The organism is Stenotrophomonas sp. SORGH_AS_0282 (assembly GCF_030818125.1).
Taxonomy (GTDB): Bacteria; Pseudomonadota; Gammaproteobacteria; order Xanthomonadales; family Xanthomonadaceae; genus Stenotrophomonas; species Stenotrophomonas rhizophila_A.
On sequence record NZ_JAUTAB010000001.1, the window covers coordinates 117844 to 173922 of the forward strand.

A 56079-nucleotide genomic window follows, 5' to 3' on the forward strand; every position below is an offset into this window, starting at 1 on the left:
CCTGCAGCCGGAAGCCTTCAAGGCGGTCCGCACCGTGCAGGACATCGTCGATGTGGTGCATGGGCTGCTGCCCGGGCAAGCGGCCGCCTGACGGCCGCCGCTGAAGATCGACCATGGTCCGGGTACGCGTCGCGGCGTTTGCAGTGCTGTCGCTGGCGTACCCGCTGGTGGTGTATCTCTCGCTGGGGCGGTTCGAGCCGCGCTGGATGGCCCTGCTGCTGTTCGCCCTGGCCGCGCTGCGCGCGCTGACCACCCGCCAGCCGGTGTGGTGGGCCGCCGCGATCGGCGCCGGCGTGCTGGCCCTGCTGGCCACCGCGTTCAACCAGGCCCTGCCGTTGAAGCTGTACCCGGCGCTGGTCAATGTGGTGATGCTGGTGATCTTTGCCACCAGCCTGCGTTTCCCGCCCAGCGCGGTGGAGCGGCTGGCGCGCTTGACCGAGCCGGAACTGCCGCCGTTCGCCGTGGTCTATACCCGCCGTGTCACCCAGGTGTGGTGCGGCTTTTTTGTTCTCAACGGGGGCCTGGCCCTGCTCACGGCGTTCTGGGCCTCCAACCAGGTCTGGGCGCTCTACAACGGATTGTTGGCGTACGTGATGATGGGTGTCCTGTTTGGTGGTGAATGGCTGGTGCGGCGGCGGGTGAAGGCGGCACACGCGCATGGCTGAGTGGATCGCGCTGGACCGGTTGGCGCAGCTGCCCCGGGCCGAACGCATCGTCGGAATCGATGCGGCAGGCAGTGCCGTGGCGCACCCGCAGTTCCGCACCCGGGTCATCGGCTGGCAGCAGGCCTTCGCCGCCGCGCCTGGCCGCGACTGGGCGCTCTATTTCGACGACACCCTGGACTTCGCCGCCGCGCTGTTCGGCGCCTGGCACGCCGGCAAGCGGGTGTTCCTGGGCGGCGACAACCTGCCGGGCACCCTGGACGGGCTGGCCCCGCGCGTGGCCGGCTTCGCCGGTGACGTGCCGGCGCATCTCGCGCCGCTGCAGCCGCGCGACGCCGGCGACCCTCAGGCCGAGCTGGCCGTGCTGGACGAAGACGCGCTGGAACTGGTGGTGTTCACCTCCGGCAGCACCGGCGCGCCCAGCGCTATCAGCAAGCGCATGCGCCAGCTGACCCGCGAGGTGGATGCGCTGCAGGCCGCGTTCGGTGCGCAGCTCGATGGCGCGCAGGTACACGGCACGGTCTCGCACCAGCACATCTACGGCCTGCTGTTCCGCGTGCTGTGGCCATTGGCGGCCGGCCGCGCGATCCAGCCGCGCCGCTTCTTCCATGAAGACCTGGTCAGCGCGCTGGCGCACCAGCCCTCGGTGCTGGTCGCTACCCCGGCCCATCTCAAGCGCCTGCCCGAACAGCTGGACTGGTCATCGCTGAGCGGCCAGCTACGCGCGGTGTTTTCCTCTGGCGGCCCGCTGCCCAGCGAGGCCGCGCTGCAGGCCCGCGCACTGCTTGGCGTGGCACCCACCGAAGTGTTCGGCAGCAGCGAAACCGGCGGCATCGCCTGGCGCCAATGGAGCGCCGAGCAGCCGCAGTGGCACCCGCTGCCGGGCGTGTCCTGGCGGATCGAGGAAGGCTGCCTGGCCGTGTCCTCGCCGCACCTGGTCGACGATGCCTGGTGGCAGACCCAGGACCGCGTGGAGGCCGATGCCGGGCGCAGCTTCCGCCTGCTCGGGCGCGCCGACCGCATCGTCAAGATCGAAGAACGCCGGGTCTCGCTCGACGCGCTGGAACAGCAGCTGCGCGCGCACCCGCAGGTACAGGACGTGCGCGTGCTGGTGCTGCAGGGCGCACGCGAACAGCTTGCCGCCGTGGTGGTGCCGCACAACGGTGGCGTGGCGCAGTGGACCGATGCACAGCGCCGCCAGCTGTCGCAGGCGCTGGGTGCGCACCTGGCCCACAGCCATGATGCGGTGACCCGCCCGCGGCGCTGGCGCTTCATCGACGAACTGCCGTACAACGCGCAGGGCAAGATCACCGCCGCCGCGCTGGAAGCGTTGTTCCGACCGCTGCTGCCGGTGGCACAGTGGCAGCAGCGCGCCGCCGACGCGGCCGTGCTGGTGCTCCCGCTCGAACCGGACCTGGTCGCCTTCGATGGCCACTTCCCGCAGGCGAAGATCCTGCCCGGGGTGGTCCAGCTGGACTGGGCGATCCATTACGCGCGCGAAGCCTTCGCCATGCCGCCGCGTTTCGAGCGGATGGACGCCCTGAAATTCCAGCACGTGGCGCGGCCGGGCGATCGCCTGCAGCTGACGTTGGGCTGGGATGCGCTGAAATCGGTGCTGAGCTTCCGCTATGTCTCCGACCACGGCGTGCATGCCAGCGGGCGGGTGGTGTTCGGCGATGCTTGAGCCGCTGGTGGTGATTCCCGTCTACGACCACGAACACGCCATCGGCGCGGTGGTGCAGGGCGTGCGTGCCAGTGGCCTGCCGTGCCTGCTGGTGGATGATGGCTCGCACCCGGCCTGCGCGCAGGTGCTGCAGGCGTTGGCGCAGGCACACCCGGAGCAGGTCACCCTGCTGCGCCTGGCGGTGAACCAGGGCAAGGGCGGCGCGATGCTGGCCGGCTTCGCTGAAGCGGCGCGGCGTGGTCATACCCACGTGCTGCAGATCGATGCCGACGGCCAGCACGACCCGGCCGATATTCCGCGCTTCGTGAGCTTGGCCACGCAGCACCCGCAGGCGGTGATCTGCGGCATTCCGGTCTACGACGACAGCGTGCCCAAGGCACGCCTGTACGGGCGCTATGCCACCCATATCTGGGTCTGGATCAATACGCTGTCGCTGCAGATCCGCGATTCAATGTGCGGCTTCCGGCTGTATCCGCTGGCCCCGGTCACCCGCCTGGTGGGCGAGGAAACCATCGGCCGGCGCATGGATTTCGACAGCGAGATCCTGGTGCGGCTGTTCTGGCGTGGCGTGCAGGTGATCAGCCTGCCCACCCGGGTGACCTATCCCAGCGATGGCGTGTCGCACTTCGATGTGTGGCGCGACAACGTGCGCATCAGCCGCATGCACACCCGCCTTTTCTTCGGCATGCTGCGGCGCGCCCCGCGCCTGCTGTGGCGCCGCGTCGCAGGAACCGGGGCGGCATGAACGCACCGGCACCGGCCAACGCCCCGCACTGGGCCGACCTGGGCGAGACCACCTCGGCCGCCGGGGTGCTGTTCCTGTGCTGGGTGCACCGCTGGTTCGGACGCTGGCCGTTCCGCCTGTGCGTATACCCGGTGGTGCTGTGCCATTGGTTGAGCAACGGCGTGGCGCGCCGCGCCTCGCTGCAGTACCTGCAGCGGCTGCAGGCGCACACCGGGGTGCTCGGCGGTACGCCGGGGCGCTGGACCAGCCTGAAACACTTCGCGCTGTTCGCCGACACGCTGCTGGACAAGCTGCTCGGCCTGGGCGGGCGCTACCCGCCCGAGCGCATCCAGCTGCAGCGCGACCTGATGCTGGAAAAGATCGCACGCCGCGAAGGCGGGCTGATCCTCACCGCGCACATCGGCTGCCTGGAACTGTGCCAGGTGCTGGCCGAGCAGGTGCCCGGCTTCCACATCACCGTGCTGGTGCACACCGCGCATGCGCAGCGCTTCAACCGGCTCATGCAGCGGCTGGATCCGCTGGCCTCGGTCGAACTGATGCAGGTCACCGACATGGGCCCGGCCACCGCCGTGGAGCTGCAGCGCCGCGTGCAGGCCGGCGGATTCGTGGCCATCGTCGGCGACCGCGTGCCGCTGCGCGGCGGGCGCACCGTGCCGGCACCGTTCCTGGGCCATACCGCGCAGTTTCCGATCGGCGCCTATGTACTCGCCTCGGCGCTGGCCTGCCCCGTGTACACCATGGCCTGCCTGCACGAAGGCAAGGGCTACCGCGTGCGCTTCGAGCACTTCAGCGACCGCATCACCCTGCCGCGCGGCTCGCGCGATGCCGCGCTGACCGCGCAGGCCGAACATTTCGCCCGGTGGCTGGAACTCCAGGTCACCGAAGCCCCCTTGGACTGGTTCAACTTCTTCCCCTTCTGGGATCAGGCATCTCATGGCACGTAATGCAGGCTCCACCCCGGCCCGGACGCTCCGCTTCGGCGATGCGCCGCTGACCATTGAAGACGTGGTCGCGCTGTCGCAGCGCCAGGCCGACGCCGTGGTCAGCGACGACCCGGCATTCACCGCGCGCATCCAGCGCGGCGCCGATTTCCTCGATCGCCTGCTGCGCGAGGACGGGGTGATCTACGGCGTGACCACTGGCTACGGCGATTCGTGCACGGTCAACATTCCACCGGCACTGGTGGCCGAACTGCCGCACCATCTGTTCACCTACCACGGCTGTGGCCTGGGCCGCTTCCTGGACGAACAGGAGACCCGTGCGGTCATCGCCGCGCGCCTGGCCTCGCTGGTGCGTGGCATGTCGGGCGTGAGCCATCCGCTGCTGCAGGGCCTGGCCACGCTGCTGCGCCACGACGTGCTGCCGCTGATTCCGGCCGAAGGATCGGTCGGCGCCAGTGGCGACCTCACTCCGCTGTCCTACGTGGCCGCCGTGCTCTGCGGCGAACGCGAAGTGATGTACCAGGGCGCACGCCGCCCGGCCGCCGAGGTGCTGGCCGAGATCGGCATGGCCCCGCTGCGGCTGCGGCCGAAGGAAGGCCTGGCGATCATGAACGGGACCGCGGTGATGACCGCGCTGGCCTGCCTGGCCTACGACCGCGCCGATTACCTGACCAGGCTGGCGACCCGCTTGACCGCCTTCAACGTGCTGGCCAGCGACGGCAACGCACACCATTTCGATGAAATGCTGTTCGCCGCCAAGCCACATCCGGGCCAGATGCAGATCGCCGCGCGCCTGCGCGACGACCTGCACAGCGACCGCCCGCCCCGCAACGAGCAGCGCCTGCAGGATCGCTACTCGCTGCGCTGCGCCCCGCACGTGATCGGCGTGGTCCAGGATGCGCTGCCGTTCCTGCGCCAGTTCATCGAAACCGAACTCAACAGCGCCAACGACAACCCGCTGATCGACGCCGATGGCGAGCGCATCCTGCACGGCGGCCATTTCTACGGTGGCCACATCGCCTTCGCCATGGATGCGCTGAAGAACACCATCGCCAACCTGGCCGACCTGCTCGACCGCCAGCTCGCTCTGGTGGTGGACGCGCGCTTCAACCATGGCCTGCCGGCCAACCTGTCGGCTTCCACCGGTGAGCGTGCGGCGATCAACCACGGCCTGAAGGCGCTGCAGATCAGTGTCTCGGCGTGGACCGCCGAAGCGCTCAAGCAGACCATGCCGGCCTCGGTGTTCTCGCGTTCCACCGAATGCCACAACCAGGACAAGGTCAGCATGGGCACCATCGCCGCGCGCGACTGCCTGCGCGTGATCGAGCTGACCGAACAGGTGGTGGCCGGCATGCTGATCGCCGCGCGCCAGGGCGTGGCCCTGCGCGAGCGGGTCGGCATGAACGCCACCCTGCACGGCGACCTGGCCGGCATGTACCAGGACCTGTGCGGACGCATCGCGCTGGTGGAAGAAGACCGCGCCCTGGACGGCGAGCTGCGCAGCCTGCTCGACGATATCCGTGGCCAGCGCTGGAGCCTGTATGACCGTCCCTGACCTGAGCTTCGAGGTCGCGCTGTCGCCGACCTTCCACGACTGCGATCCGATGCACGTGGTGTGGCACGGCAACTACTTCAAGTACTTCGAAGTGGCGCGCTGCGCGCTGCTGCAACGCTATGACTACGACTACCCGCAGATGCGCGATTCCGGCTACATCTGGCCGGTGGTCGACGCGCGGGTGAAGTACATCCGCCCGCTGCTGTACGGCCAGGCGCTGCGCGTGCGCGCCACCATCACCGAGTGGGAAAACCGCCTGAAGATCGCCTACGAGATCTTCGACGCCGACAGCGGCCAGGTGCTCACCCGCGCCCACACCATCCAGGTCGCGGTCGACGCGGCCACCAACGAAATGCTGTACCTGTGCCCGTCGGTGCTCTGGGAACGGCTGGGAGTACAGGTGCCATGATCCGTTTCCTGCGCACGCTGGGCGTGCTGGTGCTGCTGGCCGTGGCCAGCCCCGTGCTCGCCGCGCCGGCCGCCAGCGTGGACCTGGTCAAGCAGCGCGTGGCCAAGGTCAACGTGCTGCGCGGCGAATTCAGCCAGGACAAGCAGGTTTCCGGCTTCAAGAATCCGCTGCGCTCCCAGGGCCGCTTCGTGCTGGCCCAGGACCGTGGCGTGATCTGGACCACGCTCAAGCCGTTCCCCTCCGAAGTGGTGGTCACCCGCGACCGCATCCTCAGCCGCCAGCGCGATGGCAGCAGCCGGGTTGAACTGGATGGCCGCCAGCAGCCGGCGATGCGCTCGGTCAACGCGATCATGTTCGCGCTGATGAGCGGCGATGCGCAGGCGCTGTCCGCGCAGTTCACGGTGAAGGTCGACGCGCTGCCCGACAACGGCTGGCGCATGCACCTTACCCCGCGCTCGCCGATGCTGGCCAAGGTGTTCAGCGCGCTCGAACTGAGCGGCGACCGTTACGTGCGCGAGGTGCAGATCACCGAAGCGAACCAGGATGTCACCCGCATCCACTTCACCGCCCTGGGCGAAACCCCGGCGCAGCTCAGCGCCGACGAGGACCGCCGGTTTGAATGAGTCGTTGAATTCGGCCTGGCGCGAGAACGGCCGGCTGCAGCGCGCATGGCGCTGGCTGGCGGTGGCGTGGCTGCTGGTGCTGGTCGGGCTGGGCGTGCAGCAGTGGCAGCTGTGGTCGAAGGAATCGCGGATCGACACCGACATCCTGGCGCTGCTGCCGCAGGATGCGCACGACCGCCTGCTGTCCGATGTAACCCGGCGCATCGCCGATGCGAATGCGCGGCAGATCGTGGTGCTGCTCGGCAGCGCCGACGGCGCGGCCACCAAGGCCGCCGAACAGGCTTTCCGCCAGCGCCTGCGCGACGATCCGCAGGGCAAGGCGTTGTTGCAGGAAAGCGGCTCCATCGAAGGCTGGTTCGACCAGGCGCGCGCGTTCTACGCGCCGTACCGCGACCGCCTGCTGACCGGGCAGCAGCGCCAGCGCCTGCAGGATGAGTCCGCCGAAAGCCTGTCCGAATCCGCGCTGGCCGCGTTGTACGGCCCGATGGGCGCGCCGCGCCTGACCGAATGGCGGCAGGACCCGCTGTCGCTGTGGCCGCAGTGGTGGCAGGAGCGGGCGGCCGCCTCCGGCCTGCGCATGGGCGACGACGGCCTGCTCGACGCCGATGGCAAGCACTGGTCGGTCATCCAGTACGAAACGCTGGGTTCCGCGTTCCAGCTCGATGGTGAGCGCCATATCGACCTGCTGCTCGATGCCGCCACCGCCGCTGCGGCCAAGCATGCGCCCGGCCTGGAAGTACTGCGCGCCGGGGTGCCGCTGCACGCCGAAGCCGCTGCGGTGCAGGCCAACTGGGAAATCAACACCATCGGCTGGGGTTCGCTGGCGGCGGTGCTGCTGCTGGTGTGGCTTGCGTTCCGTTCGCTGCGCCCGATCCTGCTGGTGGCCGCCTCGCTGCTGATCGGCTGCGGCGTGGCGCTGGCGGTGACCGTGCTGGTGTTCGGCAAGGTGCACGTGCTGACCCTGGTGTTCGGCGCCTCGCTGGTCGGCGTCGCCGAGGATTACGGCATCCACTGGTTCGCCTCACGCCAGGCCGAGCCGGCTGACCGCCGCTGGAAACTGCTGCGGCACCTGCTGCCCGGCCTGTGGCTGGCCCTGGTGACCAGCGCGCTGGCCTACCTCGCGCTGGGCCTGGCGCCGTTCCCCGGCCTGCGCCAGATGGCGCTGTTCTCCGTAGTGGGCCTGGCCGGTGCGTTCCTGACCGTGATCTTCTGGTTCCCGTGGCTGGATGGCGGCGAAATCCGCAGTACCCGCTTCGCGCGCTGGCTGGGCGCCACGCTGGAGCGCTGGCCGCGCCTGCACGGGCGCCGCCCGGTCGGGTTGTTCCTGGGTGCGGTGGTGGTGCTGTCGGGCCTTGGCATGCTGCGCTTGACCGCGGACGACAACCTGCGCAGTCTGCAGTCCTCGCCGATGTCGCTGATCAACCAGCAGATCCGCATCAGCCAGATGCTGGGCATGCCCAGCCCTGCGCAGTTCTACCTGGTGCAGGGCGACACCGCCGAACAGGTGCTGGAACGCGAAGAAGCGCTGATCGAGCGCCTGCGCGTGCTCTCGGCCAACAAGCAGATCGGCGGCTACCGCGCGATCAGCGAGTGGCTGCCGTCGGTACAGCGCCAGCATGCCGATGCCGCGCTGACCGCGCGGGTCGAGCCGCAGGTACTGGCTGCCGTCAGCGACACCGTCGGCGAAACCCTGCAGCGCCCGGACTACGCGGCACACGACCTGCAGGCAGAAGCGTTCCTGGCGTCGCCCGCCGCCATGCCGTTCCGCCACTTGTGGCTGGGCGAAGTGGGCAAGGGCATGGCATCGGTGGTGATGGTCGATGACCTCTCCCGCGCCGATGCGCTGACGCTGCTGGAAGCGCAGGCCAAGGGTATCGACGGCGTGCGCTGGGTCGACCGCACCGCCGATTTTTCCGCGCTGCTCAAGCACTACCGCAAGCTGATGAGCGCGCTGCTGCTGGTGGGCATCGTGCTGGTGTTCGCGGTGCTGTACTGGCGCTACCGCGCGCAGGCATGGCGCGTGTTCGCTCCCACGCTGGCGGCCGGCGCGCTCACCCTGGGCCTGCTGGGCCTGTTCGGGCAGCCGCTGCAGCTGTTCAATGTATTGGCGTTGATGCTGCTGCTCGGCATGGGCATCGATTACGGCATCTTCCTGATCGAACACCGCGGCGATGCCAGCGCCTGGCTGGCGGTCTGCGTCGGCGCGGCCAGCACCTGGCTGTCGTTCGGCCTGTTGGGCCTGTCGGCCACGCCGGCGCTGCGCGCGTTCGGTCTCACACTGCTGTTCGGCATCGGCCTGGTCTGGTTGATCTCGCCGCTGTTCCGCCCGCCACCGCACGACGCACCGCACTGAGCGCCCGCGCCGGACTCCCCCTACTTCTTGATCAAGGATGCATCGATGACCGCAGCACTGGAAACAACTGAAATCCTGGTGATCGGCGCCGGCCCTGCCGGCTCCGTGGCCGCCGCCATGCTGCGCCAGCAGGGCCGCCAGGTGCTGATGCTGGAGCGCCAGCAGTTCCCGCGCTTCTCCATCGGCGAGAGCCTGCTGCCGCAGAGCATGGAGTACATCGAAGCGGCCGGCCTGCTGCAGGACGTGGTCGAAGCCGGCTTCCAGTACAAGAACGGCGCGGCCTTCGTGCGCGGCGAGCGCACCACCGAGTTCGACTTCCGCGACAAGTTCTCGCCGGGCTGGGGCACCACCTACCAGGTGCAGCGCGCCAATTTCGACGACGTGCTGGCGCGCGGTGCCGAGCGCATGGGAACCACCCTGCGCTTCGGCGACGAAGTGCTGTCGGTCGAGCCCGGCAGCCCGGCGCGCGTGCAGGTGCGCCGCCCGGATGGCAGCGAGTACACCATCGAAGCTGGCTTCATTCTCGATGCCAGCGGCTTCGCGCGCCTGCTGCCGCGCCTGCTCAACCTGGAATCACCGTCGAACTTCCCGGTGCGCGGCGCGATCTTCTGCCACGTGCGCGACCACATTCCGGCCGATGCCGGTTTCGACCGCAACAAGATCCTGATCACCACCCATCCCGAACACGTGGACGTGTGGTACTGGACCATCCCGTTCTCCAACGGCTGCTGTTCGCTGGGCGTGGTGGCCGAGCCGAGCTTCTTCGAGAAGTACGACGGCACCGACCTGGAGAAGCTGCAGGCCATCGTCGGCGAAGACCCGAACCTGACCCGCCTGCTGAAGAACGCCGAATGGGCGGTGCTGCCGGTGCGCACCATCACCGGCTATTCGGCCAACGTCAGCTCGCTGTGGGGCGAGGGCTACGCGCTGCTGGGCAACGCCGGCGAGTTCCTCGACCCGGTGTTCTCCTCCGGCGTGACCATCGCCTTCAAGTCCGCGCAGCTGGCCAGCGACTGCCTGGCGCGCCGGCATGCCGGTGAGCAGGTGGACTGGGAGCGCGAATTCGCCATTCCGCTGCGCGCCGGGGTGAAGACCTTCCGCCGTTTCGTCGAGGCCTGGTACGCCGGTGGCTTCCAGAAGATCATCTACCACCCCGACCCGCAGCCGGATGTGCGCCGCATGATCTCCTCGATCCTGGCCGGCTACGCGTGGGACACCAACAATCCGTACGTGGCCGATGACACCGGCCGCCGCCTGCGGGTGCTGGAGGAACTGTGCACCGGCTGATCCTGACGTTGCTGTTGAGCGTGTTGCTGGCGGCCTGCGCCAGCACCCGCATGCCCGCTCCCCTGGTGCAGCTGCCGACCCTGCAGCTGGCGCCCTCGGCGCTGGCCGAACCGCTGCAGCTGCAGCAGCGCCTGCAGTTCCGCTTCGGCAGCCACGAGCGCGAGCTGGATGCGCTGCTCGAGGCCGATGGCGAGCAGGTGCGGTTGGCGGTGCAGGCGATGGGCCAGACCGGCGTGCGCATGGTCTGGGACGGGCACACCCTGGAACAGACCCGCGCCCCGTGGCTGCCGCCGCAGGTGCGTGGCGAACGCGTGCTGGATGACCTTCAGTTCGCGCTGTGGCCGGCCGATGCCATCCGGGCGAAGCTTCCCGCGGGATGGAGCCTGGTCGAGGCCGACGGAGGCCGCCGCCTGGAGCAGGGTGGCAAGGCGTGGCTGGTACTGGAACCGCTCGACGGCGGCCGCCTGCGCCTGCGCAACCTGGCCGAAGGCTATGAACTGGTGATTGAATCGTTGGACATGGGACAGGCACGACAGTGAGCAGTACCGCGGTTTATCTGAACGAACTGGGCGTGGTCTGCGCACTGGGCAGCGGGCGCGCGCAGGTGCGCGACGCGCTGTTTGCCGACCAGCCCGGGGGCCTGCGCGGCAACGACACCCTGATCGCCGGCCGCACCCTGGCGCTGGGCGAAGTGAGCGGGCCGCTGCCGGACCTGTCGTCGTTGCCGGTGGCGCTGCGCGGACGCAACAACGCGCTGCTGGAAACCGCGCTGCTGCAGATCCGCCCGGCGGTGGAAGCGGCGATCGCGCGCTTCGGCGCCGAGCGCGTCGCAGTGATCATCGGCACCAGCACCTCGGGCATCGGCGAATCCGAAGGCGCGCTGCGCCTGCAGGCCGACGAAGGCCGTTGGCCGGACGGTTTCGACTACGCGCAGCAGGAAATGGGCACCTCGGCGCGCTTCGTGCGCGAGCGGATCGGCAGCGATGGCCCGGCCTGGACCATTTCCACCGCCTGCTCGTCCAGCGCCAAGGCGCTGATGTCCGCCGCGCGCCTGCTGCGTTCGGGAGTGGTCGACGCGGTGGTGGCCGGTGGCGCCGATTCGCTGTGCCGCTTCACCGTGGCCGGCTTCTGCGCGCTCGAATCGGTGTCGGCCGCGCGCTGCAACCCGTTCTCGCGCCACCGCAACGGCATCAACATCGGCGAGGGCGCCGCGCTGTTCCTGATGACCCGCGAGCCGGGACCAGTGCGCCTGTCCGGCTGGGGCGAATCCTCCGACGCGCACCACATGTCCGCGCCGGACCCGCAGGCGCGCGGCGCCATCGAGGCCATCCAGCAGGCGCTGGACCGCGCCGGCCTGGCCCCCGACCAGATTGATTACGTCAACCTGCACGGCACCGCCACCGGCCACAACGACGCCATGGAAAGCCTGGCCGTGGCCAGCGTGCTGGGCACGCAGGTGCCTGCCAGCTCGACCAAGCCGCTGACCGGGCACACCCTGGGCGCCTCGGGTGCGATCGAAGCGGCGCTGTGCTGGATGACCCTGGCCGACAACCCGGACCAGCGCCTGCCCACGCACTGGTGGGACGGGCAGGGCGACGAGGCGCTGCCGGCGCTGGCCCTGGTGGCGCCTGGCACGCGCGCGGCGCAGCCGCTGCAGCATGTGCTCAGCCATTCGTTCGCCTTCGGCGGCAGCAATGCCGTGCTGGCGCTGGCGCGGGGATGAGCATGCAGTTGCCGACCGATATCGAAAGCGTGCTGCCGCATCGCGACAGCCTGCGGCTGATCGACCGGGTCATCGAATGGCAGCCGGAATCCATCGTGGTGGAAGTGGACGTGCCCACGCACGGCCTGTTCTCCACCCCTGCCGGGGTGCCCGCCTGGGTGGGCGTCGAGTACATGGCACAGGCGATTGCGGCCTGGGCCGGCTGCCGCGCGCGCGCCGAAGGGCGCGAGCCGTCGATCGGGTTCCTGCTCGGCACCCGCCGCTATACCGCCCACCAACCGGCCTTCACGCCGGGCAGCTGCCTGCGGGTGGAGGCACACTGCGAGCTGATGGGCGAAAATGGACTGGGCATGTTCGCCTGCCGGATCCTGGCAGGGGATGTTGAATTGGCGGTCGCCAACGTATCGGTGTTCGAACCACGCGATGCGATGGCTTATCTGGAGAGTGGAGAGGCATGACAGGGAATCTCACCGTGCTGGTGACCGGCGCCAGCCGGGGCATCGGCCGCGCCGTGGCGCTGCGGATCGCGCGCGATGGCTTCGACGTAGTGGTGCATTGCCGCAGCAGGATCGACGAAGCGCAGCAGGTGGTCGCGGAGATCCAGGCACTGGGCCGCCAGGCCCGCGTGCTGGTGTTCGACGTGTCCGACCGCGAGGCCGCCCGCACCGCGCTGGAGGCCGATGTCGAGGCGCACGGCGCCTACTACGGCGTGGTCTGCAACGCCGGCATCGCCCGTGACGGCGCCTTCCCGGCCATGCCCGCCGAGGACTGGGACGCGGTGGTGCACACCAACCTGGACAGCTTCTACAACGTGCTGCACCCGCTGGTGATGCCGATGGTGCGGCGGCGCAAGCCCGGCCGCATCGTCACCCTGTCTTCGGTGTCGGGGCTGGTCGGCAACCGCGGGCAGACCAACTACAGCGCGGCCAAGGCCGGCATCATCGGCGCCACCAAGGCGCTGGCGCTGGAACTGGCCAGCCGCGCGATCACCGTCAACTGCGTGGCACCGGGCCTGATCGAGACCGAGATGGTCAACGAAGAAGTGCTTGAGCACGCCCTGAAACTCATTCCCGCCGGGCGCATGGGCCAGCCGGACGAAGTCGCGCACGCGGTCTCGTTCCTGCTCTCTGAATCGGCCGGCTACATCACCCGCCAGGTGATCTCGGTCAACGGAGGGATGGTCTGATGAGCCGACCCGATCGTCGCGTCGTGGTGACCGGTGCCGCCGCCATCAGCCCGCTGGGCCACGACTGGCCGAGCATCCGCGCGCGCCTGCATGCCCAGGAAAACGCGGTGCGCTACATCCCCGGCTGGGAAGTGTTCGACGGCCTCAACACGCGCCTGGCTGCACCGGCCGAAGACTACGAGCTGCCCTCGAACTACAACCGCAAGACCACCCGCAGCATGGGCAAGGTGGCGGTGATGTCGGTGCGCGCTACCGAACTGGCGCTGGAAGCGGCCGGCCTGCTCGGCCATCCGGTGCTGCGCAGCGGCCTGGCCGGGGTGGCCTACGGGTCGTCGTCGGGCAGCCATGAAGCCACTGCCGAATTCGGCCGCATGCTCCACGAGCACACCACCGAAGGCATCAGCGCCACCACCTACCTGAAGATGATGAGCCACACCTCGCCGGTGAACATCGGCGTGTTTTTCGGCTTGTCCGGTCGCGTGTACACCACCTCCAGCGCCTGCACCTCCGGCAGCCAGGGCGTGGGGTCCGGTTACGAGGCGATCCGCAGCGGCAAGCAGACGGTGATGGTCACCGGCGGCGCCGAACAGCTCGACGCCACCGCCGCGGCGGTGTTCGACACCCTGTTCGCCACCAGCGTGCGCAACGATGCGCCGAAGACCACCCCCAGCCCGTTTGATGCCCACCGCGACGGCCTGGTGCTGGGCGAGGGCGCCGGCACCCTGATCCTGGAAGAGCTGGAACACGCGCAGGCGCGCGGCGCCACCATCCTGGCCGAAGTGGTCGGCTACGGCACCAACAGCGACGGCCAGCACGTCACCCAGCCCACCGCCGACACCATGGCCCAGGCCATGCGCCTGGCGCTGGAGGACGCGGGGCTGGAACCGGGCCAGATCGGCTACGTCAACGCACATGGCACCGCCACCGAACACGGCGACATCGCCGAAACCCAGGCCACCGCCCAGGTGTTCGGCGCAGGCATGCCGATCAGCTCGCTGAAGAGCTATGTCGGCCACATGCTCGGCGCGTGCGGCGCGTTCGAGGCCTGGGTGACCATCGAAATGATGCGCGAAGGCTGGTTCGCCCCGACCCTGAACCTGCACGAGGTCGACCCGCGCTGCGGCGCGCTCGATTTCATCCGCGGCGAAGGCCGGCAGATGCAGCCCGAGTACGTGATGAGCAACAACTTCGCCTTCGGCGGCATCAACACCTCGTTGATCTTCCGCCGCTGGCAGGACTGACTTTCCCCCGAGCAACACCCCGCCTTACCAACAAGGAGATGTTTGAATGCGTCGTTTTGCCCTGATTGCCGCCACCGCCCTGCTTGCTGTTGCCAGCACCGCCAATGCCCGTGAAACCCGGGTCGAGCTGCCGCTGCATGACCTGATCAACTCCCCGGAGGCAAAAGCCGCCGGCATCGACGGCAGCGTCCGCTTCTTCCTGGCCGGCGAAAAGGTCAACGTCCAGCAGCGCCTCGGCGAAGACGTGACCAACAAGAAGACCAATGCCGCCAACAAGAGCGATGCCGAGGCCTGCAACTGGGTGGCCCTGTCGGCGCTGAAGGCGCTGCAGGACGGCGCCAAGTCGCGCGGCGCCAACGCCGTGGTCGACGTCGTCAGCTACTACAAGAAGAACGAGTTCAAGAGCACCACCAACTTCGAATGCTACGCAGGCGCCATCCTGGCCGGCGTCGCCCTGAAGGGCACCTACGCAAAGGTGAAGTGACGCTTCGCAGCACTTCACCGGTAGCAGCCGACTGTTAGTCGGCTGGCATCGCCGCCGCCGTTCCCCCGGAACGGCGGTGGCCGCCCGACCTGAACACCGCCGCGACATTGATGAACCTGAATCTGCCGCGCGCCAGCAAACCGACACCTTGGCGCCTGCCCGGCTTTCGTAGTTGCCTGCTTTACTCCACAATCGGCGTATCTATTCCCAGGGCCAAGCCCCGCGGGCAATGCAAGCCTACGTCTACAAAAGCCAACGCAAGCAGGACACTTACGTCTACCTCGCCGCCCGCGACGCCTTCGATGCCATCCCCGATGCGCTGAAGGCCACGCTGGCGCCGTTCGCATTCGTGCTGGAAGTTGCCCTGACCCCCGACCGTCGCCTCGCCCTGGCCGACGCTGATCAAGTGCGCGCCAATCTCCAGGCGCGCGGCTTCCACCTGCAGATGCCACCGCCGCTGGTCGCGCCCGTGAAGGTGCCGCGCCGCGATGACTGATATTCCGCGCACCCGCGCTGCCGCCATCGCCTTCGCCACGGGCGGCCTGCTGTCGCTGGCAGCAGTGCTGGGCGGGGTGCCGGCTGCGCTGGGTGCCGCACTGGCGCAGCCGGCGTTCGCGCTGGGCATGTCCTGGTGGCGGCGCAGCCGCGCCGTGCCGGCGCTGCCCCAGCTGGGCCGCCAGGACCTTCCGGCGCTGCTCGCGCTGTGGTCGGTGGGCCCGGCCCTGCTGGCGCTGCTGGTGGCCTGGCCGCTGGCCGCGCTGCACGACAGCGGCAGCCTGGCGGCCGTGCTTGGCCTGAGCGTGGCGGTCAGTGCCGCGCTGCTCGGCGTCTGGCGCACCTGGCCGCTGTGGAATGAAATCGAACGCAGTGACGGCAGCCTGGCGCGCCATTGGCGCACCCTGGCCGGCCGAGATCTCAGCGCCTGGCGCGGGCTGGTCGTGGCCGCGCTGGTGGTGGCGATCTGCGCGCTGGTGGTGGTTCCTGCATGGCCGGGGCTGGTGCCCGATGGCCTGCGCTGGCCGTTCGCGCTGGCGGTGCTGATCGGTTCGCCGCTGGCCCATCTGGCCCTGCAGCGCGTCGCGCCGGCCGATCCGCTGGGCAGCCGCAGCGTGCTCGACCTGGGCAGCGACCCGTTCGCCGCCGCCGCCCAGCACGACGTCCCGAGCCAACCACTGGAGCCGCTGGCCCAGCACGAACGCCTGCCGGCGCTGTACGAAGCCGCGCGCAGCGGCCGGGTCGACCGCGCCCTGCAGCTGCTGGCGGCCGGTGCCGACCCGCAGGGTCTGCCCGATCCCACCTGGCGCGACCAGCGCAGCCTGGTGGTGCTGGCCGCCGTGCTGCCCGACCTGCGCCTGCTGCGCGAGCTGATCGCCCGTGGCGTGGGCGTCAACACCCCGCACAAGGGCATGACCCCGCTGCTGGCCGCCACCCGCGACAGCTGGCACGGCCGCCCCGAAGCGGTGATGACCCTGCTGGCCAACGGCGCCGATTCGCGCGCGGTAGACAGCGACGGCAACACCCCGCTGCACCACGCCGCGCGCAGTTCCGACCCCGGCGTGGCCGCGTTGCTGCGCGATGCCGCGGCCGAAGTGGATGCACTCAACAACGACGGCTGGTCGCCACTGGCAGTGGCCTGCCAGGTCGGCAACTGGCGGCTGGCGCGGTTCCTGCTGGAGCGCGGTGCGCGCACCGAACCGGCCGAGGGCACCCCCGTGCTGCTGGCCGCGGCCGGCACCGAAGAAGACGATCCGGCCGGCGTGCAGCTGCTGCTCAAGCACAAGGCACGCGCCGACGCGCGCGACCGCCAGCGCCGCAGCGCGCTGCATGAAGCGGCATTGGCCGGCCACGTGGACATCATCGATGTGCTGCTGGCGGCGGGCGCCAACCTTGAATCGCGCGATGCGCTGTCTCGTACGCCGTGGCTGGAAGCCGCGCGCGGTGGCCGGGCCGGGGTGGTCGAACACCTGCTGCCGCACAAGCCCGACCTGCATGCGGTCGACGTGGAAGGCCGCAACGCGGTGCTGCTGGCCTGCATGGCCGACAACGTCTCGCCGTTGCTGGTCCGCCGCCTGTTGGACCTGGGCATTGCCGCCGACGTGTCCGATCCGCAGGGACGCCGCGCCGTGGATATCGCCGCCGCCGCCGGGCGCTGGGCGATCGTCTCGCTGCTGGACCGCAGCTACCCGCTGCCCACCGCAGTGAGCGATGGCCTGGCCAGCGCGGGCGAGGACGACAGCGGGCAGGGCAGCCCGGCACTGCCGGACCGCCCGCCGCTGGACCTGCTGCGCGAAGCGCTGGGATTCGGCAACGTGGATGGCATGGCCTCGCTGGCCCGCCTGTGCAGCCCGGACGAACTGGGCGGCCTGCTCCACGACGGCGAACTGGCGCTGGACCCGCACGCGGTGGAGTGGCTGCTGGCGCATGGTGCCGCGCCGGAGGTCCTGGATGCCTGCGGCGATACCCCGATGTTCGCGCTGCTGGCGCGTGGCATCGATGCGGTGCCTGCGCTGCAGGTGCTGCTGCGCCGGGGCGTATCGCCGACCGGTGCCGGCGGCCTGGCGCGCCTGCTCAGCGCCTGTGCCCAGCACGACCAGGCCGCGCGCGGGCTGGAACAGCTTGCATTGGAACTGCTCGAACGCGGTGCCGATCCGTTTGCGGCCTCGCCGGCCGGCGATCCGCCGCTGTCCCTCGCCGTTCGCCTGGGCTGGCTGCGTCTGCAGCAGGCCCTGCTCACCCTCGGCGTGGACCGTGAAGCGCGCGACAGCCACGGCATGACCGCGCTGCACCTGGCCACCGCGCTGGCCCGCGAAGGCTCGTTGAAGCTGCTGGTGCAGCAGGGCGCCTCGCCCGAAGCCCGCGCTGCCGATGGCCAGACCCCGCTGGGCGTGGCGCTGTCGATCGGCCGCCGCGACCTGGCCGATTGGCTGGATTGGCGCGTGTGGCAGCTGCCGCGCCGCGCGCTGCGTGCCGCCGATCTACCCGCCGCCGCGATGGCCGGCGATGCCGACGCCGTGCGCCGGTTGAACGACCTGGGCTTCGCCGTGGACGTGGTGGATGCGCAGGGCTGCACCGCGCTGCTGCGTGCCGCCGGTGGCGGCCACCTGGCCGTGGTCGACCTGCTGCTGGCGCGTGGCGCCAACCCGCAGCACGCTGCAGCCAGTGGTGCCACGCCGTTGTCGGCGGCGGTGAGCATGCGCCAGATCGACATCGTGTCGGCGCTGCTGGATGCCGGTGCGGAACTGGAATACAAGCTGCCCGGTGGCGTGACCGTGCTGATGCTGGCGTCGGCGCTGGGCCTGCCGGACATCGCCGCGCGCCTGCTGACCGCCGGTGCCAACGTGCATGCGGGCGATGCGCAGCAACTGGGGCCGCTGCATTGTGCGGCCCTGTACGGCTTTGGTGCGCGGGATCGTTCGCGCCTGCTGGCGCTGCTGGACACCCTGTTGCTGGCCGGTGCCGAGCCGGACCAGGCTGCAGCCGGTTCGGTGACCCCGCTGCTGTTGCTGCTGGGCGCGCGCGCCGAGCCGGGTACCGCGTGCGATGAGCAGATCGTGCTGGCCGCCGTGGAGCGGTTGCTCGATGAAGACGTGTCATTGGATGCGCGCGATCCGCGTGGGTTCGGTCCGCTGCACCTGGCGGCATTGCACGGCCTGCCGCTGCTGGTGCAGCGCCTGCTGCGCGCAGGCGCGGATCCGGACGTACGCGACGCGTTGAACCGCAGCCCGCGCGAGATCGCGGTGATGCGCGGTTTCATCGACGTGGCCGGCGAGTTCGAACCGCGCGTGCCGGGCGTTTCGTCGATGGCCCGGTTCCTGCGCGATAACGGGTAACGGCGGTGGGGATGAACCCCTGACACGCGGCTTCGGACAGTTATCAACCGCGATCGGTGCGTCGCAGACGTTGGGTGCGTGTCTTCGGATCTTCGGGCCGCGCTGCGCGCGGTCGCCGACTGACAGTCGGCGCTACGAATTGCTGGCGAACGATGGGGGAGTTGGATACGTTCGATCGGTTCCGTTCAATTTTCGCGTTGGTTGTCTGCCTTTTCATCGCGTTGTGCATCGGCTTCGAACAGGCGCATCAGGTCCGCCCTCGCATCGCGTGAGGTCTGCATGACCGCGGCATCGTCGTCGTAGACCAGGTACTGGTCGCGCAGCAGTTTTTCATCGTGCTCGCGGAAACGCTGCACATGGTCGCGTGCCGTTTCTGTCGGAAGGCCCAACGCGGTCAGCACCCGCTCGCTCATGTCCAGGCTGCTGCCGAACACCTCGCGGAACGGTTCGGCCGACATGTCCATCAGCCGCCATGCGTGCTGGCGGTTGCGTGCGCGGGCCAGCACCACCGCGTCCGGGTACAGGCGCCGGATCAGCCGCGTGGCGCGCATGTTCGCTTCCGGGTCGTCCAGCGTGATCACGTAGACCCGCACATGCTCGCCGCCGGCCGCGCGCAGGATCTCCGGTCGGGTCGGGTCGCCGTAGTACAGCTTGTTGCCGAAGCGGCGCAGGTCCGACACCGTATCCGGGTTCGCTTCCAGCGCCACGAACGGGATTTTCTGCGCGGTCAGCAGGCGCGCCACCACCTGGCCGAAGCGGCCCATGCCAGCGATCATCACGCTGGGTTCGGTGCCGCCGTTGTCGATGGTGTCGGCCGCGGGCCTGTCGCGCGCCACCTCGTGTTCGCGCCCCAGCAGGCGCAGCAACGCGATCAACAGCAGCGGCGTGAGCGCCATCGACAGGCCTACGATCGCCACCAGCCGGTCGTGGTTGGCATTGCCCAGCAGGTTCGCGCGCTGCGCTTCGTTGAACACCACGAACGCGAATTCACCGCCCAGCCACAGCACGCTGCCGAGCAGCAGCGCGTGCCGCGTGCTCAGCCTGGCCAGCTTGCCGATGCCGAACAGCAGGCTGAACTTCACCACCAGCAGCACCGCCACCCCGATCGCGATCGCCCACGGCTCGGCCACCACCCGGTCCAGGTCGATGCCCATGCCCACGGCGATGAAGAACAGGCCCAGCAGCAGCCCCTTGAACGGCTCGATCTGCGATTCCAGCTCATGCCGGAATTCCGAATCCGAGAGCAGCACGCCGGCCAGGAACGCGCCCAGGCTGGGGCTCAGGCCCACCGTCTGCATGAACCATGCCGTGCCCAGCACCACCAGCAGCGCCATCGCGGTGAACACTTCCGGGCTGCGCGTACGCGCCACGGTGTTGAACAGCCAGCGCAGCACCGGGCGCCCGCACAGGATCACCACCGCCAGCGCGCCCAGCGCCACCGCCACGTCGTTCCACTGCAGGGTTTCATTGCGCGCCCCGCCCAGCAGCGGAATCGCCGCCAGCAGCGGAATCGCGATCAGGTCCTGGAACAGCAGGATGGCAAAGCCCAGCCGGCCGTAATCCGTGTTGAGCCCCTTGTGTTCGGATAGCAGCTGCAGGCCCACGGCAGTGGACGACAGCGCCAGCGCGATGCCCACGATCAGCGCTCCCTTCCAGTGGAAGTGGTCCAGCATCAGCAGGCTGCCCAGCACCAGCGCGCTCAGCGCCACCTGCGCGGTGCCGGCGCCGAACACCGAGCGCCGCATCACCTTCAGCCGCGTGGGCGACAGCTCCAGCCCGATCACGAACAGCAGCATCACCACGCCGATCTCGGCCGCGCCGAGGATCCGGTCGGCATCCTGCACGAAGCCCAGCCCGTCAGGTCCGAGCACCACGCCCGCCGCCAGGTAGCCCAGCACGGCACCCAGCCCGAGCTTCTTGAATACCGGCACCGCGATCACCGCGGCCAGCAGCAGCACCAGGGCCAGGACCAGCGCACCGCTATGCATGGGGAAACCTGCGCATCGCATCATCGGCCTGTCGCCGGCGGCCTATTATGCGGCCCCGCGCGTCAATGACCTTCAACCGGGCCCGAACGAGGGCCCGCAAGGGGTTGACCCGGTCTGCGTGCGGGTCCAGACTGCCGCCCGCTGACCGCGCCAGCACGGCGCGCCCAGCGAAACCCTTCCGGAGTCCACACCCATGTCCAGCGACAGTAGAAGTCGACCTTGCTCGACGCCAGCGATGGCCACCGCCTGACACGGGACGGTTCGCCAGCGTTGGCGTCGCGCGATCGCGATCCACAAGGCGAACCCCATGAACCAGAAAGACCTCCTGCGCCCGGTGGCGGATGCCGCCGCCCTGAGCGCACCCCTGCAGGACTTCAACACCGCCGACGCGGTGGAATACCTCAACACCCTGGCCCTGCCGCGCGCCGCCGACACCCTGGCTGCGTTGCCGTTGCCGCGCGCGGTGAAAATGCTAGAACAGCCCGAGCTCACCCGCAGCGGTGACCTCGTGGCCGCGCTGCCGGTGGCCAAGGCCGCCGCGCTGCTGGGCCTGATGGCCGATGACCGTGCCACCGACATCGTCCATGAGCTGGACGAGGACGAACGCGCGCGCCTGATCCCATTGCTCAGCGCCGATTCGCGCCAGGCCATCCAGCAGCTGCTCAGCTACCCGGCGCACACCGCCGGCGCGCTGATGACCACCGAATTCGTCAGCGTGCCCGCCGACTGGACCGTGGGCCGCACCCTGCAGCACATCCGCGAAGTCGAGCGCACCCGCGAGACCGTGTACGCCATCTACGTGCTGGACCCGGTCACCCAGGCCCTGCAGCAGGTGGTCACCATGCGCCGGCTGATCACCGGCCTGCCGGACGAGCCGATCCTGGAGGTGGCCCAGGTCAATCCGCCGGTGACCGTCGATGCCATGCTCGACCAGGAAGAAGTGGCCCAGCTGATCCGTCGCCACGACCTGCTCGCCATTCCAGTGGTCGATGCGCGCCAGCAGGTGCTGGGCATCGTCACCGTGGATGACATCCTGGATGCGCTGATCGAAGAATCCACCGAGGACGCGCACAAGTTCGGCGGCATGGAAGCGCTGGAAAAGCCGTACATGCAGATCGGCTTCTTCGAGATGCTGCGCAAGCGCGCCGGCTGGTTGAGCGTGCTGTTCCTCGGCGAAATGCTCACCGCCAGCGCCATGCAGCATTACGAGGACGAGCTGGCCCGCGCCGTGGTGCTCACGCTGTTCATTCCGCTGATCATGAGCTCCGGCGGCAATTCCGGTTCGCAGGCCACCTCGCTGCTGATCCGCAGCCTGGCCCTGCGCGAACTGCGCCTACGCGACTGGTGGAAGGTGGCGCTGCGCGAAGTGCCTACCGGCATCACCCTGGGCGCCATCCTCGGCGTGCTGGCGATCATCCGCATCGTGTCCTGGCAGCTGCTCGGCCTGCACGACTACGGCGAGCACTGGCAGCTGCTGGCGCTCACCATCGGTGCGGCGCTGGTCGGCATCGTAACGTTCGGTTCGCTGTCCGGTTCGATGCTGCCGTTCATCCTCAAGCGCCTGGGCTTCGACCCGGCCAGTGCCTCGGCACCGTTCGTGGCCACCCTGGTCGACGTCACCGGCCTGGTGATCTACTTCAGCATCGCCGCGATGATCCTGCGCGGCACGCTGCTGTAACCGCACCATGTCGCCACGCCGCGTGCGGCGTGGCGATGCGGCGGCAGCCGATCCTTGCGCCAGATCATCCCAACGCGACCGCCAGCCGTGTACCGTGTCACCACGTGTCCCGGTGACTGTTCGACCCCATGAGCACCTACCACCTGCAATCCGTATTCCGCCCGCAGTCGGTGGCCGTCGTCGGCGGCAGCCCGCGCGAGCGTTCCGCCGGCCGCGCGGTCATGCGCAACCTGCGCGCCACCGGCTTCCCCGGCAAGGTCGCCTGGATCAATCCACGCTACGGCGAGATCGACGGCATCAGCACGGTCAAACGGCTGAAGGACCTCGACTGGGTGCCCGAACTGGTCGTCATCACCGCCCCGGCCAGCATCGTGCCGCAGGTGGTGGCCACCGCCGCCGAACGCGGCGTGGCCGCGGCCATCATCCTCACCGCCAACCTCGGCCACGGCCCGGGTTCGCTCAGCGAGCAGGTTGAAGCGGCGGCACGGCCCAAGGGCCTGCGCATCCTCGGCCCGCATTGCCTGGGCGTGATCGCCCCGCATGCACGGCTCAATGCCAGCATCGCCGCGCACTTCCCGCAGGCGGGCGACCTCGCGCTGATCTCCGAATCCAGCGCCATTGCCGCAGCGCTGGTCGAATGGGGCGTGGCGCGCTCGGTCGGCTTTTCCGCCGTGGTCTCGCTGGGCGACGCGCTGGATGTCGACTTCGGCGACCTGCTCGACTATTTCGCCACCGATTACCGCACCCGCGCCATCCTGCTCTACGTCGAACACATCCGCGACGCGCGCAAGTTCATGTCCGCCGCGCGCGCCGCCGCGCGTGCCAAGCCGGTGGTGGTGGTCAAATCCGGCCGCCACATCCGCATCGATCCCGATGGCGACACCCACGTGCAGGCGCTGGCCAGCTCCGACGCGGTGTATGGTGCCGCGTTCAACCGCGCCGGCCTGCTGCGGGTGAGCGCGCTGGATGAGCTGTTCACCGCTGCCGAAACGCTCGGCCGCCTCGGCACCTTCCCGGGCCGCCGGCTGGCCATCCTCAGCAACGGCGGCGGGGTAGGGCGGCTGGCCGTGGACCAGCTGCTGGCCCTGCGCGGCAGCCTGGCCGAACTCTCGCCCGGCACCATCGCCGAGCTGGACGCCGTGTTGCCCGAAGGCTGGTCGCGCAGCAATCCGGTCGACATCGTGGTCGACGCAGACGGTGACCGCTACGCCGCCGCCATCGACGCGCTGATGTCCGACAGCGGCAACGATGCCGTGCTGGTGGTCAACGTGCCCACCGCGTTCACCTCATCGGCAGACGCCGCGCAGGCACTCACCCGCACCCTCGGCCTGCGCCCGCGCCACCATCGCGACAAGCCGGTGTTCGCGGTGTGGCTGGGCAACGACGACCGTGCCACCGCCACCCTCAACGCCGCACGCGTGCCGACCTACCCGACCGAGGCCGAAGCCGTGCGCGGCTTCCAGCACCTGGTGCGCTACCGCGATGCGCAGGCGGCGCTGATGGAGACCCCGCCCAGCCTGCCGCAGGATTTCGTGGTGGATACCGCCGCCGCGCGCGCCATCGTCGAGGCCGCGCTCGCCGCCGGCCAGCAGTGGCTGGACCCCATCGCCACCCACCAGCTGCTTTCGGCCTATGGCATTCCCTCCGCGCCGGTGATGCAGGCGCGCGACCCGCACGAAGCCATGGACCTGGCCCAGCCGCTGCTGGAGCAGGGCGCCACCGTGGCGGTAAAGGTGTTCTCGGCCGACATCCCGCACAAATCCGATGTCGATGGCGTGCGCCTCAACCTGGGCACCCTGCAGTCCGTGCAGGCCGCCGCCAGCTCCATCCTCGCCCGCGCTCATGAGATGCGTCCCAACGCGCGCATCGACGGCGTGCTGGTGCAGCCCACGATCGTGCGGCCCAAGGCGCGCGAATTGATTGCCGGCATCGCCGACGACCCGACCTTCGGCCCGGTGGTGGTGTTCGGCCGCGGCGGCACCGCCGTCGAAGTGATCGACGACAAGGCGCTGGCGCTGCCGCCGCTGGACCTGCGCCTGGCCCATGAGCTGATCGGCCGCACCCGTGTCTCGCGCATCCTCAAGGCCTATCGCGATGTCCCGGCGGCAGACGAACGCGCCGTCGCGTTGATCCTGGTCAAGCTGGCGCAGCTGGCCGCCGACATTCCCGAAGTGCGCACGCTGGACATCAACCCGCTGCTGGCCGACCGCGACGGCGTCATCGCACTGGACGCGCGCGTGGCCATCGCGCCCTCGCGCAAGCTGCACAAGGGCCGTGGCCATCCGCGGTTCGCGGTGTTCCCGTACCCGAAGGAGTGGGAGCGCACCATCACCTTGTCCGACGGCGCGCCCGCGTTCGTACGCCCGGTGCGGCCGGAAGACGACGCGCTGTTCCGCGCCTTCTTCGCCCGCGTCACGGACGACGACCTGCGCCTGCGCTTCTTCCAGTCGGTGAAGCATTTCAGCCACGAATTCATCGCGCGCCTGACCCAGCTCGACTACGCCCGTTCCATCGCGCTGGTGGCGATCGACCCGCGCAGTGGCGACATGCTCGGCGCGGTGCGCCTGCATGCGGACGCCGATTACGATCGCGGCGAGTACGGCATCCTGATCCGCTCCGACCTCAAGGGCCATGGCATCGGCTGGCGCCTGATGACCATCATGATCGAGTACGCCCAGTGGCTGGGCCTGAACATCGTAGAAGGCCAGGTGCTGCGCGAGAACAGCACCATGCTGGCGATGTGCCAGAGCCTGGGCTTCAAGACGAAGCTCGATCCCGACGACTCCACGGTCATGGTGGTGACCCTGCCGGTGCAGGACGCCAACGTCGCGTTACCGCCCGAAGGTGTCACGCACTGAGTGAACGCGCCGACGGAGATGTGCTGGTAACGCATGACCTCCAACGAAGGCGCCTCACCGGCGCCTGTCACTCTGCCGGCCGGTCCGTTGCCTGCATCAGGAACAATGCCGAGTGCTCGCGGGGTATGGGTCCCAAGCGGTTATCCGGGAAGGCAGCGTTGGTCAGCATCGTCTGATAGGCCAGTGAGCCAAAAATGAACTTCGCATCATTCGGCGTCGGTAACGCAGCCATCAACTCCTGGCCGCGCTTCAGCACGTCTGGGTACTGCTTGATGAAGGCTTCCAGCGTGATGCTCCCGATCGTGCAGCGGTTGGTGATGTAGCGCAACTGGTCCCCCAGGGCTGCCAGCCGCTTTTCGCCTGTATCCAGGTTCGCGTCCTGTACCGCCGGTTTCAGCGCAGGGGTGACCACCTCGTAATAGGCCAGCTCCCGCTGCATGATGGTTTCCAACGGCAGCGTGCCGGCATTTGCCGGTGCCGCGGGTGGACTCGGCGTACTGGTGGATGCCGGGGTTGGCGTGGCGGCGGTGATACCGGGAATGGAATCCATGCAGGGCTCACTGGAAGGGAAGTGCCTGAGCCTAGCCAGCCCCGGGTACCGGACTGGTACTGAGTCACGCTACTGCGCCAAGTGACTGTTTCATGGGGCGCTCTCACCTCCTACCGCGCAACACACCGGGCCACACACGACACTCCATGGCCACCCGGATCGCGGACAATAGCGGCATGACCGATCGTGTACCGCTGTTGCTGCTGCCCGGCCTGCTCAACGACGCCGAACTCTGGCGCGCGCAGATTGCCGCGCTGTCTGATATCGCCGACTGCACCGTAGGCGACCAGACCCGAGGCGACACCATGCAGGCGGTGGTGGAGGACGTACTGGCCCAGGCCCCGGAACGCTTCGCCCTGGCAGGCTTCTCGCTCGGTGGCTTTGTCGCCCAGCAGATCCTGCGCGTGGCCCCGGAGCGGGTACTGCGGCTGGCGCTGATCGACACCTCCATCCACGCCGACTCGCCCGAGCGCGCCGCCCAGCGCCAGTCGCAGCGTTCCAGCGTGCGCCTGCCCGGCACCTTCCATGGCTTCGGCGACAAGCTGATGCGCAGCTACATCGATGCCTCGCGGCTGGACGACTACGTGCTGGTGCAGCGCGTGCGTGACATGACCGCACGCCTCGGCGCAGAGGTGTTTCTGCGCCAGAGCGCGCTCGATCGCGTTGACGGCCACGACGTACTGGCCGGCTACCGTGACCCGCTACTCATCATCTGCGGCGCCAACGACCGCATCACCCCGCTGGCGATCAGCGAGGAGATGCATGCCCTGGTACCCGGCTCAACCCTGGTCGTGCTGCCCGATTGCGGCCACCTCGCGCCAATGGAAAAGCCCGAGGAAGTAAGCGCTGCCATGCGTGAGTGGTTGCTGGCCCGCTGGTAGGGTCGCATCCCAATCGACCGCCGATAACGGTGCCGCGTTCTGTTGTGGCATGACCTCCGCCGAAGAAGCGCTCTTCGGCAGAGGTCATGCGTTCGCCGCGCCGATCATCGTGGTCGGCGGTTGATCGGGATCCAGCCCTACCAACCCAGGCGTCCGGCGACCCCTGAGCGAAAGGTCAATCCCACGCCGGCGCGATACCTTCCGGGTTCGCCAGCCGCTGTCCACGATCCAGCGTGGCAATCTGCGCCATGTCCTCGTCGCTCAACCGCAGGTCCGCCGCGAGCAGGTTGCTGGCCAGGTTCTCGCGCTTGGTCGACGACGGAATCACCGCAAAGCCCTGCTGCAGCGCCCAGGCCAGCGCGACCTGCGCCGGGGTGGCGTCGTGGCGTTCGGCAATGGCCTGGATCACCGGATCCTTCAACACTTCGCCATAGGCCAGGCTCATGTAGGCCGTCACATGGATGCCCTGCTCACGCAGGAACGCAATCAACGCCCGATTCTGCAGGTACGGATGCACCTCGATCTGGTTGGTCGCGATCGCATCGGCACCGAGGATCGCAATCGCCTGGCGGGTGAGGTCAATCGTGAAATTGGAAATGCCGATCTGCCGGGTCAGGCCTTCGGCCTTGGCCTGCGCCAGCGCGCCCAGGTACTCGGCCATCGGCGCCGCGTCGTTCGGCGACGGCCAATGGATCAGGGTCAGGTCGACATGATCGGTACGCAGCTTGCGCAGGCTTTCGCGCAGGCTCTCCAGCAGGGCATCGTGCTGGAAGCTGGCGATCCAGATCTTGGTGGTCAGGAACAGGTCCTCACGCGCCACGCCAGACTCGGCGATGGCCTGCCCGACCTCGGCTTCGTTGCCGTAGATCTGCGCCGTATCGATGGCGCGGTAGCCCACGTCCAGTGCGTTGCGGACCGAATCGATGACGGTCTGGTCCTTCAGGCGGAACGTGCCAAGGCCGAATGCGGGAATGCTCATGGAAAACTCCTTCAGTGGGGGAGTGCAGGCTACGCCGTGCACCGTTAAACGAATCAAATGAGAAGGCTCAATGGGAGGCGACAACCACGCCCTCGGCGCGATCCTCGATCCCGTCACGCCGGTCCAGCCGCCCGCTCAGCACGGTCAGCCCCAGCGCACCCAACACCACCAGCGCGCCCAGCCAAGGCGTATGCATCAAGCCCAGGTGATCCACCACCAGCCCGCCCAGCGAAGCACCCATTGCGATGCCCACGTTGAACGCGGCGATGTTCAGGCCAGAGGCCACATCAGCGGCCTGCGGCGCAAAGCGCTGCGCCTGTTTCACCACGTACACCTGCAGCCCCGGCACGTTGCCGAACGCCACCGCGCCCAGTGCCAGTACCGTCAGCAGCACCAGCCAGCTGTTGTGTGCGGTGAAGGTCAGGGCAAACAGCACCAGCGCCAGAAGCCCGAAGATCAGCTTCAGCGCCGGAATCGGCCCACGGCGGTCGGCCAGGCGGCCACCCCACAGGTTGCCGATCGCCACCGACACGCCATACACCAGCAGCACGCCGCTCACTGCGTTCGGCGAGAAACCGGTGACGTCCTGCAGGATCGACGCAAGATAGGTAAAGGACAGGAACGTACCGCCATAGCCCAGCGCGGTGATCGCATACACCAGCAGCAGACGCGGCTGCGCCAGTACCGAAAGCTGCTGGCCGAACGTCGCCGGCTCGCTGCGCTGCAGGTTGCGCGGTACGAACAGCAGGCTACCGATCAGCGCGACCACGCCCAGCGCCGCCACTGCCAGGAAGGTCGCCCGCCAGCCCAGGTGCTGGCCGATGAACGTGCCCAGCGGCACCCCGGTGACCAGCGCCACGGTCAGGCCGGTGAACATGATCGCAATCGCACTGGCCGCCTTTTCCTTCGGCACCACCGAGGTGGCAATGATCGAGCCGATCGAGAAGAACACGCCGTGTGCCAGCCCGGTCAACACCCGCGCCACGATCAGCGAGCCATAGCTGGGCGCCATCCAGGCAATCACATTGCCCAGGGTGAACAGCACCATCAGGGCCACCAGCAGGGTCTTGCGCGGCACCCGGCCGGTCAGTGCGGTCAACACCGGCGCGCCGACCGCCACACCCAGCGCGTACAGCGAGACCAGCAGGCCTGCGGAGGGCAGGGACACGCCGAGGTCGGCGGCAATGGTCGGGATCAGCCCGACGATGACGAATTCTGTGGTGCCGATGGCGTACGCACCCAGCGTAAGCGCCAACAGGGCCAAGGGGATGCCACGGGACATGAGGGTTACCGGTGGAAGAAGAAGGAGCGCAGTCTGCGCGCACGACTCTTGCCGAAAAACCGGTCTTCACGCCAATGACTCTTGCTTCATGGTCAATAATGGGGCCATGAAGACCACCCTCGATGAAATGCAGGCGTTCATCGCCGTGATCGACAGCGGTTCGATCACCGCCGCCGCCGAAGCACTGGGCCAGACCACTTCCGGGGTCAGCCGGGCCTTGGGCCGCCTGGAGGAAAAGCTGGGCACCACGCTGCTGACCCGCACCACCCGGCGGCTCCAGCTCACCGAAGAGGGTGACGCGTTCCTGGCCCAGGCCCGCGCCATCGTGGCCTCGGTGGAAGCGGCCGAAGAGCAGATGACCGCGCGGCGGCAGCGCCCGGCCGGCCGCCTGCGCGTGGATGCGGCCACCCCCTTCGTGCTGCACGTCATCGCGCCGATGGTCGCCGGGTACCGGGCGCTGTACCCGGACGTGCAGCTGGAGCTCAACAGCAGCGAGCGCTACATCGATCTGCTGGAACGCCGCACCGACGTCGCCATCCGGATCGGCCCGCTGGCCGATTCCACCCTGCACGCGCGCCCGCTGGCGCACAGCCGCCTTCGCGTATTGGCCAGCCCGGCCTACCTCGCCCAGTACGGCACGCCGAAGACGGTTGAAGAACTGGACGGCCACGCGCTGCTCGGCTTCAACGAGCCCGACTCGCTCAACCACTGGCCGCTGCCCGGGCGCACCGACGCGCTGCTGCACATCCGCCCGGCGGTGGCGGTGTCCAGCGGCGAAACGCTGCGCCGGCTGGCGCTGGAGGGGGCGGGCGTGGTCTGCCTGTCCGACTTCATGACCCACCGCGACCGCGATGCGGGCACGCTGGTGCAGGTGCTGCCGGCGCTCACCGTGGAAGTGCGCCAGCCCATCCACGCCGTGTACTACCGCAACACCGCCGTCTCGGCGCGGATCAGCAGCTTCCTGGACCATCTCGCCGAATCCATGTCCGGGCGGGCGTTCCTCCGCTGAAATCGGTGCATGGGCCGGCCAACGGCCGGGGCTACCCGCCGCTGGCAAAGTATGTAACTATTGTTGTTACATGAAATCCAGCAATCAATTCTCCGACGCGCTCCACATCATGGCCCACCTGGTCGGCCAGGACGGACCGCGCACCTCCGAACAGCTCGCTGCCTGCCTGCCGACCCACCCGGTGGTGATCCGCCGCCTGCTCGCTGCGCTGCAGAAGGGCGGGCTGGTCCACACCGCCCGCGGCCATGGTGGCGGCAGCCAGCTGGCGCGCGACCCGGCCACCATCACCCTGCACGACGTCTATCTCGCCATCGGCTCGCCGGCGCTGCTGCATACCGGCGCGCGCGAAACCGGGCGCGGCTGCCCGGTGCAGCAGGTGGTGAATGCCGCGCTGGATGAGAGCTACCAACAGGCGCAGGCACTGCTCGAACAGCGCCTGCATGCCACCACGCTGGCGACCCTGGGCGACGCCTTTGCCCAGCACCTGGCCCAGCACAGCAAGGGAGTTCCGCATGACCTTTGATGCCGTGATCGTCGGCGGCAGTTTCGCCGGGCTCTCCGCCGCCATGATGCTGGCGCGTGCGCGCCGCAGCGTGCTGGTGATCGACAGCGGGCTGCCGCGCAACCGCTTCTCCAGCCACTCGCACGGCGTGCTGGGTCTGGATGGCATCTCCGGCGGCGACCTGCTGCGCCAGGCCAAGGCACAGCTGCTGGATTACCCCAGCGTGCGCTGGGCCAACGACATCGCCACCGACGCGCAGCCGACCGTGGATGGTTTCGCGGTAAGCACGGCGGCCGGTGATACATGGGCGGCGCGCAAGCTGCTGCTGGCCACCGGCATCCGCGATGTGTTGCCCGGGCTGCCCGGCCTTGCCGAACGCTGGGGTCACAGCGTGCTGCACTGCCCGTACTGCCATGGCTATGAAGTGGGCGGCGGCGCGATCGGGCTGCTGGGGGGACATCCGATGTCGCCAATCATGGCCGGGCTGATCGCCGACTTGGGCCAGGTCACCTTTTTCACCCAAGGCATGGCACTGGACGAGGAGCAGCTGGGCACGCTGCAGCGGCGCGGCGTGCAGATCGAAACGGAAACGGTGGTAGCGCTGGAAGGCGACCCGCCGCAGTTGAGTGGGGCCTTGCTGGCCGATGGACGCCACATCGACCTGCGCGCGCTGTTCGTCAGTGCGCGCCAGGAAATGGGTTCGCAGCTGGTGGAGCAGCTCGGCTGTGAACTGGAAGAGAGCCCGGTCGGTGTGCTGGTTCGGGTGGATGCGCAGAAGCAGACCACGGTGCCCGGTGTCTACGCGGCGGGTGATGCAACGGTGATGGGCAACATCACGCTGGCCAGTGCGGAGGGCGTGCGCGCCGGGGTCAGCATGCATCACGCGCTGGTGGCCGAGGATGGGGCAGTGGTGGGGTGATGCGGAAACGGCCACCCTGGGGTGGCCGTTGCTGGTGCGGTCATTTCGGCGGGGTGGTCAGGCGGCGCTGGCGCTTTCCAGCTGTGCGATGTCTTCGGCGGTCAGGCCTACCTGGGCAGCGGCGAGGACGTCGTGCAGCTGTTCCACGCGGGTCGCGCTGACGATCGGCGCGGTGATGCCCGGGCGGGCGATCAACCAGGCAATGGCGACCTGGGCGGGGGTCGCGTTGTAGGTGCCGGCCACGTCATCCAACGCCTGCAGGATGCGCAGGCCACGCGGATTGACGTACCTGGCCACCACGCTGCTGCCGCGCGAGCTGCTCTTGGCCGCATCGTCGGCACTGCGGTACTTGCCGCTGAGGAAGCCGCTGGCCAGCGAGTAGTAGCTGATCACGCCCAGCCCGTGCTCGCGCGCCACCGCTTCCAGCCCGCTTTCGTAACCGGCACGGTCATACAGGTTGTACTCCGGCTGCAGCGTCTCGTAGCGGGGCAGCTTGTAGTCCGCCGATACCTTCAACGCGGCCTGCAGCCGCTCGGCGCTGTAGTTCGAGGCGCCAATCGCACGTACCTTGCCCTGTTCGATCAACCGGCCAAACGCGGCCAGCGTGGTTTCCAGCGGCGTGGACTCGTCATCCTCGTGCGCCTGGTAGAGATCGATGACGTCGGTCTGCAGGCGGCGCAGCGAATCTTCCACGGCCGCGCTGATGTTGTCGGCGGACAGCCCCGGGTGTTCGGCCCACTTGGCAACCTTGGTGGCCAGCACCACCTTGTCGCGCTTGCCGCTGCGCTGGAACCAGCGACCCAGGATCGTTTCCGATTCACCGCCCTTGTTCCCGGGCACCCAGGCCGAATACACATCGGCGGTATCGACCAGGCTGTAGCCGGCATCGACGAACGCATCGAGCAGGGCGAACGAGGTCTTCTCGTCCGCGCCCCAGCCGAAGACGTTGCCGCCGAACGCGATGGGAAGCACTTTCAGGCCGGAACGGCCGAGTTCGCGCGGTGCAGTCATGGGCAATCCTCCAGTCAAATCCAATGTCACAGCATAAGTGCCTGTCCATGACACCGCTGCGGCGCGGGCCACAAAACAGTGTTCCGCTTCGCTGCACTGCACTAACGTTTTGTGAACACCTTTGACATCGCGGCTGCTAGGCTCGCCGCATCCCGCCACCGTAGGTGATCCGATGAAAGCCCGTTCGCTCAGCTGTGCCTGCCTGTTCACCGTGTCCACGCTGCTGCTTGCCGCCCCCGCCATGGCCATCAAGCCAGCCGGCCCCAACGCCCAGCCCGCCATCACCGCCGCCGTCCAGGCTGCCGTCGACGGCAAGGGCCGCACGCCGGACAACGTGAAGCGCGACGCCTACCGCCACCCGGCGCAGACGTTGTCGTTCTTCGGGGTGGAACCGGGCAAGACCGTGGTGGAAATCACCCCCGGTGGCGGCTGGTACTCGGAAATCCTCGCCCCGCTGCTGCGTGACAAGGGCACCTACGTCGCGGCGGTGGTCGACCCGATGGCGGTTGCTGAAGGCAAGGCCCGCGATTACCAGCAGCGCGGTCGCGACGGGCTGGAAAAGAAGTTCGCCGGCACCCCGGCGCTCTACGACAAGGCCAAGATCGTGGGCTACGACCCCAAAGCCCCCAAGTTCGGCCCCGACAACTCCGCCGATGTCGTGCTGACCTTCCGCAACGTGCACAACTGGCGCAGCGCCAACCAGGCCGAAGGCATGTTCAAGGGCTTCTACAGCGTGCTCAAGCCCGGTGGCGTGCTCGGCGTGGTCGAACACCGTGCCAAGGCCGACGTGCCAGCCGACGACAAGAGCGGCTACGTGGGCCAGGCCCAGGTCATCGCCATGGCCGAAGCGGCCGGCTTCAAGCTTGCCGGCAGCAGCGAGATCAACGCCAACCCGCGCGATACCAAGGACCACCCGAACGGCGTGTGGACCCTGCCGCCGGTGAACAACCACGACGCCGCCGATGATGCCAAGTACAAGGCGATCGGTGAAAGCGACCGAATGACCCTTCGTTTCGTGAAGTAGTGCCGGGCCCTGCCCGGTACGCGGGCGCACGACCAACGGTCGTGCGCTACCGGTTGAGATAGCGGTAGGTACCGACCGTTGGTCGGTACCACGGCGTCCGAAGCCGTGTAATGGGACAATGACACCTCGTCACCCACGTCCCGTCCCATGCTGATCGCCTTCAACAAGCCCTTCAACGTCCTGTGCCAGTTCACCGACAGCAGCCAGCCGCCACGCGCGACTTTGGCCGGCTTCGGCCTGCCGCCTGACGTGTACGCGGCAGGTCGTCTGGACTACGACAGTGAGGGCCTGCTGCTGCTCACCGACGACGGCAGGCTGGCGCATCGGCTGACCGACCCGCGCCACAAGGAAGACAAGACCTACTGGGTGCAGGTGGAAGGCACGCTGACCGACGAGCAGGTACAGGCGTTGCGCAGCGGCGTGCAGTTGAACGACGGCCCGACCCTGCCCGCACGCGTGGAGTACCTGGAAACCCCAACGTTGTGGGAGCGCACGCCGCCGGTGCGGTTCCGCAAGACCGTGCCCGATGCATGGCTGGCCATCACCCTGCGCGAAGGGCGCAACCGCCAGGTGCGGCGGATGACAGCGGCGGTCGGCCTGCCCACGCTGCGGCTGGTGCGCGTGGCGATGGGCCCGCACCGGTTGGCGGACCTGCAGCCCGGCCAGTGGCGGCGGATCGATTGATCCAAACAAAAAACCGCCGGACATGCCGGCGGTTTTCGTCAACTGCAACGTGCCTGATGGATCAGGCGTCGCTGCCGATATCGCTGTGCTCATCCACCACCGTCGTGTTGCGGCGGTTGCGGGCGCTGATGCGCTCGGCCTGCCCATTCACGACGCTGCCGTTGGCCAGCTTCTTCTTCTGCTGCTTGCGGTACAGCGCGTAGCCCAGCAGGCCTACACCTACCGCGGCCACGGCGATGGTGGCCGCCGGGTTACGGCGCACCGCCTTGGCGGCCACTTTGCTGCCGGTCTTCACCGCACCCAGCGCCGCACCGGTCTTGATCCAGTCCGTCGCCTGCGGGCCGAGGTGGCGCAGGTTGCTGCCGGCATGCTTCAGGCCATCGCCTGCGCTGCTTGCCAGATCCAGTGCACGCTCCAGGGCGCGGTCGGTAATCACGGTCAGTCTGCTCATTGGGGGGTCCTTTGCCTCGGTTCGAATTCCAGTGTCGCGCGGGGGCCGTGTAGGGCGTGTTATCCGCCAGGCACGGCATGGTCACGACGATAACCAATCCGCGCGTTCCATTCAGGTGGACCGGCGGCGCACGGTCAGCCGGCGTTACGTCCCGCGCGGCTTGGCGCGATGGGTGGCGCTGGCCGTCCACGGATCATCCGGCCACGGGTGCCGTGGGTAGCGCCCCTTCATCTCCTTTTTGACTTCGGCATAGGTGTTGGCCCAGAAGTTGCGCAAGTCTTGGGTCACCTGCAGCGGCCGGCCACCGGGCGACAGCAGGTGCAGCGTGAGCGGCACGCGGCCATCGGCGATGCGCGGCGTATCGGCCAGCCCGAACAGCTCCTGCAGCTTCACCGCCAGCACCGGTGGCTGCGGCGTGCTGCCATCGGCCTCCAGCGCATACGTGATCGGCCGCTCCATGCCCGACGGCACCGCGATACGCACCGGCGCATGCTTGTCGATCAGCTGGCGCTGCGCCCACGGCATCGGCGACTTCAGCGCCTCGCCCAGCGTGGACTCATCCAGCGCATCCAGGCGCGTCTTGCCATTGAACGCCGGCGTCAGCCATATCGCGAGCGTCTCCATCAGCGCCGCATCCGACACCTCCGGCAGGTCCAGCTCCGGCATCCACGCACGCAGCGAGAGCGCTCGCGCCTGCCACTGGCGCAAGCCGTCGGTCCATGGCAATGCCTCCAGTCCCAGCTCGCGCACCGCCTCGGTCAAGGCCTGCGCGGCCTGCGCCGGATCCACCCGCCCGGCCGATCGGCTGTCCAGCACAATGCGGTCGAAGCGGCTTTCGCGGCGCGCCACCAGCGCCCGCTTGTCCGCGTCCCAGCGCACCACGTCCTGCTGCTGGAAGCGCTGCGGGAAATCCCGGCGCAGGCGGTTCTCATCCACCGGCGCGGCGCGCTGCAGCAGCGCATCGCGGGCTTCGTAGCGCAGTTCCACCGCCACCAGCCACGGCTCACCGCGCAGGTCGCTGGGGTCGAACAAGCGCGCGCTGCGCCCATTGGCCAACAGGTAACGCAGCGGGTCGGTGGGATGCCGCGCCGCGATCCGGTCCGGGAAGGCGTGCGCCAGCAGGTCGCCCAGCTGGTGGGCTTCCACTGAAGACGGCGGCGCGGTGTCGCAGCGCAGGCGCCGCCGCCACTGCTTGCTGGCCGCATCGATGGCCGCCAGCGCGCCGCGATTGGCGTCCTGCGGCACGCGTCCCTGCCGGAATGCGGCCAGCGCCCGCCACCGCGCGGCCAACGCATCGCCGCCGTGGCGCAGCGGATCCCGCGCTTCCACCAGCGCGGCCAGGTCGCAGGCCAGCGCCTGCTCGGTGCCGTTGCCGGCCGCCAGCAGCATCGCCGACAGCCGTGGGTGCGTGCCCAGGGTGAGCATGCGCCGGCCCAGTGCGGTGGGCGCGCCGCTATCGCCCAGCGCACCCAACCGCTGCAGCAGCTCGCGCGCGGCGGCCATCGCGCCCACCGGCGGCGCATCCACGAAACGCAGGTCCTCGCTGCCCCATGCAGCCAGCTCCAGCGCCAGCGCGGCCAGCTCCACCTGTGCGATCTCCGGCCGGCGCTGCGCTTCCAGCCGCTGCGACTGCGGCCACAGCCGCCAGGCCCAGCCTTCAGCCACGCGCCCGGCGCGGCCGGCGCGCTGGTCGGCCGAGGCCTGCGCGATGTTCACCACGTCCAGTCGCGAAAAACCGCTGTTGGGGTCATAACGCGGCTCGCGCGCCAGCCCCGCATCCACCACCACGCGCACCCCGGGCAGGGTCACCGAGGATTCGGCCACGTTGGTGGCCAGCACCACCCGGCGCTGGCCCTGCGGATCGGGCTGAAGCACGCGCGACTGCTGCTCCACCGGCAGCTCGCCGTGCAGCGGCAGCACCTGAATATCGGCGGGCAACGCCTGTTCCAGCGCCGCCTGGGTGCGCGCGATCTCGCGTTGGCCCGGCAGGAACACCAGCACATCCCCGGGGTGCTCAGCCAAGGCCTGCTCCACCGCGCGCCGTGCCTGCGCCTCAAGAGATTCATCGCGGCGGGCCGGGAAATGGCTCACCGCCACCGGGAAGCTGCGGCCGGCGCTGCTCAGGCGCGGGGCGTCCAGAAACTGCGCCAGCCGCTCGCCATCCAGCGTCGCCGACATCACCACGATGCGCAGGTCCTCGCGCAATTGCGCCTGCACATCCAGCGCCAGCGCCAGCCCGAGATCGGCGGCCAGATGGCGCTCATGGAATTCATCGAACAGCAGCGCGCCCACCCCGTCCAGCATCGGGTCGTCCTGCAGCATGCGGGTGAGGATGCCCTCGGTGACCACCTCCACCCGGGTGCGCGCGGACACCTTGTTCTCGAAGCGGATGCGGTAGCCCACCGTTCCGCCGACCTCTTCCCCCAACTGCCGCGCCATGAACTGCGCGGCGCTGCGTGCGGCCACCCGGCGCGGTTCCAGCATGATGATCTTCCGGCCTTCCAGCCACGGCGCGTCCAGCAGCGCCAGCGGCACCTGGGTGGTCTTGCCCGCGCCCGGGGGCGCTTCCAGCACCAGGCGCGGATGCGTGGCCAGCTGTGTGGCGATCTGCGGCAGCAGCTCGGAAATCGGAAAACTCGACGTACTCATGGCGCAAGGATACGGGCCGGCGGCAGGGCCGGCGAGCCGGCCGGGCTACAATGGCGCGATTCATTGCCCTGTAGCTGCCCCATGCAACTGATCGATATCGGCGCCAACCTAACCCACGATTCCTTCGACCGCGACCGCGATGCCGTGCTGGCCCGCGCCCGCGACGCCGGCGTGGTGCAGATGGTGCTGACCGGCGCCAGCCGCGAGCATTCGCCGATGGCCCTCGACCTGGCGCGCCAGCACCCGGGCTTCCTGTACGCCACCGCCGGCGTGCACCCGCACCACGCGGTGGAGTACACCGACGAATGCGATGCCGAAATGCGCGCGCTGCACGCCCACGCCGAAGTGGTGGCGGTGGGCGAGTGCGGCCTGGACTATTTCCGCGATTTCGCCCCGCGCCCGGCGCAACACCGAGCCTTCGAGCGCCAGCTGCAGCTGGCCAGCGAGGTGCGCGCCGCCGCTGGACAGCGCAAGCCGCTGTTCCTGCACCAGCGCGACGCGCATGCCGATTTCATGGCGCAGATGAAGAACTTCGACGGCCGCATCGGCGCCGCGGTAGTGCATTGCTTCACCGGCGAGCGCCAGGAGCTGTTCGATTACCTGGACCAGGACTGGTACATCGGCATCACCGGCTGGCTGTGCGACGAGCGCCGTGGCGCGCACCTGCGTGAGCTGGTCAAGCACATTCCGGCCGAGCGGCTGATGATTGAAACCGACGCGCCGTACCTGCTGCCGCGCAGTTTGAAGCCGATGCCGAAGGATCGGCGCAATGAGCCGATGTTCCTGGCGCATATCGTGGAAGAGCTGGCGCGGGACCGCGGCGAGGATGTGGAGCTGACCGCAGCGAACGCCACCGCAGCGACGCGCACGTTCTTCCGCCTGCCAGACGCGCGCTGACCCGGCCCTGCCGTGTCGCTGCCTTGGTAGGGTCGCATCCCGATCGACCGCCGATACCAATGGGCAGGCCGTAGAAGGCATGACCGATGGCGAAGGCACGTCGCCGGAGAGGTCAATGCGTCAAAGCACTGATCACCCCTATCGGCGGTTGTTTGGGAACCAACCCTACCGGATGGCGTCCTGAAGGCCCTCGCGGTATGTCGCGAATGTTGGCTTCCACCCCAAGGCTTCGCGCGTGCCCCGGCTGTCGATGCGCTTGTTGCTGGCGTAGAACCGCCGCAACGCCGGGCTTACCGACGGGTCATCCCACGCCACCGCAGGTGGCATTGCAAACCCGCCCAGCTCCGCCGCGAACGTCAGCACGTGCTGCGGCGGCGCCGGCTCGTCGTCGGCAGGTAGATACAGCGCCTCACCGGGGTGACCCATCGCGGCAACAACGACCGCCGCCAGATCCTCCACATGCAGCCGGTTGAACACCAACCCTGGCCGCAGCACATGACGCGCCCGGCCTTCCGCCAGTTGAACCAGCGCATTGCGCCCGGGCCCATAGATCCCGGGCAGCCGGAACACGGCAGACGGCACGCCCTTGTCACGCGCGAACCCGCGCCACTGTTCCTCGGCCAGCAACCGCCGCCGTGCCGTGTCATCCACCGCATCGGCCACCGACGACTCGTCGATCCAGCCGCCCTCGCGGTCGGCGTACACCGCCGTTGAAGAGAGATAGCCCACCCAGCGAAGGACCGTGCTGGCACGCAGCGCTTCGGCCACCAACCGCAACGCAGGGTCACCGGCATCATCCGGAGGCACCGTACAGATCACCGCCTCCGCGCTGCGGATGGCCTCACGCAGCGCATCATCAACAGGCTGCCCCGCCACCAGCCGGTGGCGGACAACACCATCGTCGGCCGCCGCCTCCGGCTCCCGCACCGTCCCACTGCATGCCACACCCTGGGCCTGTAACAGCGCCGCCACGTGCCGCCCGCTGTAGCCAAGCCCCAGCACCAGAACCCGCGTCGGTGCAGCGCCGGCAGCCATGCTCAGCCCGCGCGCTGGCGCTGGTAAGCCTGCAGATGCGCATACGCCACCGCCAGCAGCGGCGCCGCCTGGCCGGCCGCGCGTGCCCGCACCAGCATGTCGCCCACGATCTGCTCGGCCTCCACCTGCTGGCCGGCCTCCAGATCGCGCAGCATGGACGCCTTCAGCGCCGAACCTTCCTGCGTGGTCGCCGCCAGTGCCACCGCCTGCGCCTTCTCCGGAATCGGCTCACCCGCCGCCTCGGCTACCGCCAGGCATTCGGCATACAGCCCGCGCACGATCTCCGCACCATCATCGGTCGCCACGATCGTGCCCACATCCGCCCGCATCAGGCAGGTTGCCGCCGCCAGCGTGGTCAGGAACGTGTACTTGACCCACTGCTCCTGCCCAATGGCATCGCTGGCCACATGGTCCACCCCGGCCTGTACGCACGCCGCCGCCAGCGCCAGTACCCGCGCACTGCTGCCCGGCGTATCACGTTCGCCAAAGGTCAGCTTCGCCGCTGGCGCCAGGTGCAGCACCGCCCCATCGGCGGCCTTGGTCGCACTGATGAAGCACAGCCCACCCAGCACCGCATCGCGGCCAAAGCGCGCATCCAGCGCCGCGTAGTGGCGCAGCCCGTTGAGGATCGGCAGCACCGTCGTACGCGAGGACACCGCAGGTGCAATCGCCTCGATGGCGCTGTCCAGGTCGTAGGCCTTGCAGCTCAGGATCACCAGATCGAAGGGCTGCTCTGCGGCAAGCGCAGGCAGCGCATCGGCAGTCACGTGGGCTACCGGGAAGCTCGCATCACCCAGCGGGCTGCGAATCACCAGCCCCTCGCTGTCGAGCTGAGCCGCGCGGGCAGGGCGGACCAGGAAGGTCACGTCGACCCCCGCCTGGGCCAGGCGACCGCCGAAGTAACCGCCGGTACCACCGGCACCCAATACAAGTATGCGCATGCGTTTCTCCAACTACTTCCAGGGCCGGCCAACGGCCGGCGCTACGGGGTAGATCAGCTCCGCATGCCTACGCCGCGCTTGAGCAGCCACAGCGCCAGCGCGGTCAGTACCACCACGAAACCAATCATCAGCGCATACGCCACCCACAGCGGCACGTCGCTCGTACCCAGCAGGCCGTAGCGGAACGCGTTCACCATGTAGAAGATCGGGTTCGCGTGCGTGGCCGCTTCCGCCCACGTCGGCAGCAGCTTCACCGAATAGAACACGCCGCCCAGGTAGGTCAGCGGGGTCAGGATGAAGGTGGGCACGATTGCCACGTCATCGAACTTCTTGGCGTACACCGCATTGATGAAACCGGCCAGCGAGAAGATCGTCGCGCCCAGCAGCACCGTGGTCAGCGTCACCAGCGGGTGCGGAATGCGCACCGGCGTGAAGAACATCGCGATCAGCAGCACGATCACGCCCACCATCAACCCGCGCAGCACCGCACCGGCCACGTAACCCCACAGGATCACCCAGTTCGGCATCGGGCTCACCAGCAGCTCTTCCACGTGGCGCCCGAACTTCGCACCGAAGAACGACGAACTGATGTTGCCGTAGCTGTTCTGGATCACGCTCATCATCACCAGGCCCGGCACGATGAACTGCATGTAGCTGTAGCCGCCCATCTCGCCCACGCGCGACCCGATCAGCCCGCCGAAGATCAGGAAGTACAGCGTCATCGTGATCGCCGGCGGCACCAGCGTCTGGCCCCAGATGCGCAGGATGCGCGCCACTTCGCGGCGCACGATCGTCATCAGCGCAATCCGGTTGCGCTGGCCGTCGGTCAGGACCGGGGTCGGGGTGCTGCTCATGCCGCGTTCTCCTGGTTGCCGGTGAGGCGCACGAACAGCTCCTCCAGGCGGTTGCTCTTGGTCCGCATCGACCGCACCCGGATGCCCGACGCGTTCAGCGCCGCGAACACCCGGTTCAGATCCATCGCGCGCGGCATGTCCACGTCCAGCGTATGCCCGTCGATGGCCACCATCGTGGTGCCCTCGATCACCGGCAGCTGCGCCGGCAGCTCACCGTCGATATCGAACAGGAAGCCTTCCACGTCCAGCTTGGCCAGCAGCTCGCGCATCGGCCCCTGGGTCACGATCTGGCCGTGGTTGATGATGGCCAGGTTGCGGCACAGGTGCTCGGCCTCTTCCAGGTAATGCGTGGTGAGGATGATCGTGGTGCCAGCGGCGTTGATCTCCTTCAGCACCCGCCACATGTCGCGGCGGATCTCGATATCCACGCCCGCGGTCGGCTCATCCAGGATCAGCAGGCGCGGGCGGGTCATCATCGCCCGGGCGATCATCAGCCGGCGCTTCATGCCGCCCGACAGCGTCCGGCTCATCACCTGCGCCTTTTCCCACAGATGGGCGCGCTTGAGCTCCTCCTCGGCCATCTTCTCGGCCTCGGCACGGGCCACGCCATAGAAGCCGGCGTAGTTGACCAGGATGTCGAAGGGCTTCTCGAACAGGTTGAAGTTGATTTCCTGCGGCACCAGGCCGATCAGGCGCATGGTGGCGCTCCGGTTGCGCACCAGGTCGCTGCCGAATACCTCCACCTGGCCCTCGCTGAGGTTCACCAGCGAGCTGATGATCCCGATCAGGGTGGACTTGCCGGCCCCGTTCGGGCCCAGCAGCGCGAAGAAGTCGCCCGGGGCAACGTCCAGCGAAACCCCTTTCAGGGCCTGGGTGCCGTTGTCATAGGTCTTGCGGAGGTCGCGCACCCGCAGGGCGGGGGCGGTACTGGTCGCGGGAGTGTTCTGGGATGCCAAGCTCTTGCCTTCGCGCCCATGGGACGGCGCTGGATAGGGGCGGGGGAGCGGCTATTATAGAAGCCCCCGAGGGTCTGCCCCGGCTACACACTGTTTCCCAAATTCGTGCCTGTTCAATTCCCCCTCAAGCTGATCGACCGGCGCATGCTGGCCCCCACCGTCGGCCACTACCAGTTCCTGCGTGATGACGGCCAACCGCTGGATTTCCAGCCCGGACAGTTCATCCAGGTCCATTTCGAGTACGCCGACGGCACTGCCACCAAGCGCAGCTACTCCCTGGCCACCATCCACGACCACGCCATGGCCCCCGGCGAAGCCGTTGATATTGCAGTCAGCTTTGTGCCCGGCGGCGCCGCCACGGCCCTGTTCGAGGGCCTGGACCTGGGCGGCCACGTGACCGCCAGCGGCCCGTTTGGCCGGTTCTGCCTGATGCCGGGCGACCACAACGCCCGCTACCTGCTCATCGCCACCGGCACCGGGGTCACCCCGTACCGCTCCATGCTGCCGCTGCTGGCCACCGCCATGGCCGAGCGCGGGGTGGAAGTGGTGCTGCTCCAAGGCGCCCGCACCCCTGAAGAGCTGCTCTACAGCGAAGACTTCTACGCCTTCGCCGCCGCCCACCCGGGCTTCCGCTACGTGCCGTGCCTGTCCCGCGAGCTGCCCGACAGCCCGCACCCGGACGTCCGCCATGGCTACGTGCAGCAGCACCTGGCCGAGTTTGCGCCCAACCCCGCCACCGACATCGCCTACCTGTGCGGCAACCCGGACATGGTGGATGCGACCTTCGAGGCGCTGAAGGAAGCGGGCTTGCCGACGCCGCAGGTGCGGCGGGAGAAGTACGTCAGCAGCAAGTGACGCTGGGCTGGAGTAAGGGGGCTAGAATGGCCCCATCAGATCCGGAGCTACCGCCATGACGCCCCCCGTGACTGCCAAGCAGGAAGTCGCCCAGTTGCTGAATCAACTGCCGGACGATTCCACGCTTGAAGACATCCAGTACCACGTCTATGTATTGGAGAAGATCCAGCGCGGCCGCGCGGATGTGGATGCTGGCCGGGTCCACACCACAGAACAGGCGCGCGAGCGGCTGGGTAAATGGCTGGACCGCTGAACTGGACGAGCGAGGCGCTCGAAGATATCGACGCCATCGCAGAGTTCATTGCACGAGACTCCCCGCGCCACGCCAGACGGATCATCGAAGCGCTGTTTGAGCTGGGCAATGTGATTGAGGTCCATCCCTCTGCGGGTAGGGTAGTGCCAGAGGTTGGCCGTACAAGCCTGCGAGAGCGCTTCCTCTACAGCTATCGAGTCATTTACGAAATTCGCGCTGACCAGATTGCAGTACTCGCAGTCCTTCACGGTAAGAGACTGCTTGATTCTGTCGACGAGCGGCTGGGCGGCTGACGTTCGGGCATATGCGCAGGGAGCTTCAGCGGGCTGGAATCGACCCACTCGCGAGGTACGTTGCCAACGTGCGGTCTTCGATCTCGTACTCGCCCTTTTCACCCTTGGTTGCCAGCACCAGGTTCTTCACCAGTCGATTGACGGCGGTTTGAACCCGCTGCGGGTTGCACGCGTTCTTCTCTTCCAGTCGATCCGTGACCATGGCGCTGAAGTCCGTACTGAACAGGCTCTCCGGCTGTTGGGTAGCCAGGTGTTGCAGGATGATCCTGTCGATCGGTTTCAACCTCAGCCACTGCTCGCGTAGACCGGTTTCGCCTATCTCGTGCTGCCAGCGGCGCAAGCCATCCCACGGGTCGGATGTGATGCCAACCACCATGTGCAGGATGATCTGGTTGAGGTAGAGCGGCACCCGGGCAATGCGTTCGAAGACCCTGGCCAACTCCACCTGATCAACCTTGCGTCCGGTCATCTGCGCAAAGATGTGGGCGCGGTTGGCCACAAAGTCGTCGCCCAGCTGCGGCAGAGGCAGTGAAAGCGCCGCATCAAACAACGGCGCTCTACGCTTGCGGAACATTTCATTGAGTGCGTCGCAGGAGGATCCCGTAAAGAAGAGCTTCAACTTCGGCTGCAGCTCAAGCATCGAAGCGCGGAAGCAGGCGACGAAATCCTCGTGCATTCCAGCAGCGAGCGTCTGGAATTCATCCAGGATGAGCAGAACCGGCTTGTTGCTGGCCTGCGCCAGATTCTGCATTGCGGTTCTGAGCCTGCCTTGCAGGTCAGCTTGCGCACCCGTCTTTGTCCACTCCGCGTGTACCCCAGATCCGGCGTAAGCCGCCTTGGCGGTCACCTTGTCAGGCTTGATCGCCTTGGACAAAAGGCCCTTGGGCCGCGCGGCGGCTTCCAGCTCCTCCACAAGAGCTACTTCCGGATGGTCCCGCCTGACCCATAGATCGATGTAGCACGCCCGCCAGCCCCACGCCTCAGCCGCCGGGACGAGGTCGTTCCTCACGAAGAGGGTCTTCCCCATACGCCGCGCGGCGAACATGGTGATGGCATGGGTAAGCCCGGAGCCCAGCGCCTGATGGACCGTGTGGACCAGATCCTCGCGGGGGAAGTAGTGGATGTCGGCGAGCGTATTCATTATGGATCTTTATGGCCAAAACCATAATTATGATTTCCTTCATAAGATGCCATGATTCGTGGAGAAGTGCTGTGACCCTTCCCGCAAAAGGGTTGGGCCAGATACGCCAGCGCCCGACTCAGAGCACAGTTCCAGAAAGTGAGCCTGCACCTGCAGCTCGGCCTGTGTGGGGGAACGCAACTCCGCTACGATTGCGCGAACGCGCCGTAACGCGGGGATGCCGAGAGGGGAGCATGGAGCACGAAGTAGCCGAAGAGGTGATCCAGGCGGCTCGGGAACACCCGGGCGGCTTCGTATACAAGATCGAGGGTAGCTTCGGCCCTGATGACGCCGTTCCGCCCGAAGCCATCGTCGGTGCTTGGGAAGTTGACCCCAACGGAAAGCTCACCGGGAAATTCTTCGCTAACCCGAACTATCCGAGGCGAGCGTGACAGTCTTCGACATCGGCGGGATGGGCGCCAACGGCGCAGCAGTACGGAGGCTTTTCGGCGCGGTCCAGCAGTTCCTGGCGCGAACGAACGTGAGTCCTGAGGCTGCAGGAGCGATCAAAGCTCTGCTGGACGAACTCTATCCAGATGACGTGCACCTTCAGGAGGTGGCGGACAAGTTGGCGCTCTATCGCTTGGGGGGCGGAAAGAAGGCGCTTGGCGAGCGCGAAATCAGGGAATCGCTCAAGGGAGTCGAGAGCCATCTTCGGCGCACCTTGCTGCCTCGCAGAATAGAGCGAGCTGCGAACATGAGGTTGATTGACTTGCCTGACGTATTCCTGGAGATGGTGAAACCAGATCTGTCGCCAGATGACGATGTGAACTGGTACTTCGCCGGGATAGTGAAGGCCCTGTACTGGAACTATGGCTGCACAATTGAGGTAGCGGAACGCCTCGCGAGTGAGTACTACGTCAAGTTCAGCAATCGGGACTACTGCCATTCCATCGGTATTCCGGTGCAGGACGATGATTACTTCTTCCATGAAGGAGCCGGCGGGATCGCGATGAGGATCTACTACTGCCTGGTGCTGAAGTTGGAACCGGGCCATGAATCCTTCGTCGAATGGCGGCAGCATCACTATTAGTCCGCTTGAAAGCGCAGTTGTCCCTTGTCACGCGAGATCCATGGTTGATGCCGAAATCATCGAACAAGCCAAGTCGATCCGTGAGATGTCATCTCAAGACGCAGCTTAGGTAGCTGAACACCATGACGGTGATGAACGAGACAGCTGGCTCTGGTGTTCACAGGGAATTGTTATCCAGGCTCATGGCTGAGCTGAACCGTGCCGAAGGTTGAACTGTTGTACGCATCAGGGCGTACCATTCACCCGGGGCTTAGCCCTTGATCGCACTCCGCTCTACAAATTCCGTCGGCACGTGGTCGGTCAGCCAGACGCCATTGTCAGCCTGGAAGAACGTATAGCCCTGATGATGCATGCGAAGCGCATCAACTGTCAGCACGATAGGACTGCCGTAACGCTGGCCAACGGTCGTGGCGGTGGTGGTGTCTTCGGAAAGGTGCACATGGTGTCGCTGGCCCGGGCGTAGGCCTTCAGCCAGGATCGAGTCAAGGTTCCGCGTCGCCGTTCCGTGATAGAGCAGTGCAGGGGGAACCTTCGCAATGTGCTGTATGGCAACGCTATCTGTGGAGTGGCCTTGCACTGCACGAATGCGGCTGTTGTCATCGGAGAGCGTGAAGCGCTTCTTGTCGTTAGTGCTCACGATCCGCTGGATAAGTGCCCGATCCAGCTCTCGGCCAGCGGACGCTGCGCCGGCGATCAGTGCATCAACGTCAGCCCACCCTTCGGCGTCCAGCGTCAGCCCAATTGCCTCGGGCTGATGACGCAGCACGTAGCTCAGGAACTTGCTGGTCTCTACGAGTTGCTTTGTCATATGGCTACTTCTTCACGTCGGCGTGTACGGCGATTCACTTGGCAGCGCCGCCTTGGCCTCATCCAGCCTGTCTTCCCGTACCAACCCGCAGATCCGATGAGCCAGCGGCGTGACATCGGTGACACGCTGGGTCCACTCTCCGATGTACAGGCGCACGGCCTCGCCACTCAGTCCTATCTGGATGGCACGGTGTTCCAGCGGCCGGTGATGCAGGTCGCGCTCCGGGTCCCATTGCACGCGGACCGGTGAGCGGCTCTTGAGCGCCTCCCATTCCTGTGCGTCCATGCCCGGTTCGGGGTGGCTGGTACAGCCGTGAGCCAGCGCCCATGCGAAGCCCTCATGGGTGATGTCGATGGCCAGGATGCGGGACTGACCCGCATCCTTGTAGCCCCATCCGGCGCGATACATCATCCATAGGAAGGAGGGCTTGATCCACGTCATCCGCTCCATCTTGAAGGACGGGGCGACGAAGGTCTGGTGTTTGAGGGCGCTGTCGGCGATGGCGTCCGAGTAGGCCTGGTAAACGCGGAGAGTGGAAGCGTCGTACTGGGCGCGGATCTGCCGCGCCGGAATCGTTGTCGTTGTCATTTCGCTCCTTATAGCCGAGCTCGCGCAGCCGATCGACCAGCTGGCGACGGGCGGTCGCTTGCACTGGATCATCGGCGGTGCCGCGACCATCGATTGCGGTCGGGCATCAGGCCGGCGAATGCGTGCTGGACATGCATCCTTTGGGCGAACGAGAATGCGGCGACAGAATGTTTCCCTACGGAAACCTGGACGTGGTGAACATGGTGAACACTGGAAATACGGCAAGTGACCCTTCCGATTTTTCCAGCGGTATTTCTCCCGAAGCGTCGGCTCATCGGGGCGTGCGGCCAAGAGGTGATTACATGCACCATCCAAGAATCATGTCCTCCGAGATCGCCAAGGCCGTCGAACTTGCCAGCGCGGAAGGGAACGAGATCTTGAGCGTGTCGGAGGGGTGGGCAGAAGTGCGGCAGGTCGTACATATGAAGCGGCCGCTGACTGACGCTCTTAGAAACCGGATATCGCTCTTGACGCTGAGACACTGGACGACGGAGCCGACACCACATAACAAGGCGGAAGTGGGGTTCTCTGATGACACTGACCGGGTCGCGTTAGCCTTCCCCGCGTGATTTCTCAACATGAGGCAGTGAGATGGATCCTGGTGTTTCCATGGATGAGGATGTCAACGATTATTTCGACATGATAGTCGGAAGCTTGAGCTTAAGCTTTGGCTACTGCTTGTCGCAATCGGAAGACTTGGTAAGGGAGTATTACCGCAAGTTCACTGATCCGATCTTCTGCTCATCAATAGGGATGCGCGTGCAGGATCACGACTTTTTCTTCCACGAGGGAGTTCTCGGGATGGCGCTCAGAGTTCAGTACTACTTGGTGCTGAAAGGAAGTCCACGTCGAGATGCATTCATTGATTGGCGTAAAGAATTCATGGCTGAATGCAAGCGAGGCTGAAATGGTCGATTCGGTAGAGAGATTCCTGCTGCGGGGATCCGCCGCGCCGGCAACGTTGTCGTTGCCATTTTCTCTTTACAACAGCGCTCGCCTGGCCCGGTACCGGGCAAACGACGCGCGGTCGCTCGTGGAGGTTAATATGCTGCCCGCTGAAACTTTGGTTGGCTCCCTGCTTGCTCCATTCCTGGATCGTGTCCTCACCAGGTACGAGGCTGTCGACGTAGTAACCACCAGGATTGCAGGTCGCACTTACGTAACTTCCGGTGACCTTGGCTTTTCCTTGGTGTCCGATGACGGGGAATCAATCGACACTGTTCAGATGCATGGCGAAAGCTCGGCCTATGGCCCCAGTGCACTTCTGCTTCCATCGGAGCTGCTGATGTCCGATTCGCGCTCGGTCGCGCGATCCAAGCTTGGCGACCCCATTCGAATTGGAGGCGGGGACCTCAATCCCCTGACAGGGGAGGCAGTACGAGATTGGGATCTGTTCGCAGCAGGCAAGTATCACTGTCACTTGGAGTATTTGCCGGACAATTCTGGGTTTTCCTCCTGTCAATCAGGCTTGCGCCGAACTAGCAACTTGATGACGTCATAAGGACTTCAACCCTTGGATGTGATGCACCTGGCGGGCCGGTTCGCAGGGAATACGTGAGTGCGTACCGGCGACGACTAACGAATCCCCTCTGCTATTTGCGATCTCCTGTGTAGTTCGAGCGGACGTGCACGGCGATCAAGTCCGCCGAAGGTGGTCTGATGGACGCCGGACGGGAGCCGGGCTGCTACGCCGCAGCGCTCAGTAGCTCTCAGTCCTACGTAGAGCTAGTTGGATCGATTGTTCCTACCGAACTCATCTTCATCATATGCGCAGACTCTTGGTAGCTGCGCCTTCAGCGCCATTCGCGTCATTGAGAAGGTTTGGTCTACCGAAGTCCCGAAATCAAGAGACACAAACAATTTCCCATCGTTGGCAGCGGCGCGCATGGTGTGTTCCGGAGCGTAGAAACTCCAAGACGTGGAAAATGTATGCGTTGTGTCGGGAGGGTGGCTAATACAACACCCTCTGGGGAATACGCCCGCCGGCTTTCCATGTCTACGGTTTCTAACCTCCCGACTCCCTCGCCATCCCGGCGAGGGATCTTCCTGCTGGAGGCAGACCATGAAAAGGCAACTACCCGACGACTGCTACAACGACTACCCTTCCCAATCCGCGATTGCCCGGCGCGCACGCGAACGCCGTACGCAATCCCCGCCGTGCACCCCACCCGCACACTTCCACGAAGAGCTGAAGGTTCCCTACCTCAAGATCCGCGGCCAGTGGCTGCGGCAGATGGGCTTCAACGTGGGCCGCAAGCTGCAGATTGAAGCCTGCGCTGGCGTCATCACCATCAAGCTGCTGGGCACGCCGGCAGTCGAAGATCCACGGGTGCCCAGGTTCGTGGAACGCACGATCTTCCACGGCGAGGTCAACGCCGACTTGGGGCAGTTCCTGCCCGAGGACGTCATCCCATGAAGAAGCAGATCTACTTGCGGGTGAAGTTGGATCCCGCCCTACGCCGCGCGTTCCAGCTCTCCGCGTGGCGCAGCGAACGATCACCCAGCTACGTGCTTCGGTCGTTGATCCAGAACTGCGTGTCCCTGGATCGGAACCTCAATGGCCTTGATATTGAGGTTTGGGGCGATTGCTTCCCGCTGGAAGGTGAAGCGACGAGGCAGCCGAACCGGCAGCGCTCCCGGTGAAGAGGTAGCAACGCCACCGCTACCCGGAGCGCGTTGCCATGTAAGTGTTCGCACCACGCACCACTGCAAATCCGGTTTCGGGCCCGTCTCCGGCAAGTTCAGCACCCTATCCTGGTCGGTCTCCTCGCGCTGGCGCAGGGACGAAACCCCTCGTCGAATCGGGCATGTCACATCCAGCCCGCCCATCCGTCATGGCATGCTGAGACCCTTCAATCCAGGATGCGATCGAAATGCGACTTTCCTGCCGTCCCCTGGCCACCAGTGCGGCGTTGCTGCTGCTGGCGGCCTGCCAGGCCACTCCGGAGGCACCGCCGGAAGGAGCCGAGCGCCAGTACGGAACACTGACGTTCAAGCCCTGCACCCTTACCAGCGCCCAAGCCAGCAACAATGTGGAAGCCGAGTGCGCCACCCTGCAGGTGCCTGAAAACCCCGATGCGCCCGATGGCCGCAAGATCGGGCTCAACATCGCCCTGCTGGATACCGCCAACGAAGGCGAGGGCAAGCAGGACCCGGTGTTCTTCCTGGCCGGCGGGCCGGGTCAGTCGGCCACGCAGGTGGCGGCCATCATCAACCAGTCGCTGCGCGACGTGCGCAAGAAGCGCGACATCATCCTGGTGGACCAGCGTGGCACCGGCAAATCCAACCCGCTCAGCTGCGTGGATGCCGACGGCAAGGAGCTTTCGTTCGACGAGAACGCGGCGGCCACGCCCGAGGTGATCGCCGAGTTCGCCACCCGCTGCGCTGCCGCGGTGGCCGAGCGTGCCGACACCCGGTTCTACACCACCACCCAGGCCATTGGTGACCTGGACGCGGTGCGTGCGGCGCTGGGCGTGGACAAGATCAACCTGGTCGGCGGTTCCTACGGTACCCGCGTGGCCCAGCAGTACGCCGCGCGCTTCCCGCAGCACACCCGTGCGGTAGTGATCGACGGGGTGGCGCCGAACGACCTGGCGGTGGGCGGCGATTTCGCCAACACCTTCGAATCGGCGATCGAGCTGCAATCCGCGCAGTGCCGCAAGGACCCGGCCTGCGCCAAGCGCTTCCCGGTCGATACCCGCACCCAGCTGCGCAACGTGATGACCACGCTGGCCAAGGCCCCGGTAGAAGTAGAGTACCGCGACCCGGGCACCGCCGCGGTACGCCGCGACCCGATCAGCGCCAACACCGTGACCAGCCTGGCTTTCATGTTCTCGTACATGCCGGAACTGTCCTCGCTGCTGCCGGTGGTGCTGGACGAAGCCGCGCAGGGCCGTTACGCGCCGCTGATGTCGCTCAACAGCCTGGCCACCCGCAACATGGCCGGGCAGATGAACCAGGGCATGCAGTGGTCGGTGATCTGTGCCGAAGACGCCGACCGCTACCAGGAAGCGCCGGCCGGCGACCGCCTGCTCGGCCCGGAAGTGGCGCGCATGTTCTTTGCGGCCTGCCCGGTGTGGAACGTGGGCACGCGTCCGAAGAACTTCACCGCGCCGCTGAGCACCGACGTGCCGGTGCTGCTGCTGTCGGGCGAATTCGACCCGGTCACCCCGCCGCGCTACGCCGAACAAGTGCTCAAGCACCTGCCCAACGGCCGCCACATCGTGGCCAAGGGCCAGGGCCATGGCACCCTTGGCGCCGGCTGCATGCCGCGCCTGCTGGCGCAGTTCATGGACAAGGCCGACGCCAAGGCACTCGATGCCTCCTGCCTGGATACCCTCACCGCGGTGCCGGCTTTCACCTCGTTCAACGGATGGGAACCATGATCGTCGCCGAGAACCTGCATAAAGCGTTCAAGACCAAGACCGGGCTGATCAAGGCGGTGGACAACGTAGGCTTCCAGGCCGAGGACGGTCGCATCACCGGTCTGCTCGGCCCCAACGGCGCCGGCAAGACCACCACCATGCGCATGCTCTACACCCTGATGTCACCCGACCAGGGTCGGGTGCTGGTGGATGGACTGGACGTGGCCACCCACCCGGTGGAGGTCCGTCGCCGCCTGGGCGTGCTGCCCGACGCACGCGGCGTGTACAAGCGACTGACCGCGCGCGAGAACATCGCCTACTTCGGCGAGTTGCACGGCATGAGCGCCGCGCACATCCGCGAGCGCACCAAGGTGCTCTCCAAGGCGCTGGACATGGAAGACATCCTGGACCGCCAGACCGACGGCTTCTCCCAGGGCCAGCGCACCAAGACCGCCATTGCGCGCGCGCTGGTGCACGACCCACGCAACGTGATCCTGGACGAACCCACCAACGGCCTGGACGTGATGACCACCCGTGCGCTGCGGGGGTTCCTGCGCGAGCTGCGCGACGAAGGCCGCTGCGTGATCTTCTCCAGCCACATCATGCAGGAGGTGGCCGCGCTGTGCGACACGATCGTGATCATTGCCAAGGGCACGGTGATGGCCGCCGGCACGGCCGACGAGCTGCGCGCGCTGACCGGCGAAGCAAACCTGGAAGATGCCTTCGTGAAGGCGATCGGCAATGAAGAAGGACTGCACGCATGAGCGCGTTTGCCACGTTGTTGACCGTCATGCGCAAGGAACTGCGCGACCTCTCGCGTGACCGCCGTACCCTGGCGCTCACCCTGCTGCTCGGGCCGTTGCTGTACCCGGTGCTGATCCTGGGCATGGGCAAGCTGGCCGAGACCCGGTTCAAGACCCAGATCGACACCCCGCTGGACATTCCGACCATCGGCCGCGAGCACGCCCCCAACCTGGTGCGCTTCCTGGCCTCGCAGGGACTCAATGCGGTGGACCCGCCGAAGGACCTGACCGCGGAGATCCGTGACCAGAAGATCGACATCGCCCTGCGCATCAGCCCGGAGTTCGGCAAGGACTGGGCCGAGGGCCGCCCGGCACTGGTGGAGATCGTGCAGGACAGCACCCGCCGCGATGCCGACATTCCCACCGCACGCCTGAAGGCGGCCCTCACCGGTTACAGCCAGCAGGTGGGCGCGCTGCGCTTGCTGGCGCGCGGTATCGACGCGCAGGTGGCACGCCCGCTGGACGTGGCCACCCAGGACCTGGCCACGGCCGAGGCCAAGCGCGGTGTGATGCTGTCGATGCTGTTGCCGATCCTGCTCACCATCACCTCGTTCCTGGGCGGTGCCTACCTGGTGATGGACACCACCGCGGGCGAACGTGAGCGGCAGTCACTGGAACCGTTGCTGGCCACCCCGGCCCGGCGCAGCGCCATCGTCAGCGGCAAGATCGCCGCCGCCTGCGTGGTGGGCGTGGTGTCGCTGTTGCTCACGCTGGCGGCGTTCAAGCTCAGCGCGCAGCTGTCCACCGGTGCGGCGGCGCGGCAGCTCAACATGGGGCTGCTGTCGATGCTGCAGATGCTGTTCGTGATGATGCCGATCCTGTTCATCGGCACCTCGCTGCTGACCTTCCTCTCGGCAGCGGCCAAGAGCATGAAGGAGGCGCAGAGCCACATGACCTGGCTGATGCTGCTGCCGATGCTGCCCGGTTACGCGTTGATGGTGTACCCGGTGAAGTCCGAGCTGTGGCAGCTGGCGGTGCCGTTCCTGGCGCAGAACCAGATGCTGCTGAAGATCATCCGCCACGAACCGATCAGCCCGCAGATGTGGGCGGTGTACCTGGTGGCAGGCTTCGGCCTGGCCGGGCTGCTGTGGTACGCCGCCGTACGCCGTTACCACCAGGAGCGCCTCGCGATCTCCGGTTGAGGCCACAAAAAACCCCGGATCGCTCCGGGGTTTTTTGTTGTATCCATCAGCAGTGGATCAACCGCCCGGTGCGAACGACAGTGTGCGGCGGGTGGTGACCGGGGCGCTGACCGGTTCGAACTTCCAGCGCTTGACCGCGTTGAGCGCTTCGCGGTCGAAGATGCGGGCCGGGGTGGCGCGCAGCACGCGCGAGCTGGTGACCGAACCGTCGGTGCCCACGGTGATTTCCACCAGCACTTCGCCCGAGGTACCGGCGCGCAGTGCGTCGGTCGGGTAGCGCGGCGCCGGGGTGCTGATCGGACGCAGGGCGGCGGCAGCGGCCGGTGCGGCGGTGGGCTGGCGGGCAGCAGCGGCCTGGGCGGCAGCGGCAGCCTGCTGGCGCTGTTCGGCTTCGCGGCGGGCCGCAGCCTGGCGCTCGGTGTCCTGGCGCTCGCTTTCGCGGCGGGCGGCGTCCTGCTGCGCAGCGATCTGCTTGGCCGCTTCCGCTTCGGTGGCCTGCTGCTGGCGCTGCTGGTCGGCCAGCAGCTTGACCTTGTTCTCAGCGTCCTTCTTGACCTTGTCGGTCTCTTCCTGGGTGCGCTTGAGGGCGGTCTGCATGCCGTTGGTGATGCCCGACTTCAGGCGCGGCAGCGCCGGTGCGGTGGGGTCCACCTTCTCGATCAGCGCCACCAGGCGCTGGCCTTCGGTGAAGTCCTCGCGGGTCAGGCTCTGCTCGGCGGCAATCAGCGTGTACGGCAGCAGGTCCGACAACGCGCTCTTGATCGAGGCATCGTCCGGGGTCTTCTCGCGCAGCGCCAGGTAGTACTCCATGGCGTTGTCGCCGGCCGGGCCGTACATGCGGTTTTCGCGCAGGGCCTTGCTGGCCAGGTCACGCAGTTCCTCGGTCCCCATTGACTGGACCTTGGCCGAAACCGCCGGCGCCGGCGGCGCGGCGGCAGGTGCGGCGGCCGTGGCAGCCGGTGCGGTCGGCGCGGCCGGAGCCGTTTCGTCCTTGCCCGAGCAGGCGGCCAGAGCCACCACCAGGGTCAGCGGCACCAGCAGGCGCGCCTTGGCGTTCGTGTTGACGTGCGACATCCAACTCCCCTTTGAAGAACGACGATACGTAAGGCCTGATGCGGTCAGGCCGACCGAAGCCCCGGTACGTTTCCCAGCGTCCGGCGCGGTGCAGCAGGTGCCCAATCTAGCATCCCCGCGCCCTGCTTTGCAGGGCCGGGGCGGGCAGGGCGGGCGCTTAGTGCGCCAGCGACTTGCTCGGGGTGTGGGCCATCAGCTTGTCGGTGTAGGCAATCCCGATGGCCGACAGGATGAATGCGGCGTGGATGATGGTCTGCCACATCACGCCGCTGCCGGTCATGGTGGAGCACTTGAACGAGGCTTCCACGGCCGGGCCGTACTTGGCCACGGCATCCAGCACCGCGGTGACGTACTCCGGGCTGTTGCACGCCGGCAGGCCGTCCAGGTTGCCGGCGCCGATGAAGGTCTTGAGCAGGTGGATCGAGGAGATGCCGATGATCGACAGCGCCAGCTTCACCTTCAGCACGCTGGCATTGACGTGGCTCAGCCACTCCGGCTGGTCAGGGTGGTTTTCCAGGCGCAGGCGCGAAACGAAGGTCTCGTAGCCGCCCACGATCACCATCACCAGCAGGTTGGAGATCATCACCACGTCGATCAGGCCCAGCACCAGCAGCATGATTTCCTGCTCGCCCATGGTGTTGGCCTTGTGGACCAGGTGCCACAGCTCCTTGCCGAACAGGAACACGTAGACGCACTGCGCCAGGATCAGGCCCAGGTACAGCGGCAGCTGCAGCCAGCGCGAGGCGAAGATCAGGGACGACAGGGGGCTGATGGGCTTTTCGGTCGAGCTCATGCTGGGATGCTGCGTTGCGGGGGACGCCGCAGAGTAGCGGGCCGGCATGACCCTGCCAAGCCAGCTGACGCACTAGACTCGGGATTCCTGAACCGCTGGGTCCTGTCATGATCGATCTGTATTACTGGCCTACCCCGAACGGCCACAAAGTCACCCTGCTGCTGGAAGAGCTGGGCCTGCCGTACACCATCAAGCCGGTGAACATCGGCAGCGGCGACCAGTTCAAGCCCGAATTCCTCGCCATTTCCCCCAACAACAAGATGCCGGCGCTGGTCGACCACCAGCCCACCGACGGGGGCGCGCCGCAGAGCGTGTTCGAGTCCGGGGCGATCCTGCTGTACCTGGCCGAGAAGACAGGGAAATTCCTGCCGGCCGACACCCGCGGCCGGGTGGCGGTGCTGGAATGGCTGTTCTGGCAGATGGCCGGGCTGGGCCCGATGAGCGGCCAGATGGGCCATTTCAACGTGTATGCGCCGGAGCAGATTCCGTATGCCATCGAGCGCTACGGCAATGAAGTGCGCCGCCTGCACGGGGTGATGGACAAGCGCCTGGCCAGCAGCGCCTACCTGGGCGGCGACGACTACAGCATCGCCGACATGGCCAGCTACCCCTGGATCGGTGCGTACGACAAGCTGCCGGCCGATTTCGCCGCGTTCCCGAACCTGAAGCGCTGGCACGACGCCATTGCCGCGCGCCCGGCGACCCAGCGGGCCTACGCGCTGAAGCATCAGGTCAACCCGGATGCCGGCAAGCCGCTGTCCGACGAAGAGCGCAAGCACCTGTTCGGCCAGCGCTGAGGCGGGTCGGGTGACATCGCAATGGCCGGCACCACCTGGGCCGGCCAACGGCCGGCGCGACCGGCGCATGCGCCCTGATCCCAATGGTCACGGCGGATGGTCCCCGATTCTGATGGGCCCATGGTCGATTGATCCCAATCCCAATTCGTCCGTAAAAATTCGTAGCCCCGGCCGTTGGCCGGACGAAGTCATCCGAAACCGATCCAACGCGGCTCGCTGCCGCCG

General features: G+C 67.3%; 56 protein-coding genes (1 of these 56 only partly in view). 40 read left to right on the forward strand and 16 right to left on the reverse strand.

Translation table 11 applies throughout. From position 1 onward, the window contains the following. From QE395_RS00445 to QE395_RS00530, 18 genes are all read left to right on the forward strand, one after another. Positions 1–91, forward strand: the 3' portion of a protein-coding gene (locus tag QE395_RS00445; protein ID WP_068854458.1) for an acyl carrier protein. Its footprint begins 167 nt before the window's first position; 91 of the gene's 258 nt are visible here — the last part of the coding sequence; its start codon lies off the left edge, out of view; it ends in the stop codon at positions 89–91. A 22-nt stretch (positions 92–113) separates the two neighbouring features. Continuing rightward, positions 114–665, forward strand: a complete 552-nt coding sequence (locus QE395_RS00450) for a hypothetical protein (RefSeq protein WP_306987266.1) — start codon at positions 114–116, stop codon at positions 663–665. Then, positions 658–2346: an AMP-binding protein gene (locus tag QE395_RS00455; RefSeq protein WP_306987267.1), complete on the forward strand. Its 1689-nt coding sequence runs from the start codon at positions 658–660 to the stop codon at positions 2344–2346. The genes QE395_RS00450 and QE395_RS00455 overlap by 8 nt, the downstream gene beginning before the upstream one ends. After that, positions 2339–3091: a glycosyltransferase family 2 protein gene (locus QE395_RS00460; RefSeq protein ID WP_306987268.1), complete on the forward strand. Its 753-nt coding sequence runs from the start codon at positions 2339–2341 to the stop codon at positions 3089–3091. The genes QE395_RS00455 and QE395_RS00460 overlap by 8 nt, the downstream gene beginning before the upstream one ends. Then, on the forward strand, positions 3088–4035 hold the full coding sequence (locus tag QE395_RS00465) for an acyltransferase (RefSeq protein WP_249833326.1): 948 nt from the start codon (positions 3088–3090) through the stop codon (positions 4033–4035). Before QE395_RS00460 ends, QE395_RS00465 begins: the two co-directional genes overlap by 4 nt. Further along, positions 4025–5587, forward strand: a complete 1563-nt coding sequence (locus tag QE395_RS00470) for an aromatic amino acid ammonia-lyase (RefSeq protein WP_249833325.1) — start codon at positions 4025–4027, stop codon at positions 5585–5587. Before QE395_RS00465 ends, QE395_RS00470 begins: the two co-directional genes overlap by 11 nt. Continuing rightward, positions 5574–5996, forward strand: a complete 423-nt coding sequence (locus tag QE395_RS00475; RefSeq protein WP_210131343.1) for an acyl-CoA thioesterase — start codon at positions 5574–5576, stop codon at positions 5994–5996. The genes QE395_RS00470 and QE395_RS00475 overlap by 14 nt, the downstream gene beginning before the upstream one ends. Further along, on the forward strand, positions 5993–6619 hold the full coding sequence (locus tag QE395_RS00480; protein WP_068854451.1) for an outer membrane lipoprotein carrier protein LolA: 627 nt from the start codon (positions 5993–5995) through the stop codon (positions 6617–6619). The genes QE395_RS00475 and QE395_RS00480 overlap by 4 nt, the downstream gene beginning before the upstream one ends. Beyond that, positions 6540–8972, forward strand: a complete 2433-nt coding sequence (locus QE395_RS00485) for an MMPL family transporter (protein WP_306987269.1) — start codon at positions 6540–6542, stop codon at positions 8970–8972. The genes QE395_RS00480 and QE395_RS00485 overlap by 80 nt, the downstream gene beginning before the upstream one ends. A gap of 45 nt (positions 8973–9017) precedes the next feature. After that, positions 9018–10259, forward strand: coding sequence for an NAD(P)/FAD-dependent oxidoreductase (locus tag QE395_RS00490; protein WP_249833323.1), 1242 nt, complete (start codon positions 9018–9020; stop codon positions 10257–10259). After that, entirely contained in the window at positions 10247–10798 is a 552-nt protein-coding gene (locus tag QE395_RS00495; protein WP_093532651.1) for a DUF3261 domain-containing protein, read from the forward strand. Before QE395_RS00490 ends, QE395_RS00495 begins: the two co-directional genes overlap by 13 nt. After that, on the forward strand, positions 10795–11982 hold the full coding sequence (locus tag QE395_RS00500; RefSeq protein WP_095363244.1) for a beta-ketoacyl-[acyl-carrier-protein] synthase family protein: 1188 nt from the start codon (positions 10795–10797) through the stop codon (positions 11980–11982). Before QE395_RS00495 ends, QE395_RS00500 begins: the two co-directional genes overlap by 4 nt. Next, the gene (locus QE395_RS00505; RefSeq protein WP_176472616.1) at positions 11979–12440 is read left to right on the forward strand and encodes a hotdog family protein; all 462 of its coding nucleotides are present in this window, start codon (positions 11979–11981) and stop codon (positions 12438–12440) included. The genes QE395_RS00500 and QE395_RS00505 overlap by 4 nt, the downstream gene beginning before the upstream one ends. After that, entirely contained in the window at positions 12437–13168 is a 732-nt protein-coding gene (fabG, locus tag QE395_RS00510) for a 3-oxoacyl-ACP reductase FabG (RefSeq protein WP_095363242.1), read from the forward strand. The genes QE395_RS00505 and fabG overlap by 4 nt, the downstream gene beginning before the upstream one ends. Further along, positions 13168–14409 (forward strand): beta-ketoacyl-ACP synthase, encoded by a 1242-nt coding sequence (locus QE395_RS00515; protein WP_095363241.1) that lies wholly within the window; start codon positions 13168–13170, stop codon positions 14407–14409. The genes fabG and QE395_RS00515 overlap by 1 nt, the downstream gene beginning before the upstream one ends. A 46-nt stretch (positions 14410–14455) precedes the next feature. Beyond that, positions 14456–14893 carry an excinuclease ATPase subunit gene (locus QE395_RS00520; protein ID WP_093532656.1) on the forward strand — a complete coding sequence of 146 codons (438 nt, stop codon included), beginning with the start codon at positions 14456–14458 and terminating at the stop codon, positions 14891–14893. 229 nt (positions 14894–15122) lie between these two features. Next, positions 15123–15389, forward strand: a complete 267-nt coding sequence (locus QE395_RS00525; RefSeq protein WP_095363240.1) for a YcgL domain-containing protein — start codon at positions 15123–15125, stop codon at positions 15387–15389. Next, the gene (locus tag QE395_RS00530) at positions 15382–18723 is read left to right on the forward strand and encodes an ankyrin repeat domain-containing protein (RefSeq protein ID WP_095363239.1); all 3342 of its coding nucleotides are present in this window, start codon (positions 15382–15384) and stop codon (positions 18721–18723) included. The genes QE395_RS00525 and QE395_RS00530 overlap by 8 nt, the downstream gene beginning before the upstream one ends. A gap of 185 nt (positions 18724–18908) precedes the next feature. Here the strand turns inward: QE395_RS00530 and QE395_RS00535 are convergent, their stop codons facing one another. Beyond that, complete coding sequence (locus tag QE395_RS00535) at positions 18909–20711, reverse strand: monovalent cation:proton antiporter-2 (CPA2) family protein (RefSeq protein WP_095363238.1); 1803 nt, start codon at positions 20709–20711, stop codon at positions 18909–18911. Between the two features lie 307 nt (positions 20712–21018). Between QE395_RS00535 and mgtE the strand changes: the two genes are divergently transcribed. Next, positions 21019–22389, forward strand: a complete 1371-nt coding sequence (mgtE, locus tag QE395_RS00540; RefSeq protein ID WP_068854439.1) for a magnesium transporter — start codon at positions 21019–21021, stop codon at positions 22387–22389. Between the two features lie 128 nt (positions 22390–22517). Further along, positions 22518–25247: a bifunctional acetate--CoA ligase family protein/GNAT family N-acetyltransferase gene (locus tag QE395_RS00545; RefSeq protein WP_068854438.1), complete on the forward strand. Its 2730-nt coding sequence runs from the start codon at positions 22518–22520 to the stop codon at positions 25245–25247. A 67-nt stretch (positions 25248–25314) separates the two neighbouring features. On the opposite strand, the gene QE395_RS00550 is transcribed toward QE395_RS00545, so the two are convergent. Then, positions 25315–25797 (reverse strand): hypothetical protein, encoded by a 483-nt coding sequence (locus tag QE395_RS00550; RefSeq protein ID WP_306987271.1) that lies wholly within the window; start codon positions 25795–25797, stop codon positions 25315–25317. Between the two features lie 176 nt (positions 25798–25973). On the opposite strand from QE395_RS00550, the gene QE395_RS00555 reads away from it, so the two are divergent. Continuing rightward, on the forward strand, positions 25974–26678 hold the full coding sequence (locus QE395_RS00555; RefSeq protein ID WP_068854436.1) for an alpha/beta fold hydrolase: 705 nt from the start codon (positions 25974–25976) through the stop codon (positions 26676–26678). A 175-nt stretch (positions 26679–26853) separates the two neighbouring features. Here the strand turns inward: QE395_RS00555 and dkgB are convergent, their stop codons facing one another. Together dkgB and QE395_RS00565 are read right to left on the reverse strand one after the other, a co-directional pair. After that, entirely contained in the window at positions 26854–27657 is an 804-nt protein-coding gene (gene dkgB, locus QE395_RS00560) for a 2,5-didehydrogluconate reductase DkgB (RefSeq protein WP_306987272.1), read from the reverse strand. Positions 27658–27724: 67 nt separating this feature from the next. Beyond that, the gene (locus QE395_RS00565; protein ID WP_093532663.1) at positions 27725–28939 is read right to left on the reverse strand and encodes an MFS transporter; all 1215 of its coding nucleotides are present in this window, start codon (positions 28937–28939) and stop codon (positions 27725–27727) included. A gap of 106 nt (positions 28940–29045) precedes the next feature. Between QE395_RS00565 and QE395_RS00570 the strand changes: the two genes are divergently transcribed. The 3 genes from QE395_RS00570 to QE395_RS00580 all read left to right on the forward strand — a co-directional run bounded on the left by QE395_RS00570 (position 29046) and on the right by QE395_RS00580 (position 31369). Next, positions 29046–29948 carry a LysR family transcriptional regulator gene (locus QE395_RS00570; RefSeq protein ID WP_306987274.1) on the forward strand — a complete coding sequence of 301 codons (903 nt, stop codon included), beginning with the start codon at positions 29046–29048 and terminating at the stop codon, positions 29946–29948. A gap of 70 nt (positions 29949–30018) precedes the next feature. Beyond that, positions 30019–30471 (forward strand): Rrf2 family transcriptional regulator, encoded by a 453-nt coding sequence (locus QE395_RS00575; protein WP_093532665.1) that lies wholly within the window; start codon positions 30019–30021, stop codon positions 30469–30471. Beyond that, on the forward strand, positions 30461–31369 hold the full coding sequence (locus QE395_RS00580) for an NAD(P)/FAD-dependent oxidoreductase (protein ID WP_306987275.1): 909 nt from the start codon (positions 30461–30463) through the stop codon (positions 31367–31369). Before QE395_RS00575 ends, QE395_RS00580 begins: the two co-directional genes overlap by 11 nt. Positions 31370–31426: 57 nt before the next feature. Here QE395_RS00580 and QE395_RS00585 read toward each other — a convergent pair whose 3' ends face one another. Then, positions 31427–32380 carry an aldo/keto reductase gene (locus tag QE395_RS00585; protein ID WP_306987277.1) on the reverse strand — a complete coding sequence of 318 codons (954 nt, stop codon included), beginning with the start codon at positions 32378–32380 and terminating at the stop codon, positions 31427–31429. Positions 32381–32552: 172 nt separating this feature from the next. Between QE395_RS00585 and QE395_RS00590 the strand changes: the two genes are divergently transcribed. Both QE395_RS00590 and QE395_RS00595 read left to right on the forward strand, forming a co-directional pair. Further along, positions 32553–33404, forward strand: coding sequence for a class I SAM-dependent methyltransferase (locus QE395_RS00590; RefSeq protein ID WP_068854429.1), 852 nt, complete (start codon positions 32553–32555; stop codon positions 33402–33404). A 147-nt stretch (positions 33405–33551) separates the two neighbouring features. Next, positions 33552–34088 (forward strand): pseudouridine synthase, encoded by a 537-nt coding sequence (locus QE395_RS00595; protein ID WP_306987278.1) that lies wholly within the window; start codon positions 33552–33554, stop codon positions 34086–34088. 61 nt (positions 34089–34149) lie between these two features. Here the strand turns inward: QE395_RS00595 and QE395_RS00600 are convergent, their stop codons facing one another. Both QE395_RS00600 and hrpB read right to left on the reverse strand, forming a co-directional pair. Continuing rightward, entirely contained in the window at positions 34150–34539 is a 390-nt protein-coding gene (locus QE395_RS00600; RefSeq protein ID WP_068854427.1) for a hypothetical protein, read from the reverse strand. Positions 34540–34683: 144 nt separating this feature from the next. Next, positions 34684–37188 carry an ATP-dependent helicase HrpB gene (hrpB, locus tag QE395_RS00605; RefSeq protein ID WP_306987279.1) on the reverse strand — a complete coding sequence of 835 codons (2505 nt, stop codon included), beginning with the start codon at positions 37186–37188 and terminating at the stop codon, positions 34684–34686. An 81-nt stretch (positions 37189–37269) separates the two neighbouring features. Here hrpB and QE395_RS00610 point away from each other — a divergent pair, with 81 nt between their 5' ends. Then, on the forward strand, positions 37270–38085 hold the full coding sequence (locus QE395_RS00610) for a TatD family hydrolase (RefSeq protein ID WP_306987280.1): 816 nt from the start codon (positions 37270–37272) through the stop codon (positions 38083–38085). Positions 38086–38250: 165 nt separating this feature from the next. On the opposite strand, the gene QE395_RS00615 is transcribed toward QE395_RS00610, so the two are convergent. Genes QE395_RS00615 through QE395_RS00630 form a run of 4 tightly spaced genes read right to left on the reverse strand, consistent with a single transcriptional unit; the run spans position 38251 to position 41871 of the window. Next, positions 38251–39120 carry an NAD-dependent epimerase/dehydratase family protein gene (locus QE395_RS00615; protein WP_306987281.1) on the reverse strand — a complete coding sequence of 290 codons (870 nt, stop codon included), beginning with the start codon at positions 39118–39120 and terminating at the stop codon, positions 38251–38253. Positions 39121–39122: 2 nt separating this feature from the next. After that, positions 39123–40061, reverse strand: coding sequence for a 2-dehydropantoate 2-reductase (gene panE, locus QE395_RS00620; protein WP_306987282.1), 939 nt, complete (start codon positions 40059–40061; stop codon positions 39123–39125). Between the two features lie 53 nt (positions 40062–40114). After that, positions 40115–40915: an ABC transporter permease gene (locus QE395_RS00625; RefSeq protein WP_068854422.1), complete on the reverse strand. Its 801-nt coding sequence runs from the start codon at positions 40913–40915 to the stop codon at positions 40115–40117. After that, positions 40912–41871, reverse strand: a complete 960-nt coding sequence (locus QE395_RS00630) for an ABC transporter ATP-binding protein (protein ID WP_068854421.1) — start codon at positions 41869–41871, stop codon at positions 40912–40914. The genes QE395_RS00625 and QE395_RS00630 overlap by 4 nt, the downstream gene beginning before the upstream one ends. A 105-nt stretch (positions 41872–41976) precedes the next feature. On the opposite strand from QE395_RS00630, the gene QE395_RS00635 reads away from it, so the two are divergent. From QE395_RS00635 to QE395_RS00645, 3 genes are read left to right on the forward strand one after another with little or no spacing between them, the layout of a single operon-like run. Next, positions 41977–42726 carry a ferredoxin--NADP reductase gene (locus QE395_RS00635; RefSeq protein ID WP_095363223.1) on the forward strand — a complete coding sequence of 250 codons (750 nt, stop codon included), beginning with the start codon at positions 41977–41979 and terminating at the stop codon, positions 42724–42726. Positions 42727–42781: 55 nt separating this feature from the next. Further along, positions 42782–42979 (forward strand): hypothetical protein, encoded by a 198-nt coding sequence (locus QE395_RS00640; RefSeq protein ID WP_095363222.1) that lies wholly within the window; start codon positions 42782–42784, stop codon positions 42977–42979. Further along, positions 42964–43272: a type II toxin-antitoxin system RelE/ParE family toxin gene (locus QE395_RS00645; protein WP_095363221.1), complete on the forward strand. Its 309-nt coding sequence runs from the start codon at positions 42964–42966 to the stop codon at positions 43270–43272. Before QE395_RS00640 ends, QE395_RS00645 begins: the two co-directional genes overlap by 16 nt. Before the next feature lie 25 nt (positions 43273–43297). On the opposite strand, the gene QE395_RS00650 is transcribed toward QE395_RS00645, so the two are convergent. After that, positions 43298–44413 carry a hypothetical protein gene (locus QE395_RS00650; protein WP_306987283.1) on the reverse strand — a complete coding sequence of 372 codons (1116 nt, stop codon included), beginning with the start codon at positions 44411–44413 and terminating at the stop codon, positions 43298–43300. 233 nt (positions 44414–44646) lie between these two features. On the opposite strand from QE395_RS00650, the gene QE395_RS00655 reads away from it, so the two are divergent. Together QE395_RS00655 and QE395_RS00660 are read left to right on the forward strand one after the other, a co-directional pair. Beyond that, positions 44647–44844, forward strand: coding sequence for a hypothetical protein (locus QE395_RS00655; RefSeq protein ID WP_095363219.1), 198 nt, complete (start codon positions 44647–44649; stop codon positions 44842–44844). Further along, positions 44841–45485: a hypothetical protein gene (locus QE395_RS00660; RefSeq protein ID WP_095363218.1), complete on the forward strand. Its 645-nt coding sequence runs from the start codon at positions 44841–44843 to the stop codon at positions 45483–45485. Before QE395_RS00655 ends, QE395_RS00660 begins: the two co-directional genes overlap by 4 nt. A 250-nt stretch (positions 45486–45735) precedes the next feature. Here QE395_RS00660 and QE395_RS00665 read toward each other — a convergent pair whose 3' ends face one another. Then, positions 45736–46293: an RNA 2'-phosphotransferase gene (locus QE395_RS00665; protein ID WP_306987284.1), complete on the reverse strand. Its 558-nt coding sequence runs from the start codon at positions 46291–46293 to the stop codon at positions 45736–45738. A gap of 12 nt (positions 46294–46305) precedes the next feature. Then, positions 46306–46881 carry a DUF4291 domain-containing protein gene (locus tag QE395_RS00670; protein WP_095363318.1) on the reverse strand — a complete coding sequence of 192 codons (576 nt, stop codon included), beginning with the start codon at positions 46879–46881 and terminating at the stop codon, positions 46306–46308. 77 nt (positions 46882–46958) lie between these two features. Between QE395_RS00670 and QE395_RS00675 the strand changes: the two genes are divergently transcribed. The 7 genes from QE395_RS00675 (at position 46959) to QE395_RS00705 (ending at position 53190) form a co-directional block, all read left to right on the forward strand. After that, positions 46959–47450, forward strand: coding sequence for a hypothetical protein (locus QE395_RS00675; RefSeq protein ID WP_141236211.1), 492 nt, complete (start codon positions 46959–46961; stop codon positions 47448–47450). Positions 47451–47472: 22 nt separating this feature from the next. After that, entirely contained in the window at positions 47473–47787 is a 315-nt protein-coding gene (locus QE395_RS00680; RefSeq protein WP_306987285.1) for a hypothetical protein, read from the forward strand. Positions 47788–48943: 1156 nt separating this feature from the next. Continuing rightward, the gene (locus tag QE395_RS00685; protein ID WP_095363214.1) at positions 48944–49297 is read left to right on the forward strand and encodes a SymE family type I addiction module toxin; all 354 of its coding nucleotides are present in this window, start codon (positions 48944–48946) and stop codon (positions 49295–49297) included. Further along, the gene (locus QE395_RS00690) at positions 49294–49524 is read left to right on the forward strand and encodes a hypothetical protein (protein ID WP_306987286.1); all 231 of its coding nucleotides are present in this window, start codon (positions 49294–49296) and stop codon (positions 49522–49524) included. Before QE395_RS00685 ends, QE395_RS00690 begins: the two co-directional genes overlap by 4 nt. A gap of 230 nt (positions 49525–49754) precedes the next feature. Further along, on the forward strand, positions 49755–51266 hold the full coding sequence (locus QE395_RS00695; RefSeq protein ID WP_306987287.1) for an alpha/beta hydrolase: 1512 nt from the start codon (positions 49755–49757) through the stop codon (positions 51264–51266). Continuing rightward, entirely contained in the window at positions 51263–52009 is a 747-nt protein-coding gene (locus QE395_RS00700; RefSeq protein ID WP_068854388.1) for an ATP-binding cassette domain-containing protein, read from the forward strand. The genes QE395_RS00695 and QE395_RS00700 overlap by 4 nt, the downstream gene beginning before the upstream one ends. Then, entirely contained in the window at positions 52006–53190 is a 1185-nt protein-coding gene (locus QE395_RS00705) for an ABC transporter permease (protein ID WP_306987288.1), read from the forward strand. Before QE395_RS00700 ends, QE395_RS00705 begins: the two co-directional genes overlap by 4 nt. 57 nt (positions 53191–53247) lie before the next feature. Here the strand turns inward: QE395_RS00705 and QE395_RS00710 are convergent, their stop codons facing one another. After that, positions 53248–54264, reverse strand: coding sequence for an energy transducer TonB (locus QE395_RS00710; RefSeq protein WP_068854386.1), 1017 nt, complete (start codon positions 54262–54264; stop codon positions 53248–53250). A gap of 157 nt (positions 54265–54421) precedes the next feature. After that, positions 54422–55057, reverse strand: a complete 636-nt coding sequence (locus QE395_RS00715) for a TIGR00645 family protein (protein WP_068854385.1) — start codon at positions 55055–55057, stop codon at positions 54422–54424. A 107-nt stretch (positions 55058–55164) separates the two neighbouring features. Here QE395_RS00715 and QE395_RS00720 point away from each other — a divergent pair, with 107 nt between their 5' ends. Next, the gene (locus QE395_RS00720; protein WP_093532681.1) at positions 55165–55854 is read left to right on the forward strand and encodes a glutathione S-transferase N-terminal domain-containing protein; all 690 of its coding nucleotides are present in this window, start codon (positions 55165–55167) and stop codon (positions 55852–55854) included. Positions 55855–56079 lie beyond the last annotated feature (225 nt).

Bases quoted from the DNA above. Each gene is read 5' to 3' on its own strand.
- QE395_RS00565 (WP_093532663.1), bottom strand. From the start codon at position 28,939: ATGTCCCGTGGCATCCCCTTGGCCCTGTTGGCGCTTACGCTGGGTGCG.
- QE395_RS00455 (WP_306987267.1), top strand. From the start codon at position 658: ATGGCTGAGTGGATCGCGCTGGACCGGTTGGCGCAGCTGCCCCGGGCC.
- hrpB (WP_306987279.1), bottom strand. From the start codon at position 37,188: ATGAGTACGTCGAGTTTTCCGATTTCCGAGCTGCTGCCGCAGATCGCC.
- QE395_RS00700 (WP_068854388.1), top strand. From the start codon at position 51,263: ATGATCGTCGCCGAGAACCTGCATAAAGCGTTCAAGACCAAGACCGGG.
- QE395_RS00655 (WP_095363219.1), top strand. From the start codon at position 44,647: ATGGAGCACGAAGTAGCCGAAGAGGTGATCCAGGCGGCTCGGGAACAC.
- panE (WP_306987282.1), bottom strand. From the start codon at position 40,061: ATGCGCATACTTGTATTGGGTGCCGGTGGTACCGGCGGTTACTTCGGC.
- QE395_RS00465 (WP_249833326.1), top strand. From the start codon at position 3,088: ATGAACGCACCGGCACCGGCCAACGCCCCGCACTGGGCCGACCTGGGC.
- QE395_RS00595 (WP_306987278.1), top strand. From the start codon at position 33,552: ATGCTGATCGCCTTCAACAAGCCCTTCAACGTCCTGTGCCAGTTCACC.
- QE395_RS00535 (WP_095363238.1), bottom strand. From the start codon at position 20,711: ATGCATAGCGGTGCGCTGGTCCTGGCCCTGGTGCTGCTGCTGGCCGCG.
- QE395_RS00625 (WP_068854422.1), bottom strand. From the start codon at position 40,915: ATGAGCAGCACCCCGACCCCGGTCCTGACCGACGGCCAGCGCAACCGG.
- QE395_RS00695 (WP_306987287.1), top strand. From the start codon at position 49,755: ATGCGACTTTCCTGCCGTCCCCTGGCCACCAGTGCGGCGTTGCTGCTG.
- QE395_RS00610 (WP_306987280.1), top strand. From the start codon at position 37,270: ATGCAACTGATCGATATCGGCGCCAACCTAACCCACGATTCCTTCGAC.
- QE395_RS00640 (WP_095363222.1), top strand. From the start codon at position 42,782: ATGACGCCCCCCGTGACTGCCAAGCAGGAAGTCGCCCAGTTGCTGAAT.
- QE395_RS00580 (WP_306987275.1), top strand. From the start codon at position 30,461: ATGACCTTTGATGCCGTGATCGTCGGCGGCAGTTTCGCCGGGCTCTCC.
- QE395_RS00515 (WP_095363241.1), top strand. From the start codon at position 13,168: ATGAGCCGACCCGATCGTCGCGTCGTGGTGACCGGTGCCGCCGCCATC.
- QE395_RS00505 (WP_176472616.1), top strand. From the start codon at position 11,979: ATGAGCATGCAGTTGCCGACCGATATCGAAAGCGTGCTGCCGCATCGC.
- QE395_RS00680 (WP_306987285.1), top strand. From the start codon at position 47,473: ATGGATCCTGGTGTTTCCATGGATGAGGATGTCAACGATTATTTCGAC.
- dkgB (WP_306987272.1), bottom strand. From the start codon at position 27,657: ATGAGCATTCCCGCATTCGGCCTTGGCACGTTCCGCCTGAAGGACCAG.
- QE395_RS00555 (WP_068854436.1), top strand. From the start codon at position 25,974: ATGACCGATCGTGTACCGCTGTTGCTGCTGCCCGGCCTGCTCAACGAC.
- QE395_RS00645 (WP_095363221.1), top strand. From the start codon at position 42,964: ATGGCTGGACCGCTGAACTGGACGAGCGAGGCGCTCGAAGATATCGAC.
- QE395_RS00450 (WP_306987266.1), top strand. From the start codon at position 114: ATGGTCCGGGTACGCGTCGCGGCGTTTGCAGTGCTGTCGCTGGCGTAC.
- QE395_RS00550 (WP_306987271.1), bottom strand. From the start codon at position 25,797: ATGGATTCCATTCCCGGTATCACCGCCGCCACGCCAACCCCGGCATCC.
- QE395_RS00705 (WP_306987288.1), top strand. From the start codon at position 52,006: ATGAGCGCGTTTGCCACGTTGTTGACCGTCATGCGCAAGGAACTGCGC.
- QE395_RS00525 (WP_095363240.1), top strand. From the start codon at position 15,123: ATGCAAGCCTACGTCTACAAAAGCCAACGCAAGCAGGACACTTACGTC.
- QE395_RS00485 (WP_306987269.1), top strand. From the start codon at position 6,540: ATGTCACCCGCATCCACTTCACCGCCCTGGGCGAAACCCCGGCGCAGC.
- QE395_RS00685 (WP_095363214.1), top strand. From the start codon at position 48,944: ATGAAAAGGCAACTACCCGACGACTGCTACAACGACTACCCTTCCCAA.
- QE395_RS00530 (WP_095363239.1), top strand. From the start codon at position 15,382: ATGACTGATATTCCGCGCACCCGCGCTGCCGCCATCGCCTTCGCCACG.
- QE395_RS00470 (WP_249833325.1), top strand. From the start codon at position 4,025: ATGGCACGTAATGCAGGCTCCACCCCGGCCCGGACGCTCCGCTTCGGC.
- QE395_RS00690 (WP_306987286.1), top strand. From the start codon at position 49,294: ATGAAGAAGCAGATCTACTTGCGGGTGAAGTTGGATCCCGCCCTACGC.
- mgtE (WP_068854439.1), top strand. From the start codon at position 21,019: ATGAACCAGAAAGACCTCCTGCGCCCGGTGGCGGATGCCGCCGCCCTG.
- QE395_RS00520 (WP_093532656.1), top strand. From the start codon at position 14,456: ATGCGTCGTTTTGCCCTGATTGCCGCCACCGCCCTGCTTGCTGTTGCC.
- QE395_RS00545 (WP_068854438.1), top strand. From the start codon at position 22,518: ATGAGCACCTACCACCTGCAATCCGTATTCCGCCCGCAGTCGGTGGCC.
- QE395_RS00600 (WP_068854427.1), bottom strand. From the start codon at position 34,539: ATGAGCAGACTGACCGTGATTACCGACCGCGCCCTGGAGCGTGCACTG.
- QE395_RS00570 (WP_306987274.1), top strand. From the start codon at position 29,046: ATGAAGACCACCCTCGATGAAATGCAGGCGTTCATCGCCGTGATCGAC.
- QE395_RS00720 (WP_093532681.1), top strand. From the start codon at position 55,165: ATGATCGATCTGTATTACTGGCCTACCCCGAACGGCCACAAAGTCACC.
- fabG (WP_095363242.1), top strand. From the start codon at position 12,437: ATGACAGGGAATCTCACCGTGCTGGTGACCGGCGCCAGCCGGGGCATC.
- QE395_RS00475 (WP_210131343.1), top strand. From the start codon at position 5,574: ATGACCGTCCCTGACCTGAGCTTCGAGGTCGCGCTGTCGCCGACCTTC.
- QE395_RS00615 (WP_306987281.1), bottom strand. From the start codon at position 39,120: ATGGCTGCCGGCGCTGCACCGACGCGGGTTCTGGTGCTGGGGCTTGGC.
- QE395_RS00460 (WP_306987268.1), top strand. From the start codon at position 2,339: ATGCTTGAGCCGCTGGTGGTGATTCCCGTCTACGACCACGAACACGCC.
- QE395_RS00650 (WP_306987283.1), bottom strand. From the start codon at position 44,413: ATGAATACGCTCGCCGACATCCACTACTTCCCCCGCGAGGATCTGGTC.
- QE395_RS00715 (WP_068854385.1), bottom strand. From the start codon at position 55,057: ATGAGCTCGACCGAAAAGCCCATCAGCCCCCTGTCGTCCCTGATCTTC.
- QE395_RS00670 (WP_095363318.1), bottom strand. From the start codon at position 46,881: ATGACAACGACAACGATTCCGGCGCGGCAGATCCGCGCCCAGTACGAC.
- QE395_RS00585 (WP_306987277.1), bottom strand. From the start codon at position 32,380: ATGACTGCACCGCGCGAACTCGGCCGTTCCGGCCTGAAAGTGCTTCCC.
- QE395_RS00480 (WP_068854451.1), top strand. From the start codon at position 5,993: ATGATCCGTTTCCTGCGCACGCTGGGCGTGCTGGTGCTGCTGGCCGTG.
- QE395_RS00710 (WP_068854386.1), bottom strand. From the start codon at position 54,264: ATGTCGCACGTCAACACGAACGCCAAGGCGCGCCTGCTGGTGCCGCTG.
- QE395_RS00575 (WP_093532665.1), top strand. From the start codon at position 30,019: ATGAAATCCAGCAATCAATTCTCCGACGCGCTCCACATCATGGCCCAC.
- QE395_RS00590 (WP_068854429.1), top strand. From the start codon at position 32,553: ATGAAAGCCCGTTCGCTCAGCTGTGCCTGCCTGTTCACCGTGTCCACG.
- QE395_RS00490 (WP_249833323.1), top strand. From the start codon at position 9,018: ATGACCGCAGCACTGGAAACAACTGAAATCCTGGTGATCGGCGCCGGC.
- QE395_RS00665 (WP_306987284.1), bottom strand. From the start codon at position 46,293: ATGACAAAGCAACTCGTAGAGACCAGCAAGTTCCTGAGCTACGTGCTG.